Here is a 56,488-nt window from a genome sequence, read left to right on the forward strand (position 1 = left end):
GCATAACCGCCAACACCTTGGGCGATTTCCCGTTCTTCATCCGTAATGAAAGGCACATCCAGGAATTTCGCGCCCAGCGATTCGATCTGTTCCTTCACCGCAGGCCGCACATCAGAGGCCTCGATGACTGCGCCAAGACGCTTGGCAGTGGCGATCGCTTGCAAACCGGCAACGCCCGCGCCCATGATCAACATGCGCGCCGCCTTGACGGTACCGGCGGCGGTCATCAGCATCGGCATGAAGCGCTGATACGTGTTGGCCGCCATCAGCACCGCTTTGTAACCTGCAATGTTGGCTTGCGACGACAACACATCCATCGATTGCGCGCGTGAGGTACGCGGCGCCGCTTCGAGGGAAAACGCGGTCAGGCCATGATTTGCCATCCGTGTAATATTCTCGGCATCAAAAGGATTCAGCATGCCGATCACGGCCGTGCCGTTGCTAAGTAGCGCATATTCCTCCGCGCCCGGCGCGCGCACCTTCAGCACCATGCCGGCCCCGAACGATTCGGCAGCGCTCCCAATGGAGGCGCCGGCAGCGCTGTAGGCCTCGTCCGGAATGCTTGCGGCCATACCTGCTCCGGACTGGACAATGACGTCGTGCTTGCCCGCCACCAGTTTTTTTACTGTCTCCGGGGTGGCGGCTACGCGCGTCTCACCCGCTCGAGTTTCGGTTGGAATACCTATTTTCATCTGTTCTTCCCTGTTGTCCCAAATAGCTTTCACACCTTCCCACAGCGCCCAGCAGCGGCCGCAAACATGTCGGGCCGCTTGCTGCGCGCAGTGACCCGCCGCTTAGACCGGAACTTCGCCCAGCAGCGTGATGCGATTCAGACAGCGGTCTGCCTCGCCGTAGTCGTGCACGGCGTAGTGCATGGTGCAGCGGTTGTCCCAGATCACCACATCGCCCACTTGCCACATGTGGCGGTATATATTGTCTGGTGCGGTGGAGTGTTCATACAGGAAGTTGAGTAACGGGCGGCTCTCGGCTACGGTCATGCCTTCGATCTGCTGGGCCGTATCAGGATGGCCGACATACAGAGCCTTGCGCTTGGTTTCGGGGTGGGTGCGCACGATCGGGTGGACGGCCTCTGGCACCTCGTCGATGCCGCGCATCCTGGCCAGCCGTAGTCCGGTGAAACGCGCACGCAAGCCTTCGAGCATGGCTTGCATAGCTGGCGACAAGCGGTCATAGGACAGGTACTGGTTGCACCACATGGTGTCCCCGCCATGCGGCACCACTACCGCCGAGAGGATGGAAATCTTGGGCGGCACCTTGGTATAGATCGAGTCGGAGTGCCAGGCCTCGGTCGAAGCAGTCGCCTTCGGGATCTTGGTTACCTGGATCAGACCCGGATAGCCTGGCACAGAAGGGTCGAGCGGATTGTTTTGCGCCGGGGTGCCCCACAGCTTGGCAAAGGCGATGTGCGCATCGGGCTTCAAGTGTTGACCACGCCAGACTAGAACGCCCTTGGTGACGAGGGCCTGATGCAGCACCGCGAATTCTTCGGGAGTGATGGGTTGATTCAGGTCGGCGCCTTCAATCAGCGCACCAACCGAGCCAGTGAGGGGGGTAATCGTGATGCTCATGCATGTCTCCTAGTTATAGTGGTTATGGAGGTGATTCAGTCGACCACGAGGACGATTTTTCCGATGTGTTCATCGCGCTTCATGTAGGCATGCGCCTCCAGGACCGAGGTCAGCGGGAAGGTTCGGTCGATTGGCAGCTTCAGCTTGCCCGCATCGAGCAGCGGCAGCAGATCGCGCGCGCAGGCCTGGATGCATTCCAGGCGCTCGGCCTCGGAACGGGTGCGAAAGGTGACGCCGATCAGCTTGAGGCGTTTTAACCATAGCGTGGACAGGTCGATCTGCGCGGTGGCCGAGCCGAGCCGCGCGATATTGACCAGGCGCCCCCGCACCGCCAGGGACTGCATATTCGCCTCGAACACGGGGCCGCCGACGGTATCGATGATCACGTCGACGCCGCGCTGATCGGTGGCCGCCATCACGGCATCGACGTGGGAACCGAGCGAAGCGTCGATGCCGATGTCGACCCCGAACTGGGCCAGCTTGCGCAGTTTGTCGGCCGAGCGCGACATCGCCATCACAGGCGTGGCGCCGATGGCCTTGGCAATCTGAATGGCCGCCAGTGCTACGCCGCCGGAGGCGCCGTTGATCAGGATCGACTCGCCTGCCTTCAACTGTCCATTGCTGATCACCGCGTCGTGGGCGGTAATGAATACGTTCGGGAAGGTGGCGGCGTCGACCCAGGACAGGTCGGCCGGCACTCGCATCACGGCCAGCGGATCGGCAAGCACATACTCTGCCTGGCAACCTTTACCTTGCCCCATCACCCGGTCACCTTGTTGCCAGGTGACGACGCCTTCGCCGACTTCCGCCACTTCGCCGGCAAATTCCACGCCGGCCGTGATCGTATTGCCAGAGAGCATTTCGCGGGCTTGATTAATCTCACCGCGGTTAAGGCCGGTTGCCCGGACCCGGACCAGGATTTGTCCGGCACCGACGACCGGAGTAGGGATGTCCTGCACCTCGACTATGCCGCCTTCAGCGGATGGTATGACACGTACTGCTTTCACTGTTCTCTCCTTATGGTTTGCTACGGTACTGCGTTGTTGTTCAGGTTCTTGTGCTGACCGCCGAGCGGATCTGCGCCAGCAATGCAAGCGCACGTTCTCCGGCGTGTTCGCCGCCATGCCAGTTGCCGCGAACAAAAGGTGGACGCAGGTCTTCAATCGCTGCCAACGCGCGCAGCCGAGCGCCATCGGCGATGCACAGACGACGGAATTCGTTCACCGTCAGTAAATAACTGTGGAATATGTCGATGGCCGGCGCCGTTGCACCGGCGACATGCAGCGCCGCGTTCAGCCAATGGGTACCTGCCAGCATCGCCGCTTCGATGCGCATTTCATGATCGGCCGGTCCGCATTTTTCCAGCGAGCGCTCGATGCGTTGGGCCATCTCGATATGTTGTTCGATGTTCATGCCCGTCCCTCCGTTAGGCAGGTTGCCAGCAACTGCAGGCAGCGCCGCAGGGCGGCGTCGCATTCCGCGGCAATGGCCTGCGTCGGCTGCAATCCCTCCCGAAGGCAGGGGTCGCGGTAGTGCTCAATGATTTCCATCTGATGCATCATCGCAGCGACATCTTCCGACACCGGCACCTCGACTTTCGGACGGCCGACATGCAGTACATCGCCCAGTGGTCGAAACGCCGCTAGCAGTGTGCCATCGGCTTGCGGCACCAGATAGGCGCCAGGCTGGGTGGCGAACGCTTCCTCGGCCACGGTGGCGCCGCTTTGGTGTAGTGCGGCGTTGACTGCATGGGTTCCGGCCGTCATGCCGGCCCAAAACCACAGTTCAAAATCCTCGAGTGGATCGAGGCGGGAGCGCAACGCCTCCAGTCGTTCGATCTTGTCCATGTGTTGGAGCACCTTCATGTTCGCCTTTCGTTGGTTTGGCGGCGCAGTCATACCGCACCGCAATGAGCTAAAGATAGTCCCGGGTATTTCCTTTGTCAAGAACTTCTATATAGGTCTTTTTTTATAGATGTATAAAAAACGCACGAAACTGCAGAAAAATCACACATTTACCTTGACGCATCACGAGAATTATATATACAGTGGTAATCACACCTACATAGGAGTTACAAAAATGCCACGTGCCATTGTATTAAATGAAAGCGACAATCTGGCCACCCTGATCGATTCTGGCGTGGCCGGCGACGTCTGCCGCCTGCAGGGTGAAGCAAGCGGCGAGGTGCGGTTGCTGCAAGACATTCCCTTCGGTCACAAGCTGTGCATCGTCGATACGCCCAAGGACGCAAATATCCTGAAATACGGGCAGGTCATCGGGCGCGCCAGTCAAGCGGTAAAAGTGGGCGAGCACATGCATATGCACAACATCGAGTCCGCCCGCGCTCGCGGCGACTTATCAAAGGAGGCAAGCAAATGACAACATTTCTGGGCTATCGCCGTGAAAACGGCACAATCGGCGTGCGCAATTGGGTTGCGGTAGTTTCGGTGATGGATAACTGCAATCCAGCCACCCGCGCCATCGTGCAGGCCGTCAATGGCTGCATACCGGTCACCACCTTGTTCGTGCGAGGCCAGTTCGGCGCCGATCTGGATTTCACCTTCGAGTCCATCGCCGGCCTGGGGCGCAATCCGAATATCGCTGCCGTGCTGCTGGTCGGTCTCGAGGCGCAGTCGACCGAAGCGGTGGCGCGCCGCATCCGCAGCACCGGCAAGCCGGTCGAGACTGTTCATCTGCAGCCCGATGGCAGCATCAATTGCATTGCGGAGGGCTCGCGCAAGGCAGCAAAGCTGGTTTTGCAGGCGTCGCGCGCCAGGCGCGAGGCATGCCCGGTATCGGAACTGATCATCGGCGTGGAATGCGGCGGATCTGACACCACGTCCGGCCTGAGCTGCAATCCCGTCATCGGTCGCCTGGCTGACCTGGTGGTCGCGGAGGGCGGTACCGTCATCATTTCCGAGACCTCTGAATTCATCGGTGCCGAACATTTGTTTGCCGCACGCGCGGTCGACGAGACAGTCAAGAGCGCCTTTATCAAGGCGGTGCATGACATGGAAAATACCGCCATTCAGCGTGGAGTTGACATGCGCGAGGACCAGCCTTCGCCTGACAACAAGCGTGGTGGCCTGAGCACCGTTGAGGAAAAAGCACTCGGTGCGCTGGCCAAGTCCGGTACCACCCCACTGGTTGGTGTGTTGTCCTACGGCGAAGCGCCACGCCGCAAAGGCTTGCACTTCATGGATGCGCCGGCGGCAGCGGTGGAGAATCTCACCGCGATGGCCATCAGCGGCTGTCAGCTGGCCTTCTTCGGCACTGGCGTCGGCAATCCGATTGGCAGCATGGTGACTCCGACGGTCAAGATTTGCGGCAACAAGAACACCTTGCTGTCGATGGCCGACAACATCGATTTCGACGTCAGCGGCATCTTCGAGCAGGGGTTGCGCATTGCCGATCTCGGCGACCAGTTATACGCGTATGCGATCGAGGTCGCGTCCGGCACCGTGATCACCAGCGAAGTGCTGGATGTACGGGAAACCGCGATTAGCCGCTTTGAACGCAGCCTCTGATCAGGCCGCACCGATACCGTCCGCGTTACGACCGTTCTCATTCACTCCAGGAAGCGAAACCGTCCCATGAATGCTCCAATTACCAATGCCAGCCGCCAGGCCATTGATGGCGTTACCCTCGACGATAAATATGCCCTCGAGTCGGGCAGCGCCTTTATGAGCGGAGTGCAGGCGCTGGTGCGCCTGCCGCTGCTGCAGCGCAGCCGCGATGCCCTTGCCGGCCACGATACGGCCGGTTTCATTTCCGGTTACCGCGGCTCGCCGCTGGGCAATTACGACCAAGCCCTGTGGGCGGCCAAGAAGCACCTGGAAGCCAAGCAGGTGGTGTTCCAGCCCGGGGTCAACGAAGAACTCGGCGTCACCGCGGTGTGGGGCTCGCAGCAACTCGATTTCTACCCCGAGCACAAGAAACACGATGGCGTGTTCGGCATCTGGTACGGCAAGGGACCGGGTGTCGACCGCAGCGGCGATGCGCTCAAGCATGCCAACCTGGCCGGCACCGCAGCACTGGGCGGCGTGATAGCCCTGGCCGGCGACGATCACCTGTCCAAGAGCAGCACCCTGGCCCACCAGAGCGATCACACCTTCATCGCGTGCGGGCTGCCGGTGTTCATTCCGGCTAATGTCCAGGATATCCTCGACCTCGGCCAGCATGCCTTTGCCATGAGCCGGTTCAGCGGGTTGTGGGCCGGCATGAAGACGGTGCAGGAAGTGGTCGAGTCGGCTTCCGTGGTAGAGGTCGCCGCTGATCGAACGCGCATCGTGCTGCCCGAGGACTTCGAGGGCCCCGAAGGCGGCCTGCACGCGCGCTGGCCGGACGATCCGCTGGCGCAGGAAGCGCGCATGATGGAGTACAAATGGCCGGCCGCGCTAGCCTATGTGCGGGCCAACGGGCTCAACTACAATGTGTTTGCCAGTGCCGCCGACCGGTTGGGCCTGATTGCCAGTGGTAAGGCATACAGCGACACGCGTCAGGCGCTGACGGACCTGGGCCTGGACGAGGCCGGCTGTCGCGCGATCGGCCTGCGCTTGCATAAGGTGAGTGTGGTTTGGCCTCTGGAGCCGACGGCTGTGCGTGCGTTTGCGCAAGGCTTGCGCGAGATCTTGGTGATCGAGGAAAAGCGTCCCGTCATCGAACAGCAGCTCAAGGATGAGCTTTACCACTACCGGGCCGACGACCGTCCTGTGGTGCTGGGCAAGTACGGCGCCCCGGACGGCACGCCGACGGGGGGGGAATGGAGTCATCGCCAGCCCCGCCAGGACTGGTTGCTGCGCGCCAAGGCTGATCTGACACCGGCCTTGATCGCCAAGGCCATCGCCGGCCGTCTGAAGGCGCTGGGGGTGCCGCCCGACGTCGCCGCGCGTATGGACGTGCGACTGGCCGAGATTGACGCCAAGGAGCGCGCGTCCGAGCAGGGCGATAAGCGCCACAGCGACCGCCTGCCGTGGTTCTGCCCGGGCTGCCCGCACAATACCAGTACCGTCGTGCCGGAAGGGTCGCTGGCGATGGCCGGCATCGGCTGCCACGGCATGGTGACCTGGATGGACCGCGCCACCACCTCATGGACTCAGATGGGCGGGGAAGGCGTGCCGTGGATGGGGCAGGCGCCGTTCAGCAAGCGTAAGCACATGTTCGCCAACCTGGGCGATGGCACCTACAACCACTCGGGATCCCTGGCAGTCCGGCAGTCGATCCATGCCGGCGTCAACATCACTTACAAGATCCTCTACAACAGCGCGGTGGCGATGACCGGCGGCCAGCCGGTGGACGGCCAGCTCGACGTGCCCGGATTGATCGGCGAGCTCACTGCGGAAGGCGCCAAACGCATCGTTGTGGTCAGCGACGATATCGACAAGTACGCCGGTGTCGCGCTGGGGACCGGCGTGACGCTGCGCCATCGCGACGACCTCGATGCGGTGCAGCGCGAATTGCGCGAAGTGACAGGCGCCACGGTAATTATCTACGATCAGGCCTGCGCCACCAAGAAACGCCGCGAGCGCAAGCGTGGCACCATGGTCGATCCGGAAAAGCGCGTCATCATCAACGAACTGGTGTGTGAAGGCTGCGGCGACTGTTCGGTCGAAAGCAACTGCCTGGCGGTGCAACCGGTGGAAACTGAGTTTGGCCGTAAGCGCAAGATTAATCAGGACACTTGCAACAAGGATTTCTCCTGCGTCAAGGGCTTTTGCCCGAGCTTTGTCACCGTCGAAGGCGGACAGCTCAAGAAGATGACAGCGGCCGTCAAGCAGGCGCACCCGACGCCAACCAATATCCCCGAGCCGACGCTGCCGTCAGCCACGCCGGCGCGCCGTATTGTGGTCGCCGGGGTGGGTGGCACCGGCGTCGTCACCATCGGCCAGGTGCTCGGCATGGCCGCGCATCTGGAAGGCAAGACGGTGATCACGCAAGATGCCACCGGCATGGCGCAAATGGGTGGCGCAACCTGGAGTCATATCCAGATCGCCGACCAGCCCGAAAACTTGCACGCGAGCCGGGTGGATCTCGGCATGGCCGATCTGGTGATCGCCTGCGACGGCGTGGTCGGTGCCGGCAAGACAACCCTGGCCATGATGTTCCCGCAGCGCACCTACGTTGTGCTGAACAGCAACGTGACGCCGACGGCGGCGATCGTGCGCAACCCCGACTGGAACGCTAGCTCGGAGAGCCATGCGGACGCCATTGCCGACATCATCGGCCGAGGCCGGCTCGGCATCGTTGACGCGGCACAGGTCGCCACTCAGCTGATGGGGCAATCGATCTTCGCCAACTTGCTGATGCTCGGTTATGCCTGGCAAAAGGGGCAGGTGCCGCTGTCGCACGCCAGCTTGATGCGCGCCATAGCACTGAACGGCGTTCAGGTAAGGGCCAACCAGGAGGCGTTCGAGTGGGGGCGGCAATGCGCCCACGATCCGGCCAGCGTCACGCTCGCAGCCACGCCGGCGCAAGCAATCACGCTGTTGCGCCCGTCAACACTGACGCAGATGCTCAGCAAGCGAGTCGATTTCCTGCGCGACTACCAGAATGCGGCGTATGCCGAGCAGTACAAGCGCTTCGTGGACAAGGTTCAGGCCGCCGAGGCACCTTTTGCTGGTAGCAGGTTGAGCAAGGAAGTGGCGCGGTATCTATTCAAGCTCATGGCGTACAAGGATGAATATGAGGTCGCGCGTTTGCATACCGATGCCGCGTTCACAGCCAAAGTGGAGGATATGTTCGAGGGGAATTATCGGCTGGTGCATCACATGGCGCCGCCGCTGCTGGCCAGGAAGAATGAGAAAGGCGAACTGGTCAAGCGGGCGTACGGTCGCTGGATGCGCGCGGCTATGCACCTGATGGCGAAGTGCAAAGGGCTGCGTGGCACACCGTTCGACCCGCTTGGCTACAGTTCCGAGCGCAAGGAAGAGCGGGCACTGATAGGCGAGTATCAACGCTGTATCGAGGAAATCCTGGTCACCCTGTCGGCGCAGAACCTGGATCTGGCGCTGGAAATTGCGCGGCTGCCGGAAGAAATCCGAGGTTACGGCCACGTCAAGGCGCGCCATCTGGCTGCAGTGCGGGAAAAATGGACCCGGCTGATGGGGCAGTGGCGTGCCACCGCCGGCAAGGAGCAGGCAAGAGGGGCGCGAGTTGCTGCTTAACGCCACTCCATGCCCGGCGGCACGAATGACCGATATGTTCCCGGCGTCGGTCATGGAACAGTTCAAGATTTAAGAGCAGGTGCAGCGGAGTCGGTAGCAAATTTGAGGAAGTCAACGCAGTAACCACTTTCGTCCTCTAAGAGATGCAACATCACGAAGCATTGCGGCATTGCCGACCGATGCAGATGATCACAAGAAGTGCATCCTCCTCTCCCTGCGGGGGAAACGAAGGTGGCAATTAGAAATGCAATATTGCGATAAAAAAGAAAACAAAATAATTACAACTTAGACAGGAGACAAAATGAAGGCGCTTCACGCAATAAGAGCAACAATACTGTTGGGCTCAGTGATGGCATCCACCGCCCTGCACGCGCAAACAAACGTTCAGATATACGGGATTGTCGACGTCGGGGTCGAATATGTAAATAAGGCACGAATAAGCAGTACGGGCACCGCGACCGGAAGCCTGGCTAAAGTGGACTCGGGAAACGCATCTCCTTCGCGCATCGGCTTTCGTGGTCGGGAAGACCTGGGGGATGGATTGGCAGCAGTCTTTGTACTTGAGAACGGCTTTGCGACCGACACTGGTGCTCTTAACAATGGCGGGCGCCTTTTTGGGCGCCAGGCTTATGTTGGTTTGGCAGGAAACTTTGGTGAGGTGCAAGCGGGACGAGAGTTGACACCAATCTATGATTTTGCTCTGACCTTCGACCCTGTGGCTCCCGCACGCTATTCGGCGGGTCTGCTGGATACCGCCTACGTTAGCCGCGCCGACAATGCGCTCAAATACGCCGGGAAATTCGGTGGTTTTACTGCCAGCGCCCAATATAGCTTTGGCTTTGACAGCACTATCGCAAACGGAGGCGAAGTCCCGGGCGCATTCCAGATCGGAAAGGAAATGTCTACAAACGTCAACTATCATTTTGGGAATGTGCTAGCTGGCGTGACGTATGACCGCCAAAATGGTACTTCAGTCGCCACCGAAAAAAATAAGGTTGAGCGGATGGCATTGGGAATAGTCGCTGATTTTACGCCAGTAAAGCTATACGCTGCCTTTCAGAGACGGAACATGGATACGCTAGGAATCGCCACAAGGACGAATTTCTACTGGGTTGCAATGTCATACAACCCCAGTGCCGCAGTGACATTGCTCACGTCAGCATATTTCTTCGATCCTGCCGGCGCGTCAAACAGATCTGCAATGTACACGGCCCTTGGTAGTTATGCACTTTCCAAACGAACCGATATTTATTCACAGGTAGCGCTAATGCGAAATCAGGCACGGGCCGCAGTGGCGCTAGACGGGACCGTCAATCCGGGTGGTAATCAGGCAGGTCTGACGTTCGGGATACGCCATCGGTTCTAATCTTGTTGGCACTGCAAAACAATTGCAGTGCCATTCTGCACTTTGAGAGCGGATGAAAACGGGGAGCTGGGATTCCTAACCATCCCCCCATTACACCTTCTCTTTTCCGTCAGGAGAGTACAAAATGAGTGAAGCACAAGCAGCTTTTTTTTTGCCAAAAAAATCCGTCGCACTGTCCGGCGTGACCGCAGGTAACACTGCACTGTGTTCCGTCGGTAAAACCGGCAACGATCTGCATTACCGTGGTTATGACATCCTGGATATCGCCGACACTTGCGAGTTCGAGGAGATCGCCTATCTGCTGGTGCACGGCAAGTTGCCGACTGCCGCCGAGCTCAAGGGCTACAAGACCAAACTCAAATCCTTGCGCGGCTTGCCGGCCAGCGTCAAAGCCGCGCTGGAAGCGCTGCCTGCCGCATCGCACCCGATGGACGTAATGCGCACCGGCGTCTCGGTGCTGGGCTGCACTCTACCTGAGAAAGATGACCACAATGCGCCGGGTGCACGTGACATCGCTGACCGCCTGATGGCGTCGTTCGGCTCCATGTTGCTGTACTGGTACCACTTCAGCACCAACGGCAAGCGCATCGAAGTCGAAACCGATGACGACTCCATCGGCGGTCATTTCCTGCACCTGCTGCATGGCGTGAAACCGTCGGACTCATGGGTAAAAGCGATGCACGTTTCGCTGATTCTGTATGCGGAACACGAATTCAATGCCTCCACCTTTACCAGTCGTGTGATTGCTGGCACAGGCTCTGATTTTTACTCTGCAATCACCGGCGCAATCGGCGCCTTGCGCGGCCCGAAACACGGCGGCGCGAATGAAGTGGCATTGGAAATCCAGAAGCGTTACGACAATCCGGATGAAGCGGAAACAGACATCAGAAGCCGATTGGATAATAAGGAAGTGGTGATCGGTTTCGGCCATCCGGTCTACACCGTATCCGATCCGCGCAGCAATATCATCAAGGAAGTGGCGCGCAAGTTGTCGGCGGAAGCGGGCTCGACTGCAATGCTCGACATCGCCGAGCGTCTGGAAACAGTGATGTGGGAAGTCAAGAAGATGTTCCCGAACCTGGACTGGCTCTCGGCCGTCTCGTATCACATGATGGGTGTGCCGACTGCGATGTTTACACCGTTGTTTGTGATTTCCCGTACGTCCGGCTGGGCCGCGCACGTGATCGAACAGCGTATCGATAACAAGATCATTCGTCCGTCGGCTAACTATGTCGGCCCGGACGATCTGGCGTTCGTACCCATCGCCCAACGCTAGTCATTTGGTCAGCGTAGATGAGCGCAAGAACCGCTACATCGTCTTGCGCAGGAAGGTCAGCCCGGACGTCCTGCAGTTCGGGTCGATCAAGGACCAAGCCTCACCTCGGTACTGGCAACTTGGCAAGTCGTCCGACGATTCCATCAAATGAAAGCGAAAGATATGAATGCCGGTCAGTTTTTACTTCAGCAGTTGCTCTCATTTTCCGAGACACAGATTCGCAATAATTCTCGGCAAACCTTCAAGAGTGGAGGAGGAAACATCTCCGGTGAGCACGCAGTATTGCCTGCTGAACGTCCTTATTTGCTGAAGTGGATTGCCGACAGGCGGAGTTATGGAGATACTTTCTCATCAATAGCTGCATCATTAAATGCACAAGGGTTGAGAGGAGGAAACGGTGCTCGCTGGTATTCCGCGAGCGTCTACCATTATTTACATCGCCATTCCAGGAAGGCAGCCTCGGCATCTTCCGAAGCGCTGGTCATTTCTACGAACGGCACGACCTTGCCCGCCTGGAAATGCCGATCGACCGGCATGGGACAATCGGAGGTATAACGTGCGCGAAGAAAAGATAGCCGTACAAAGAACTACGCATTAACTGAGACAATGTACATTCTACATTAAATGCCAATAAGTCATGACTAAGGAGATCTATATGCGTGCTGCCTGGTATTCAAAAAATGGTGCAGCCAGTGAAGTACTCGTCGTCGGCGAACTGCCAACGCCGACGCCAGGACGGGGAGAAGTTCGCGTCAGGCTTGCGACGTCGGGTGTCAATCCGTCGGATGTTAAAAAGCGCGGTCGTCCGCTTGACACCGAGCGCATCGTGCCGCATAGCGATGGTGCCGGTGTTATTGATATTGTTGGCGATGGCGTGTCACCCAGCCGGATTGGTGAACGGGTCTGGATCTGGAACGGGCAACATCGACGACCAATGGGCACTGCCGCCGAATATATCGTGCTGCCCGAGGCGCAGGTTATAAGGTTACCGGCCTCGACCGATTTTGCGGCAGCCGCGTGCCTTGGAATCCCCGCACTTACCGCGTTTCAAGCAGTTCACTTGCTGGGAGATATCTCTGGCAAGACCGTGTTGGTGATCGGTGCATCATCCGCCGTCGGCCACTATGCCACGCAGATTGCGGTTCTCGGTGGCGCCAATGTGATTGGCACCGTCGGCTCGCCAGAAAAGGCGATGCATGCCCAAGCTGCGGGCGCTTTCGCAACGATCAACTACAAGCAGGAACCTGTCACAAAGAGGGTCAAAGAACTGAACCTCGGCCGAGGCGTTGATGCCATTATCGACATGGATTTTTCGACCACGGCAAAGTTGATCGGCGAGTCGGTGGTCGCACCGCATGCTACCGTCGTTTCTTACGGCTCGAATAATGCGAACGACATGGAGGTGCCGTTCCGTACTTTGCTGTCTAGCTCGATTAGCCTGCATTTTTTTCTTGTCTACGACCTTAGTCCGACAGATAGACGTATCGCGCTGGATGGTGTTACCGAGTTACTGGCAGGCGGCCGGCTATCCCATTCGATCGGCGCCCGCTTTACGTTAAATGACATTGCTGCGGCACACGAAGCAGTTGAGGGAGGAAAAATAATCGGCAACATTATTCTGGATTTGCATTGATCGGCCAAGCCTGCCTGTAGCAACTCCTGGGATTGATGCGTCGGGACGGTGGTTTCGAAAGGTTAATCGCCGTGAAATCAAGCGTTGGTGATTGTATCTGATGTATCCGAGTAGATCATTTGCCGCGACTCACCCATCAAGAACGCGCGGTTAGGTTCAATCACTTCGCGCAGGTAACGCCAGAGTGCAGCAACCCGCGCCACATTGCGGGTTTCGGTGGCGGCTACCAGCCAGAACGCGCGTTGGATGTCGACCTGGCCATCCAGCACCGGTACCAGGTCATCGCTTTGCTGGGCAAGAAAGCAGGGCAGGATCGCCAGCCCCTGGCCACTGCGGGCTGCAGTGTATTGGGCGATCACGCTGGTGCTGCGAAAGGCGCGGAATGCCGCCGGCGCGACATTGTCCTTGTAGCGGAGCTCTTCGCTGAACACCAGATCGTCAACATAGCCGATGAACGCATGGTTGTTCAAATCCTGCACCGTCTTGATCGGCGCGTGATTTGCCAGGTAAGACGGCGTGGCGTACAACTTCAGCAAATAGTCGGTCAGCTTGGTGACCACATAGTTACCGCTTTGCGGACGTTCGATGGTGACGCCGATGTCGGCTTCGCGCTTGGACAGGTTGACGAAGCGCGGCACCGGCAGCAGGTCGACGGTGATATGCGGATGCCGCGCACAAAAATGCGCCAGGTGCGGCGCCAGCACAAAAGTGCCGAAACCTTCGGTGGCGCCGAGCCGGACTTGTCCCGATAGTAAGCGGTTGTGGCCACTCAATTCTTCTGCAGCAGCATACACCGTGCTTTCAACCCGTTCCGCATATTCGATCAGGCGGTGGCCTTCCGCTGTCAGTGTGTATCCCTGATTGTTGCGTTCGAACAGTTGGCTGCCGACTTGTTCTTCAAAGCGGCGCATGCGGCGCGAGACGGTCGAGTGGTCGATGCCGAGTTTTTTTGCCGCTTCAACCAGCCCCTGGCTGCGCGTCAGCTCCAGGAAGATGCGCAGGTTATCCCAATCCAGCATGGCGTTTGTTGATTTCATCGAGTTCATCGGGGTAATTTTCTTCTCCGTGTTGTGCATAAATGCAAAGCCATTGTGGAATATTGTCTATTGTTCCAATAATAATGCACATGCAGAATGTCTCTACAGAAAATTTTATAAAAATCGATTGTGGGGCGGCATTACATGTCCGCCATGCAAAACAGGAGACAACGATGTTGACAAAGCGCCACCAGCTGCTTGCACGATGTTCTGCCGTGATCTTTTCGTTATCGGGTTTGCTAACCGCAAGCCATGCCTTCGCCCAGGATAGCGACGTCTATAAGGTCGGCATCCTGACCGACATGTCGGGGCCGTATTCGGCGATGGGCGGGCCGGGTTCTGTGGTGGCGGCCAAGATGGCAATCGAGGATTGCATGAAGGCTGAATGCAAGGGCATGAAAATCGAACTGCTCACTGCAGACCATCAGAACAAGGCTGACATCGGCGCCTCCAAGGCACGCGAATGGATCGACCGCGACAAGGTCGACGCTATCGCCGACCTGACCAACTCTTCAGTGTCGCTGGCGGTCCAGCGTTTGGTTCGCGACAAGGGCGGCATCGCCATGTACAGCGGCCCGGCAACCACCGTGCTGACCAACGCGGAATGCGCGCCTGGCGGCTTCCACTGGATGTTCGATACTTACTCGCAAGCGGCCGGGGCCGCAGCCGCATTAACCAAGATGGGGCAGAAATCCTGGTACTTCGTCACCGTCGATTACGCCTTCGGTCAGTCGCTGGAAAAAGATGCCGGCGACGTCGTCAAGAGCCTGGGTGGCACCGTGGTCGGATCGATTCGCCATCCCTTGAACGCCAGCGACCTGTCGTCGTTCCTGTTGCAGGCACAGAGTTCGAAGGCGCAAGTAATCGGCCTGGCCAATGGCGGCCAGGATACTGTCAATGCGATCAAGCAAGCGCGTTCGTTCGGTATCGGCACCAAGAACCAGCGGTTGGCCGCGTTGCTGGTGTTCTTGTCGGATGTGCATGCGCTCGGCCTGAACGATGCGCAAGGCTTGATCTATACCGACGGTTTCTATTGGGATTACGATAACGATACGCGCGCTTTTTCCAAGCGTTTCGAAGCGCTCTATAAAGGCAACAAGCCGACCATGGTACATGCCGGTGTCTATTCCAGCGTCTATCACTATCTGAAAGCGGCGGCCGCTACCAAGTCGCACGACTGGAAAATTGTGGCCCAGAAAATGCGTGAAATCCCTATCCACGACGCCGTCATGCGCAATGCCTCCATCCGTCCGGATGGCCGCGTGATCCATGACATGTATCTGTACCAGGTTAAAACGCCGGCCGAATCGAAAGCGCCTTGGGATTACCTCAAGCTGCTGTCGACGATTCCGGCGCAGCAGGCTTTCAAACCGATGGATGCTTCCTGTCCTTTGGTGAAATAAGGCAAACACAGCAGGGTGTTCTATGCTGTAGATAGAAGCAGTAAAAGTCAGCAAAAACACCCGATTATCTTTTAATTGCAATTGTTATATTGTTGAAGGAAGTCATCATGTCAGCTACTAGCATCCCTAACGTTCCCCTGTACATCGGCGGCAAAGCTGTCCAGTCCACCACCACCGAATGGCGCGACGTCCTCAATCCGGCAACCCAGGAAGTAGTGGCGCGGGTGCCGTTCGCCACCAAGGCGGAGGTCGGTCACGCGGTGGCCAACGCCAAGCAAGCGTTTGCCAGCTGGCGCAACACTTCGCTGGCCCAACGCATGCGCATCATGCTCAAGTTCCAGCAGCTGTTGCGTGAAAACATGGCGCCGCTGGCCGAGCTGATTACCCGTGAGCACGGCAAGACCTTGCCGGATGCCGAAGGCGAAGTCATGCGTGGCCTGGAAGTGGTCGAGCACGCCTGTTCCATCACTTCGCTGCAACTGGGCGAACTGGCGGAAAATGCCGCTACCGGCGTCGATGTCTACACCATCAACCAGCCGATCGGCGTCGGCGCCGGCATCACAGCGTTCAATTTCCCGGTGATGCTGCCTTGCTTCATGTTCCCGGTGGCGGTAGCTTGCGGCAATACGTTTATATTGAAGCCGTCCGAACAAGATCCTTCCTCGTCACTGTTCCTGGTAGAACTGGCGCAGCAGGCCGGCTTGCCGCCGGGCGTGTTGAATGTAGTGCATGGCGGCCCGGATGTGGCCAACATGCTGTGCGATCATCCCGACATCAAGGCGATTTCCTTCATCGGTTCGACCAATGTCGGCACCCACATTTACCGCCGCGCCAGCGAGGCTGGCAAGCGTGCGCAATGCATGATGGGGGCGAAAAACCATTGCATCGTGCTGCCTGACGCTAACAAGGATCAAGCGATCAACAATTTGCTGGGCGCGGCGTTTGGCGCTGCGGGGCAACGTTGCATGGCTAACTCGATGGTGCTGCTGGTGGGCAAGGCGCGAACCTGGCTGCCGGAAATCGTCGAGCGTTCACGCGGCCTGAAAATCGGTCCGGGCAGTGATCGTAAGGCTGACCTCGGACCGATGGTGTCGAAAGCGGCCAAGGCGCGTACCGAGCGTTTGATCGGAACCGGCGTGGAGCAGGGCGCACAGCTGCTGCTGGATGGCCGCAACTGTCAGGTCGCCGGTTACCCCGATGGCAATTTCGTCGGCCCGACCATTTTTGCCGGTGTCACCGCCACGATGGATATCTATACGCAGGAAATTTTCGGACCGGCCATGTGCATAGTAGAACTGGAAACGCTGGACGATGCGATTGCTTTCATTAACGCCAACCCGAACGGTAACGGCACTTCGATATTCACTTCTTCCGGCTGGGCCGCACGTAAATTCCAGAACGAGATCGATGTCGGCCAGGTCGGCATCAACGTGCCGATTCCGGTGCCTGTGGCGTATTTCAGCTTTACCGGTTCGCGTGCCTCGAAGCTGGGCGACCTCGGCCCTAACGGTAAACAGGCGGTGCAATTCTGGACCCAGACCAAGACCGTGACTGCGCGCTGGTTTGCACCTGATGCGGATGGCGGTGAAATCAACACGACGATTTCCATGAAGTGATGCCGGGGTGCAGATCGGATTACAGGTAAGTCACGGGAGATATTGATATGAGTAGCGAAATCGTTTTTATCGGCCTCGGCCACATGGGCTTGCCGATGGCGCTGAATCTGGTGAAGGCCGGCTGCAAGGTCAGCGGCCATGATCTGGTGGCCGCCAGCGTCGAGCAGTTCGTCGCCGGCGGCGGCAGTACCGGCAAGGATCTGGCGGCTGCACTCGGCGCCGCCAAGGTCATCATCACTATGCTGCCGGCCAGCCGCCATGTCGAAGGAGCCTATCTCGGCGCCAGCGGCATCCTGGCGCAAGCAGCGCCGGACGCCTTGCTGATCGATTGCTCGACCATCGCTCCCGACGCTGCACGCAAGGTGGCGGCTGCGGCGCGCGATAAAGGTTTTACCATGCTCGATGCACCAGTTTCTGGCGGCACTGCCGGCGCCGCAGCCGGCACGCTGACCTTCATGGTCGGCGGCTCGGATGACGGTTTTGCATTGGCCAGGCCTTACCTGGAAAAAATGGGCAAGGCGATTTTCCATGCCGGCGACAACGGCAGCGGCCAAACCGTCAAGGTATGCAACAACATGCTGCTGGGGATTCTGATGATCGGCACGTCCGAAGCGATCAGGCTGGGCATGGCGAACGGCATGGATCCTAAGGTGCTGTCGGAAATCATGGCGAAAAGTTCGGGCCGCAACTGGGCGCTGGAAGTGTATAACCCTTGTCCCGGCGTGATGGAGAATGCGCCGGCTTCCAAGGGTTACAGTGGTGGTTTCGGCGTCGATCTGATGCTGAAAGATTTGGGGCTGGCGGTGGAAAATTCCCTGTCCACCGGCAGCAGCGTCCCGCTTGGCGCGCTGGCGCGCAACCTGTACGACATCCACAGCAAGAGCGGTGCCGGCGGGCTGGATTTTTCCAGCATCTTCAATATGTTGGCTAAGGCCGAACAAGCTAAATGATCTGAGCTTTGACTGGGCGCTGCGCCCTTACCGCGTACGATTGTCACGGCAAGGTGCAGCGCTTTTTCATTACCAGCTGTCCAGTACGCGAGCCAGGCGCATTACGGTTACACCCGGACCGAGGTGACGTAGTGACGGCATGATGATCACGCAATCGTCATAAGGCGTGGCAATCTCCCTGTCGCCATCACGCGCGATGACGGTACCAGCGAGTTCAATCCGCTCCAATCCCCGGAAATCCTGCGTGAACTGGAGATCCATCGTGTCTGCTATCACCGCTTGCGTTACCTGGAGAACCTGCTGCGCCACCGGTTTGGCTTGCTTTATGAACTCGGTTAAATCTGTCGCAACGACCACACCGGTCGTGATCAGGAAGCGAGATGCAGCATCCAGGGCAACGTCCTTGCTGCGGACTGAAAAATGCTGCCCGGTCTCGATCAGCAAGGCATTCTTCGGACTGGCAGCATCGCCGAAATCGCCATAGTCGCGCAACCGCTTGCCGTTTGCATGTCCGGCGTCGACGATCACGTGTTCGGGGACGCCGATGTCGACAGCAAACTGGATGCCTTTGGCCAATGGACCGCTTAACATCAGCGGCGGCGCTTCCTCGTGCATGGAATGCAGGTCCAGCAGAAAATCGACACTGTCGATAATCGGCCGTAAAGCGCGCGCCCGACGCAGTTCCTGTGAGTCGTCGCTGCTATCCAGCCGCGCCTCGGACCAGACGCGGTTCATGTCTTCATCAATGAAGCGGCTTGCGTCCGGGTTGCTGCTATCGAAACGGCGATAGGCATCTACATTTGCGAAACCGAGCGTGAGGCGGCCTTTGACCGGACGCACGCCTGATCGCAGGAGCCTGTTCACGGTGATGGCGCCGCTGACTTCGTTGCCGTGGGTTAGCGCCAGGATCATGGCATGCGGGCCGGCCACGCCGCTGTCGAATGTATGTATGTAATCGACACCCGTGTTACCGGTTTGCCATTCCGCGATATCGGGAAAAGTCACTTCGATCGGATATTCCTGCAACTTTGCACGAATCTGTTCCAGGGTTTTCATTAACGTTGCTCCTGTTCGAAAAGCTAAATAGATTTAATGAATTGAAAAGCGGCGTCTCAGACCGGACCGCGTCGCGCCATCCGGCGGCCGAGCACCAGCACGGCCACAATGCTGATCAAAGCCGTTGCCATCACATAAAAACTGGGTGCCAGCTTGCTGCCGCTGAAGGCAATCATCCAGGTCACGATCAACGGCGCAAAGCCGCCAAACAAGGTGACCGAAAAGTTATAGCTGAGGGCGAGTCCGGTGCCGCGGGTGCTGGTCGGGAAGATATCCGACAACATTGCAGGGATCGGTCCGAGGCATGCCGCGATCAGCAGGCCGACCAGGCCCTGAACGAGCATCAAGGTGCCGACTGTCGGCCAGGTTATCAATAACAGGAATAAGGGGTAGGAAGTACAAGCTATCGTCAACATCGCAATCGACAGGACACGGAAGCGACCGTAGCGATCCGACAGGGCGCCAAACACCGGCGCGCTGATCATCAGGACCGCCCCGGTAACCATCGCACTGAGGAATGAAGATGTCGCAGGAATATGCAATTGCTTCAGTGCGTAAGTCGGCATGTACAATTTGTGAACGTAGTTGAACGCGGTTGCGCCTGAAACTACGCCTATGCCCAGCAGCAGGTTGATACGGTCACGCACCAGCACAACTTTCAACGGCGATTTCTCAGGTTTGACAGCGGCAATTTTCTTGAACTCCGGGGTCTCGTCGATCTGGCTGCGTATGTACATACCAACCGGTCCGATCAGCAAACCGATGCCGAATGCGATCCGCCAGCCCCAGTCATTGACTTGGCTATCTGTCAGCGTGTAGCTTAGAAGCGCACTGACACCGGCGGCAAATACGGTTGCCAGACCCTGTGTCGATAACTGCCAGCTGGCAAAGAAACCCCTTCGTTTGGCATCTGCATGTTCGACCATGAATGCAGTCGCGGCGCCGAATTCACCGCCGGTAGAAAAACCTTGCAACATGCGGGCCACGATCACGATCAGCGGCGACGCGATGCCGATTTGTGCATAGGTCGGGGCAAAAACAATCATTGCCGTGCCGACCATCATGATGAAGATTGACGCCGTCAGCGATGCCTTGCGTCCGGCGCGGTCAGCATACGAGCCGAGGATGATGGCTCCGAGCGGACGCATGATGAACGAAATCCCGAAAGTGCCGACACTCAGCAACAAAGAAGTGGTTTCGTCGGCTGCCGGGAAGAACAGCTTGCCGATCACAATCGCGAAATAGCCGTAGATCAGCAAGTCGTAAAATTCAAGTGCGTTGCCGATGCTGGCTGCGCAAATTTCTTTCCAGGGATTACGCGGTTTGCTGATCGGTAAGCTGCGCGCTCCCGATGTTCGTGGCTGTGATGACATGCTATAGCTCCAGAATTGTAGTTATTGCGCTTCATCAGTTGCAAGAAATGCACGATGAGGCGCTATTATTTTTGAAAATTTGAGGAAGTATAGGGAGCGTGTCGCAGCGCCAATTGCCGTTTCGGCACAGGTTTGTGCTTTTTATTTTGATTGCGGTATTGTGCTTGCCGTCATCGCAACAGCACGAGGCGCCAGGTGCCGCTTGCTATCGGTCATCGACGACATCTGCAGAAACACCTTCCCAGATCGCGTTGACCAGCGCATTGGTGTTGCCCCGCATGCGATAGAGTGAAATATCGAAACTGACGCGCATGTCGGCATCGCCAACCAGCAACAAGTTGCCCTGCTTCAAATCTTCCTGCACCAGCCGTTGCGGTAGCCAGGCCAGGCCGGCGCCACGCTTGGCCATCTCCAGAATCGACTCGTAGGAATCGGCCTGGTAGACCATGCGTAGCGATAATTTTTGCGGCAAGCTGGCCAGGTGCTTGGCGAGTACGCCGCGTAGCGTCAGCGACTGGGAAAATGCCAGCCAGGGAATAGGTGTCGTCGTGTCGACGGCCGGCAACCGGAATTTGGGAAGTCCCTTGGTATCCGATGCACTAACCGGCAATAGCACCTCGCGCGCCAGCGTGACGGATTCGTAACGTTGGGGATCGATCAACAAGCGCGTGGTAGGGCTGGAATAAATCACGAGCAAATCGACGTCACCGCTCGACAAGCGCAAGATGACCTCTTGCGCGCCGCCGGTACTGACTGAGACCGGGAAGGGGCCGAAGCGTTGGTTGATCGCTTCGTACCAACTGGGAAAGAAGGTGCGTGCCAAGGTGCGGCCGGTGGCGACGCGCAGTACTTCGTCGGGATGCTGCGTTGTATCTTGCAATTGCGCCCGGACCGCATGCAAGACATCGATCGTATGCGTTGCGGCATCGAGAAATAGCAAGCCGGCCGGTGTCAGGGATAGCGGCTGCGTGCGCGCGACCAGTTCCGCGCCAACCCATTGTTCCAGTGCGTGGATGCGGCGGCCGAAAGCCGGATGGGTGACAAAGCGGTTTTCCGCAGCGCGGGAAAAACTGCGGGTCCGAGCTAACTCGACAAAATCTTCAAGCCAGGTCAATTGCATTTTTGCTCTCTTGTCATTCGATATAAATAAACTGGTAAATCGCCTGGCCCCGATACTGCGGCAAGTTGCATCGTCAGTTACCCAGATTTGAGCAGGCGCTTGCGCTCAGCCGTGTACGACCACCAAGGCAGCGGTTCAGCACCTTCCATGTAACGCACCACCGACATGAAAACATCGATCACGCATGGGTCGTGCCTGGCGCCAGTCTTGGCGCAAAGTGTGTCGTACATCTGCAGCGGCGATTTGCCGATCAGTTGTTCAGGCTGCCGGATACCGATAAGACGCAAATCGGCAGCTCCCGCCTTGCCGATATTCGGCAAATCCTCCAGCTTTACGATGGCGGCCCGGTCCAGGTATTTAGGCATTGAATCTCCATGGGAATTACGGAATATCCCCCGCATTGTGACATTTTGCGGCTGACTCTATCCACATAAGCTTATGCAACAAAATTAGTTGACCGGATTATCTGTATTGAATATAGTGACAGTATGAAGTCCAGTCGATTTGCCGTGGCGGCACACATTTTAGTCAGCGTTGAATACGCTACCAGGGGCGGGGAAGTGTATTTTCCGTCCACCGCCATTGCTGCCAGCGTCAATACTAATCCGGTTTTTGTGCGAGAGCTGTTACGCAAGTTAAGCAAGGCCGGCCTGGTGGTGACCAAGGAAGGCAAGGGCGGCGGTGTGCAGCTGGCGCGGCCGGCTTCGGCAATCAACCTGGCCGAGATCTATCAGGCAGTGGAGGAGGGGCCGGTGCTGAAGCACAATACGCGCTCGAAAGACCTTTGCTGTCCGGTTAGCTGCGGCATGGATATGGTGCTGGATCCGGTAGTGTCGGAAGTAGAGGACGCCATGCTGGAGATTTTGAAGGGCCGGAAATTATGCGAGCTCGTCAACAAGATCGCCGACAAGACTAAAGTCATGGCTCAGGCCGGGATATAGTGGTTTTTTTTATAATTAACTGTATGAATATTAAATACAGTTGATTTGATGGAGGGATCGATTTTGATCCCGTTTTTATATTTTAAACTGTAGTTAAAAATAATACAGTTTAATCAAGACAAGACAACAAACAGGAGTTTTACATGGAAAAAAATCTAGCGGCGATCAGCGCGCAAAACGACAGCCGTCTCGATCTGCCCCTGCCGGATCAGCGCATCCATGCCAACAGCACGCCATCGCCGTTGCGGTCCTGGTTGTCGGTGGTGGCGGTGGCGATAGGCGCTTTTGCTTTTGTGACGACTGAATTCCTGCCGGTCGGCCTGCTGCCGCAAATCGCCCGCGACCTTGGCGTCTCGCCTGGCACGGCTGGCTTGATGGTAACCACGCCCGGAGTAATCGCAGCGATCTCCGCTCCGGCACTGATGCTGGGAGCGGGGCGCATTAACCGCCGCTTGATCTTGCTGGCTTTGTCGGTCTTGCTGCTGGCTTCCAACCTGGTGTCGGCGATGGCACCCGGCTTCGGCACGATGTTGCTGGGCCGGGCGCTGCTGGGTGCGGCCCTTGGCGGTTTCTGGACGCTGGCGCTGGCAACTTCGGCGCGGCTGGTGCAGGAGCAGCACGCGGCCAAGGCGACCGCGATGATACTGACCGGGGTTACCTTCGCCACGGTGATCGGCGTACCGCTCGGCACCTTCATCAGCACCATGGCTTCCTGGCGCGCATCGTTTATCGCCACAGGCGTGCTGGCCGCCGTGGCGCTGGCTGCGCAAGCATTGCTGTTGCCGTCGCTGCCATCGAAAGCGGCGATACGCTTGAGCGACCTGCGCGCGTTGCTGAGCCGCGCCAATACCCGTAAAAGCTTGCTGATGGTGGCGCTGGTGTTTGGCGCTCACTTCTCGGCTTACACCTATGTCACGCCGTTCCTGGTGCAAAGCGCAGGATTCAACCTGCCTGCGATTACATCGGTATTGCTGGGTTTCGGCTTTGTCGGTTTCGTGTCGAATTTTGTGATCTCGACCACCGTCAGCCGCAATTTGCAGCTGTCCCTGTTTGCCGTGGTGGCGATACTGATGGTGTCCTTGCTGGCGCTGCCGTCGCTGCACGCTTCGCAAGCCGGGGTAGTGGTGATGATACTGGCGTGGGGCGTTGCGTTCGGCGCTATCCCGTTATGCCTTAGCATCTGGTTGCAAATGTCTTCGCCGGATCTGCCGGAAGCCGGTTCTGCGCTGTTCGTCAGCATTGTGCAGGTCGCAATCGCAGTGGGCTCATCCACCGGTGGCGTGGTGGTCGATTCGCTCGGCATCCCGTCCACCTTGTGGCTAGGTGGCGCCCTGGCGCTGGCCGGCCTGGTGGTGATTTCCAGTTTCGGCTTCAATCACAAGAAGCTGGGTGAGATATTGAGTCAATAGTTCGCTGTTCGTAGGGTGGGCATGTATGCCCACGCGTGACCGCGATAACCGGGGTACAAACCCTCGTGGCACGGAAGCAGGCATATGCGTGTTGTGAGTTCCGCGTGGGCACAAAAGCGTGCCCATCCTACAAGACAGGCGAAAAAAAAACGCTGCCGGTAATCGGCAGCGTTTTTTTTGTAAGCGGAAGGGTAAGTAACCCCCCGGTATTAACCGCGCTTCTTGAACTCGTTGGTACGTGTGTCGATTTCGATCAAGTCGTCAGAGCTGACAAACAACGGCACCATGACGATGTGTTGATTTGCTTCGATCGCGTTTTCGATCTTGGCTTCTTTCAGGACGTTGCCCGAAGTGTTGCCTTTAACCGCTGGCTCCGAGTAAACAACCTGGCGCACGATAGTGGTTGGCAGTTCGACCGAAATTGCCTTGCCGTCGTAAAACACGGCTTCGCATTCCATGCCGTCTTTCAGGTAGTGCAATGCATCGCCCAGGTTTTCTTCTTCGATTTCATACTGTTCGTAGTCTGTATCCATGAACACGAACAGCGGATCGGCGAAGTACGAATAGGTAACTGGTTTCTTGTCGAGCACAACTACGTCAAACTTGTCATCGCCACGGAAAACGTTTTCCTGTGGGCTGTTTGTCAGAAGATTCTTCATCTTCCACTTGTAGGTGAAGCCCGTGCGGCTCGAACCGTTGACATCAGAGCGCAAAACGATCATTGGCTTACTGTCAACCATAATGATATTGCCGACACGAATTTCTTTTGCTGGTTTCATAGCGAATATAGGTAAAAAAGTAGGTTACATAAAAATCATCTGTAGCCCACTGGCAAAAAGCGCCGCAAGCCCACGTATGATTGAATTTTTAAATGCATCAAAAATTAGCCGTATATTTTAACCTATTTTTGAATGTCTCTTACTGAACTGTTTCGGCAAACTTCAGCAAATTGCTGGCCAAGTCGCCATTTTCCCCCATTTGACGTTGCCAATCTGTGGACATGATGGCAATTTTTGGCATGTCGGCTTCAAATAGCGCCCATAGTGAAGTCCAGTTCACCGCTTTTTTCGTGGCTTCATTCCAGCTCAAAGAGAATTCGCTCAGGTTCTCAGTCGAGGCCGTGTAGCGTTCCAGGAATGCATTCAATTTAACGTGATGCAAGTCTTCGTCTTGCGGGTAGATATGCCAGATAAAAGGCTTGTCGGCCCATTGGGCGCGGACGAAGGAATCTTCGCCTCGTACAAAATTGAGGTCGCATGCCCACAATAGCTTGTCGTAGTCGGGTTGGGGAACGAAAGGCAGCACGCGCACAGTCAGTGCGCCGTGGCTGGCGGTTGCTCCGGCTTGCGCAGTTCTCCCCAGGAATTTTTCGACGGCGTCGGCGGCAACGCCTTCCGGCACCAGGCAGGTAATCGCTTTGTTACTGCTTTGCCAAACATCGAATAGCGCAGAAACCGGCGCTTGTGGATAACAAAACAGGGAGACCTTCAGGGAAACCATCTCTGCCGGTGTGACGCCGAACTGGCTGAGAAAAGCCGCCATCGCAGCGGCGTCTTGTTGAAATGCCTGACGCTGCTGTGCCAATCCTGATTCACACAGCAGGCCGCCGGTTTTGCTGGTGAAGCCGGGAAAGAAGAAATATTTTGTCAAAGATCGCGACTGGGGCGACGGCAGCGCATGGCAACCTTCCACCCATTCTTCGGCGCTGAGGCCTTCCAGGTTCAGCCACACCGGATGCGGTGTGCGCTCGGCCATCGCCGCAATATAAGCAGGCGGTATGTCGCAGGCAAAAAACTCAATTACGATGTCGGCCACGTCGGCGGCCATGAATACGCCGTCTTGATCGAGCCAATGGCGTACCGTCACGGTGCCAATCTGTTGTACGTCGCGATCAACCGCGACTTCCGGACAAATTCGTTGGAAGCTGCGCAAATCGTCCACCCACAAAGTCACGGCGATGCCATGTTCCTGTTCCAGTTGACGTGCCAGGCGCCAGCAGATACCTATGTCGCCAAAGTTATCAACGACCTTGCAGAACAATGCCAGCGATGTTTGTGTTTTGTGATGATTCAAGATTCAAATTCCAGCGGTAATGAGTTTTTTTGTTTTTTTTATTGTCGGGCAGTTTAGCATTCGGCCCCGTAATGTAATAATGCCGTCCCCCGTATGATACTGGACCTTGAACGATGACTAATGAGCGCGACCTGATTGCCAATCTGACGCTGGCGGTAATCGATTTGGCAGGAGCTGTGGCGCAAATAGCGGAAACCATGCCCCAGCATACTATGGCGCAGGTCAATGATTCTCTGAATGTGGCGGTTACCAAGCTGGAGCAGGTAGCCATCGCCATCAGTGCCGGTGACGTTGAAGATGGTGGCGCGGACGGGGCAATGGCGGTGGCAGGAGTTGACGCCGCCAGCGAGACGCAAAGCGCCTAGGCGGCCCGGCCGAAGTTGGCGTTTTCCAGCAAGTGACGGGTGATTACCCGGTGAAAAGGCATGATCACCGCCAGGTAGACTCTTCCCAACAGATTGTTGGTCTTGACCACCGTCGTGACGGTCACCTGCGTACCGGTGGCACCGTCTGGCGCAACCGTTATGCTGACCCTGAAATCCAGATGCTTGTCGTCGAATCCCAGCACCACTTCCTGCGGTGATTGCGCCACGACAGGAAAGCCGCCAACCGTACGCTGCGCGGCGCGTGGATCATCCACACCCATTTCAACGGTTTTCAATTGAAACAACCTGACCACACGGTTACGCGTCGCCATCAATTGCTTTATCCATCCGGGCGGATTCTTGATGATGGCGTCGGCAGCCTGTCGGGCGTCCAGGCCGGCAATCTCAGCCTGGACCTGGTAAGCGTCGACAAAATCATGACCGGGCAGCAACGAGCGGCAGCCGACGCTCGGTATCACCTCAACCGCTGCGCCGTTCATTTTCTGCGCACCCTGGCTTCATGCTCGGCCGCGGCGCTTTCAAAGCGCTCGCGGGTGGTTTCTTCATCGCGGCTGCCGAAAGCGTAGTTTGCCTCCAGCCACATGACGTTGATGATGCCGAAAGCCAGCGCCAGGCCGACTCCCAATATCCATGCGAAATACCACATAAGTTTCTCCAGTTCTGCGAATGCGCAGGTTAGTAAGCAGTGTGCTCGTTGTCTTCAATATGCTTCAAGGTGACCTTGCCGCGCATGACCCGGTACACCCAGGTGGTGTACAGCATGATGATCGGTAGCATGATGACCACTACCCAGAACATGATGCCCAGCGTCTTGTGGCTCGATACCGCGTCCCAGATAGTGAGGCTGCTGTTGGGGGCGAGCGAGGAGGGCATGATGAACGGGAACAGGGAGGCGCCCGCCGTCAGGATGATGCCGGTCACGCTGAAGCCGCTGGACAGGAATGCTGCCATTGCCTTGTCGGCGGCGCTGAATACCACGCACAGCAAAGCCCCGGCGACGGCAATGACCGGCAAGGCCCAGGTAGCGGGCCAGTGCGCATAATTGTCGAACCAAGCGCCGTTGACCGTGGCGACGGTTTTGACGATCGGCATGAAGGCGCTGTTCGGGTCCGGCATGCCGGTGATGCGATAACCATTGATGCCAAAAGCAACCCAGAAGCCGCCGGCCACGAACAGCAGTATCGTCACCAAGCCCGCAACCTTGGCCACGCTGCGGGCGCGCTGGGCGATCAGCGCATCGGTTTTGACTTGCAGGTAAGCGGCGCCATGCATCAGCAGCATGGCAACGCTGAGCAAGCCAGCCAGCAGCCCGAACGGATTCAACAGCTGGAAGAAGTTGCCGGTATATTCAACCCGCATGGTGTCGTCATAATGGAACGGCACGCCGAGGAACAGGTTACCGAACGCTACACCGAAAATAAGCGGCGGCACGAATCCGCCGGCGAACAGGCCCCAGTCCCAGGCATTGCGCCAGCGCGTATCGGCTACCTTGCTGCGGTAGTCGAAGCCGACCGGGCGGAAGAACAGCGAAAACAGCAGCAGCATCAGCGCCACATAAAAGCCGGAAAACGCAGCGCCATACACCAGCGGCCACGCAGCGAAAATCGCGCCGCCGGCAGTGATGAACCAGGTTTGATTGCCTTCCCAGGTGCTACCTATCGAATTGATGATGACGCGGCGTTCGCCGTCGGTCTTGCCGATGAACGGCAGCAGCATGCCGACGCCGAAATCGAAGCCATCGGTCAGCGCGAAGCCGATCAACAGCACGCCAACGAAGCCCCACCAGATTATTTTTAATGTTTCGTAGTCAAAGATCATGGTGTTCTCCTTAAGCCTTGGCCGTGCTGTCGTGGCTGACGCTGGTCTGGTCTGGTTGCTCCCAGTGATACTTGCCGGTATGCAGGCTGCTTGGGCCGCGCCGGGCGTACTTCATCATCAATATCATTTCAATCACGAACAGGAAGGTGTAGAAGCCGAGGAATCCGGCCAGGCTGAAATACAAGCTGCCTGGCTGCAAGGTCGATGCTGATAAATGGGTCGGCAGCACGCCAGAGATGGTCCATGGCTGACGGCCGTATTCGGCCAGTACCCAGCCCAGCTCGATCGCTACCCATGGCAACGGAATGCTATATACAGCAAGGCGCAGCAGCCAACGTTGCTTGGCCAGCTGCTTGCGGATCAGGAAATAGAACGAGCAAGAGAAAATGAACAGGAACAGGATCCCCAGTCCAACCATCAGCCGGAACGACCAGAACATCGGCGCGATGTTAGGGAAGGTGTCATTGACCGCCATCGCAATTTGTTCGGGCGTGGCGTCGACCACCTTCGGCGTGTATTTCTTCAGCAGCAGTCCGTAGCCGAGATCGTGTTTCAGCTTGTCGAAATCGGCAATCGCTTCCGGAGATTTGTCGCCGCCTTTGAGACGGGTCAGGGCGGCATACGCCAGCATGCCGTTGCGGATGCGCACTTCATGCTCTTTTTTCAGATCGTGGATGCCGGTGATCTGCTTGTCTACCGAACGGGTGCCGATCAAGCCCAGCACATAGGGAATCTTGAACGCGTAATCGGTGCGTTGCTCCTTCTCGTTGGGCCAGCCGAACACGGTGATGCCGGCCGGCGCCGGTTCGGTATGCCATTCGGCTTCCATCGCCGCCATCTTGACCTTGTTGACTTCACCTGCGGTATAACCGGATTCGTCGCCGAGCACGATGACGGACAAGGTCGAGGCCAGGCCGAAGCCGGCGGCAATCGCAAATGACCGCAGGGCAAACGCGGTGTCGCGTCCTTTCAACAGATAGTAGGCGGAGATGCCGAGCACGAACATCGAGGCGGCGACGTAGCCGGCTGACAAAGTGTGGACGAACTTGACCTGGGCCACCGGATTGAAGATGACATCGACGATGCTGGTCAGCTCCATGCGCATGGTTTCATAGTTGAACTCGGCGCCGACCGGATTGTTCATCCAGCCGTTGGCGATCAGGATCCACAGCGCAGACAGGCTGGAGCCGAGCGCCACCAGGAAAGTAATCAGCAAATGCTGAACCCGCGACAAGCGATCCCAGCCAAAGAAGAACAGTCCGACAAAAGTCGATTCGAGGAAGAACGCCATCATCCCCTCGATCGCCAGCGGCGTGCCGAAGATATCGCCGACATAGTGCGAGTAGTAGGACCAGTTGGTGCCGAACTGGAACTCCAGCGTGATGCCGGTGGCGATCCCCATTGCGAAGTTAATCCCGAACAATTTTCCCCAGAAGCGGGTCATGTCTTTGTAGATCGGGCTGCCGGTCATCACATAGACCGACTCCATGATCACCAGGATCCATGCCAACCCGAGCGTGAGCGGTACGAACAGGAAATGGAACATCGCGGTCGCTGCGAACTGCAGGCGAGATAAGGCGACGACTTCATCAATGGGAATCATTGGCGGGTCTCCGAAGGGGAAGGGTGGGACGAACTGGAAGGAGCTGATAGCGGTGCGCCGGGAGGCTGAGTCAGGAAATGTTGCTCGACCAGTTCGGTCGGCATGCGCATTTTCTTGGTTTGCGGCTCAGAGAAAAAGGCTTTCCACAGCAGCGTCAGCAGGGCGATCTTGACGATCAGGATCAGTGTGATCTCGACCGCCAGCGGCAAGCGCGTGAATCTTTTTTTTGCGGAGAAAGACTGCATGCGTCTAATCCTTTAACTGGACTGTCAGTTGCACGTCAGGGTGATCGCCATGAGTTTTGCTGCTGCTCGATGTGCCGCGGAACTTGTCGCGCACGTCCAGCAATTTCTTGACCTTGGATCCCATTTTCATCAGAGATGCCAGGGTTTCCGGAGACAAGCGTTGCACATCGTCGAACCAGGAACTGGATAATTCGATCAGATTGTACATCTCGCGCATCCGTTGTTGTGCCTGTTTATCAATATCGTTGGCGGGATTCTCCAGCAAGGCATCCCGCAGCATCGACAAAGTCGGCTCTATCTCACGCCGGCGGCGCTCCTCCAGCAGTGTCTTGAAAATATCCCAGATATCCTTGGGCGGTTCGAAGTATTCACGGCGGTCGCCCGGCTGATGCAATAGCTTGACCAGTCGCCAGGATTGCAATTCTTTCAAGCCCATGCTGACGTTGGAGCGCGAAAAAGTCAGGTAATCGGCAATCTGATCGGCATTCAAGGGCTGGCCAAGTACATACAGCAAGGCATAGATCTGGCCGACCGTGCGGTTGATGCCCCAGCGGCTGCCCATTTCGCCGAAGTGCGAGATGACGCGCTGGGTTAGCGGTGTGAGAGGAGTAAGCGGGGTGCTTGCGCCTGGGGAATTGGTGACTTGGGTAGTTGGCATGATGTTTTGAATTTTCAGTAATTACTGAAATATAAGTCAAAACAGGAATGCGTGCAAGGTTGTTGCTATATGGTTATTCGTTTGCGGGGGATCGATGGTGGCGCTGCAACGGAGTAGCAAGGAAGTAGTGAGGAAGTAACAACTTAGCTGCAACTAAGTCGATGTTGCATCGCACGATAGGGCGTTGAGCCGTTATAATTTCAGGTTAAGAGGTTTTTGTAGCAAATTTTTTAATTATTGACGAGAGCACACCATGAGTCTGAATCAAGTATCGGCCGGGCGCGATTTGCCAAACGATTTCAACGTCATCATCGAAATCCCGATGAATGCCGATCCGATCAAGTACGAAGTCGACAAGGAATCCGGCGCGATTTTTGTTGATCGCTTCATGGGTACTGCAATGCATTACCCTTGTAACTACGGTTATATCCCGCAAACTTTGTCGGAAGATGGTGATCCGGTCGACGTGCTGGTGATTACTCCGTTCCCGCTGTTCCCGGGTGTGGTTGTACGTTGCCGCCCGGTCGGCGTGTTGAAGATGTCGGACGAAGCCGGCCAGGACGCCAAGTTGCTGGCGGTGCCGGTAGACAAAGTACTGAGCATCTACACCCACTGGCAAAAGCCTGAAGACATGAATGAACTGCGCTTGAAGCAGATCCAGCATTTCTTTGAACACTACAAGGATCTGGAAAAGGGCAAATGGGTCAAGATTGACGGCTGGTTCGGTCCGGATGAAGCGCGCAAGGAAATTTTGGCGGGCGTGGAAGCATACAAAAAATCCATCGCGGCTTAATTAGTACGGTTGTACGGGTTTGTCAAAAAAAGCGCACCGAGGTGCGCTTTTTTATTGTGGGTATGCGCTGTTATTGAGGTTTCGAAACAAAGCGCTTGGCACCGGCTTTCTTGATAGCTTTTATCAAACCTTCGTCCAGCGTAGCGAGCGCTAATCCTTCCCTGAGAGCGAGCTCCAGATACGCAGCATCGTACGCCGACAAGTTATAGCGTCGCGCCAATTGCAAGGTATCTCCCATAGCATGATCGCTTGTTTGTGGGTCAATCTGAATATGCATCTGCTGAAGCGCATGCACAAATTCTGCGCTCCGCGCTTCCGTCAGTCCGAATTTCTTTTCCGCTCTGGTAATCACGTTGGCGACTTCCAGGCCCCAAACACCCGGCACAGATACTCGGGCCTCGGAGATCGAGGCCAATACCTGTTTGGCGTACGCCTTGTCACTAGGCGAACCGTCGCCGAACAACCAGCGCATCGTGACAGAATTATCAAGAACAAATCGCATTAATCGCGCCCTTCATCGAGCAGCGCCTTGGTGTCGATTCCGAGCAATGGCGGGTACGATGTCATCAACTGCTGCATGTGGGCTACCCCCGCTGCAATGTCGGTTTTTTGCGATGCGTCCGCTGGAATTAAGTCGGCGATGGCTTCGCCTCTGAGAGTGATCGTGTAACGGTTGCCCAATTGCACTCCACGCAAGAGTTCGGGTAATTTTGTTTTTGCTTCGTAAGACCCAATTTCGATATTCACGATTTCGCTCCGGTCAAAATGTAATAGACTAGTATATAGACCAGTCGTTATGTGTCAAGCGAACGTTGATGTCCAACAAATGGTCTTGGTGCAAGTTTAAATATTTGACGAACAATGTTGCCTTACGCCCTGGCCTTCAGCGCCAGCATCAACCGCCCACCGAACAAATTCAAGGCAAGCCCGCCCAGCACCAGCAACCCTGCAACGATTTTCCACCACTCCAGCGACTCATTCAGCACGATGGCCGCGCTCAGCATTCCCACCAGCGGCACCAGCAACGAAAACGGCGCCACCGTGGCGGCCGGGTATTTGCGCATCAGGATGGTCCAGATGCCATAGCCGACGATGGTATTGGGGTAGGACTGATAAAACACCGCGGCCACCGAGATCCAGCCAAAGTGCGTAAATGCGTTGTGCCAGGCGGCAGGGCCTTCGAACACGGCTGAAGCCAGCAACAATGGCGGCGACGCAATCAACGAACCCCAAGCCATCAGAGCCAGCGGATTAACCTTGCCGATTTTCTTCGTGACGATATTGGCGCTAGCCCAACTGAGGCCGGCGCCGATGACCAGCAGGAAGCCGATCACAGTGGCTTTCGCTTCCAGATGGGCGGCGACCAGCACAATCCCGGCCAGCGCCACCAGCGCTCCAAGTAATTGCGTCACCAGCGGGCGTTCACCAAGCAGCAGCACCGCCAGGCCGATAGTAAAAAACGCTTGCAGCTGGATCACCAGCGAAGCCAGGCCGGCGCCGATGCCAAGCTGCATGCCCGAGAACAGCAAGGAAAACTGTAGTGCGAACTGGAACAGGCCGAAACCGATCAGGTAACGCCAGTGAATCGCCGGCCTTTTGATGAAAAACACCAGCGGCAGGGCTGCAAACACGAAGCGCAGCGCCGAAAACAGCAGTGGCGGCAAACCTGCCAGGCCGATCTTGATCACGACAAAATTCAACCCCCAGATTGTGACGGTCAACAAGGCTAGCAAGATATGGGTGGGTTGCATGGCGGTTCTTTGTGTGAGGTCGGGCCGGATGCGTGGCCGACAATGGTATTTGTACAGGTCTGATACGGCAAGTGCCAATGCCGCCGTTATCGATGAATGCTCAAATAGGCAACTCATAGGACAACAGGCGACTTGATGAAAGGACTCCACGTGCAATTGAACAGGGCCGCCACTTTGACATTTACGTCAGATATCTGGTGTGAGCGTTGCCACGGAAAGTCGTTGTTGCTTCTTTTTTTTAGGAATATTTCCAAACAGATCTTGCGGGTCGATATTTTTACTTGTACGATGACCGACATCAAACAAGGTTAAATGCAGTAGGAAATTTCCGCTTTTATCAATCTTTCATCAGCGACCATCATGTTTACACCACAAGACCTGAAACAAATCCTCTCTTCCGGCTTGCTTTCTTTCCCGATCACCGACTTCGACGCAGATGGCAATTTTGTCTCCAAGCCCTACGCAGATCGTCTGGAATGGCTTGCGCCGTATGGCGCGACCGCGTTATTTGTTGCGGGTGGAACAGGCGAGTTCTTCTCCCTGACGCCAGAGGATTACACGAAGGTTGTAAAGGTCGCAGTTGAAACTTGTCGCGGCAAAGTGCCTATCCTGGCCGGAGCGGGCGGCCCGACCCGTACCGCAATTGCTTATGCGCAAGAGGCGGAAAAGCTAGGGGCTCATGGCGTCTTGCTAATGCCGCACTATCTGACCGAAGCTAGCCAGGATGGCTTGGTAGCGCATATCGAAGCTGTCTGCAAATCCGTTACATTCGGCGTGGTGGTGTACAACCGCAACGTATGCCGCCTGGATGCCGATTCGCTGCTGCAACTGGCTGACCGTTGTCCGAACCTGATCGGTTTTAAAGATGGTATCGGCGAAATCGAATTGATGGTCACGATCCGGCGCAAGCTGGGCGATCGCTTCACTTACCTGGGCGGCTTGCCTACCGCAGAAGTATATGCCTCCGCCTATAAGGCACTGGGCGTGCCGGTATATTCCTCGGCTGTGTTCAATTTCATCCCGAAAACGGCAATTGATTTCTACGAAGCGGTGCGCACTGATGATTTCGCGACGACTAACCGCCTCATCGACGATTTCTTCTTACCTTACCTGGCGATCAGAAACCGGAAGCCCGGATATGCCGTCAGTATCGTGAAAGCAGGCGCAACCTTGGTTGGCCACACTGCTGGCCCGGTACGGACGCCATTGACAGATATGACGCCGCAAGAATGCGAACAGCTTGATGTGTTGATCAAATCCCTTGGCCCGCAGTAGGTCTCTTTAATACATATGGAACAGGCGCACAAGTTCAGCGCCAGGACTAATACTAAGTTTTGAAACTGGAGACAACCATGTCGAACACAAACAATCCTTTACCTGCCAATGACACGCCGCGTATCGTGTCCTTGCAGGTCATACCCGTCGCAGGCCGGGACAGCATGTTGCTTAACCTGAGCGGCGCTCACGGCCCTTACTTCACGCGCAACATCGTCATCCTGACTGACAGTTCTGGCGAGACGGGTGTTGGCGAAGTGCCAGGCGGCGAGAAGATCAGGCAGGCACTGGAAGATGCAAGACAGCTGGTTGTCGGCCAGTCTATCGGCGATTACAACAGTACCCTTAACCAGGCCCGCCAGGCTTTTCAGGGTAGAGATGCCGGCGGCCGTGGCTTGCAAACCTTCGATTTACGTATTGCTGTACACGCGGTCACGGCACTGGAAGCAGCGCTGCTTGATCTGCTGGGCAAGTTCTTGAAGGTGCCTGTAGCAGCTCTGCTGGGCGAGGGGCAACAGCGCGACGCGGTAGAAATGCTCGGCTACCTGTTTTACATCGGCGATCGCAAAAACACGGACTTGCCATATGCCTCCGCCGACGATGAACCTGATGACTGGCTACGCCTGCGCCATGAGACAGCGATGACTACCGAGGCCATTGTCGAGTTGGCGCGCGCCGCCCATGACCGATACGGTTTCAACGACTTCAAGCTGAAAGGCGGGGTGTTGCGCGGTGAAGATGAAATGGAAGCGGTGACCGCTCTGTCGGAGGAATTCGCCGAAGCCCGCATTACGCTGGATCCGAATGGCGGCTGGCTGCTTAAAGATGCGATCCGTCTGTGCCGTGACAAGCACGACGTGCTGGCCTATGCGGAAGATCCGTGTGGCGCGGAAAACGGCTATTCCGGCCGCGAAGTAATGGCGGAGTTCCGCCGCGCCACCGGCCTGCAGACAGCGACCAACATGATCGCCACCGACTGGCGTGAGATGCGCCATGCGATTCAACTGCAGTCGGTCGACATACCCTTGGCCGATCCGCATTTCTGGACCATGCAAGGTTCTGTGCGCGTAGCGCAAATGTGCAATGAATGGGACCTCACCTGGGGCTCTCATTCGAATAACCACTTCGATATTTCCCTGGCGATGTTCACACATGTCGCTGCTGCAGCACCTGGAAAAATTACCGCGATTGACACCCACTGGATCTGGCAAGACGGACAGCGGCTGACAAAAGAGCCGTTGAAGATAGAGGGTGGACTGGTTCAGGTTCCTAAAAAGCCCGGCTTGGGCGTCGAGATCGATATGGTCGAGATAGAAGCTGCTCATCAACTCTATCGCAACATGGGGCTAGGTGCGCGAGACGATGCGATAGCGATGCAATATCTCATCCCTGGATGGAAATTCAATAACAAAATGCCTTGCCTGGTCCGCTAAAAAAATAACAGGTCCGGCAAATAAAATTCAAGGAGACAGCAGTATGAGTACACTTCTAACAACCGGTGCTGAAGATGGTGCTGCAACTAACAGCGATGCCCAAAGCATATTGGACGTTGCGATCAATAAAGTGAAATGGCGGATATTGCCTTTATTCGTCGTCATGTTCATCGCAAATTACATTGATCGCGTCAATATCGGCTTCGTCCGTTCCCATCTGCAAACCGACCTCGGCATAGGCGCTGCGGCATTCGGACTTGGAGCGGGCCTGTTTTTTGTAGCCTATGCGGTATTTGAGGTGCCTTCGAATATCTTACAGCAGCGTTTTGGGGCGAAAGCCTGGCTGACCCGCATCATGTTCACATGGGGCGTCGTGGCTACGGGCATGGCGTTCATTACCGGTGAAACATCGTTCTATGTAATGCGCCTGTTGTTGGGAGTAGCCGAAGCCGGCTTCTTTCCGGGCGTCGTGTATTACTTTACCCAGTGGCTGCCGAACAGCGAACGCGGCAAAGCAATGGCGATTTTTCTGAGCGGATCGGCTCTGGCATCCGTGATTTCCGGCCCTCTGTCCGGCGCGCTGCTGCAGATCGAAGGCGGCGGATTCCACGGCTGGCAATGGATGTTTATTATCGAGGGACTCGCATCGATTGTCTTGTGTGTTGTCGTCTGGTTCCGGCTTGATTCCCATCCACGTGACGCGAAATGGCTGACCGACGCCGAGCGCAACGCTTTAGCGGAGGTTATCGACGCCGAACAAAAAGAGCGTGAAGCCAACCGGCCAAAACATGTGAGTTCATTTGCATTGCTGAAAGATAGCCGCATCGCGCTTTTCTGTTTCATCTATTTCGCGATCCAGTTGACTATCTATGGCGCCACGTTCTGGCTCCCAAGCATCATCAAGAAAATGGGGCATTTCAGCGAATTCCAGGTCGGTTTGTTCAACTCCATACCTTGGCTGATCTCCATCGTTGCAATGTACATTTTCGCCTCTCTGGCGACGCGCTTCAAGCATCAGCAGATGTGGGTGGCGATAGCGCTCGTTGTTGCAGCTTGCGGGATGTTCATGTCTACCACCAGCGGCCCGGTCTTTGCGTTTGTGGCGATCTGCTTCGCCGCGATAGGGTTCAAGGCGGCTTCCTCGCTTTTTTGGCCTATTCCCCAAGGCTATCTGGATGCCCGGATCGCGGCTGGTGTTATCGCACTGATTAATTCAATCGGTAATTTGGGCGGTTTCTTTGCACCTGCAACCTTTGGCTACCTGGAGCAAAAAACCGGGTCGATCCAGGGCGGGCTGTATGGTCTGGCGATTGCGTCGGTAATTGCGGCAGGGTTGGTCTTCTGGACTAAAAAAGGATCTTCACGGATTGGCGGCAGGTAACGGAAAGAAGTAGGGTGGGCACGCTTCTGTGCCCACGCTGAAATCACTTCACGTACATGCCGATTTCCGTGCCGCGGAGGCCTTTGCTCCGGTTATCGCGGTCACGCGTGGGCATACATGCCCACCCTACGATGCCGCTGCAAATTTGCCGGCTAGTCCTGATCAGCGCGTGCTAAGGCGGCGCCGATCGAAATGGATTGCGATCATTCAGTTCATCCATATAACTATCGATGCCATCGGCCTCGCGCTCCAGGAAATTGGCTACCGCGTCGGCGAAGGCCGGATGCGCCAGCCAGTGCGCCGACCAGGTTTTTTGCGGCAGAAAGCCACGCGCCATCTTGTGTTCGCCTTGGGCGCCACCTTCAAAGCAGGCGATTTTCTGTTCGATACAGAATTCCAGGGGCTGGTAGTAGGCGGTCTCAAAGTGCAGGCACGGGACGAACTCCAGTGCGCCCCAATAACGGCCGTATAAAGTTTGATCGGTATAGATCAGCAGCGACGATGCAATCGGCCGACCGTTGCGTTCGGCCACGATCAGCAGGATGTTGTGCGGCATGCTGGCGCCGATCCTGAGGAAAAAATCCAGGTTCAGGTAAGGTGTGGAGCGATGCTCCGCATAGGTTTGCGCATAACAGCGGTTGAAAAATATCCAGTCAGCCTCAGTCGCATCTTGCCCGCGCACCCGGCGCAGGCGTACCCCCGCATCAGCTACCTTGCGCCGCTCGGCGACGATATTCTTGCGCTTTTTGCGTTCCAGCGTATCGAGAAATTCAGTGAAATTACGATAACCAGGGTTCAGCCAATGGAACTGGACCCCGCTGCGCAACAGGAAACCAGCTTGTTGCAGGGCCTCGGCTTGCGCGGCGGGCGGATACAGGATGTGGGTGGAGGAAGTCTGCGTATCTTTGCGTAATGACTTCAACACATCGATCAGCGCCGCCCGCGCCTGGTCGTCGCGCGCCAGCAGGCGGCCGCCGGTGACGGGTGTAAACGGAATCGCCGACAGCAGTTTCGGATAGTATTCCAGGCCGTTGCGCTCATAGGCATCGGCCCAGGCCCAGTCGAACACGTACTCGCCGTACGAGTGAAATTTCACATACAAGGGCAGGGCGGCAATCAGGCGCGGCTGGCCGTCAACTTCATCCCACATTGTCACGTATTGCGGTTGCCAGCCTGACTTTTCCGAGGCGCTGCCGCTTTCGTGCAAGGCATGTAGAAAAGCAAATGACAGGAAGGGATTAGCATCGGCCTGTATACCTAGCAGTTCGTCCCATGCTGCCTGGCCTACCTCGCTCAGGGATGAAATGATGCGCGTGGTAGGCTTGGTTGTTGTCTGGGTTGTAGTCTTATTAATCAAGGACTTGGCGAGCCGTGAATGTGGGTGGTGAAAGGGTGGAGTTTAGCATCGCTGCCAACGCTCTGCCGCCCGCTCTCAAGGGTAAGGCATTAGCATGCGATAATTAGCATATCAAGCAGAGTGCAGGAAGAATGATGACAACCAATAAGTTTCTGAACCTTTACTCCCATGATTTTGCGCGTGTCGCGGTCGCCATCCCGAATTGCCGGATAGCCGACCCGGCTTTTAACGCCGCCGAAACTATCGCGCTCGCCAGACAGGCAGAGCAGCAGGGAGCTGTGCTGGTGGCGTTTCCGGAGCTGGGTTTGTCCGCCTACACCTGCGACGACCTGTTTCACCAACGTGCTTTGCTGGATGCCTGCGAAGCTGCCTTGGCTACAATAGTGGAGGCTTCGGCCACGCTGTCGCCGGCCATGATCGTCGGCTTGCCGTTACGCGTCGAGCATCAACTGTTCAATTGTGCAGTGGTGATTGCCGGTGGCCGGATCCAGGGCATCGTGCCCAAGAGTTACCTGCCAAACTACGGCGAGTTTTATGAGATGCGCCAATTCAGCCCCGCTGACAATACCGCAATCCGCCAAATCCAGTTGTTCGGCGCCAGTATTCCATTCGGTACCGGCTTGCTGTTCGAGGTCAGCAACCTGCCGCTCCTGCGATTCCATGTCGAGATTTGCGAAGATGTGTGGGTGCCGATTCCGCCCTCATCGTTTGCGGCGCTGGCCGGCGCCAGTGTCCTGGTCAATCTCTCCGCCTCGAATGTGGTGGTGGGGAAGGCTGGCTATCGCCATCAGCTGGTGGCGCAGCAATCCGCGCGCTGCCTGTCGGCGTATTTGTATACCTCGGCCGGCAAAGGCGAGTCGTCGACCGATCTGGCCTGGGATGGCCAGGGCCTGATTTATGAAAACGGCGAACTGCTGGCAGAATCCGAGCGCTTCCTGGACCATTCGCATGTCATCTTTGCCGATGTCGACCTTGAGCGATTGTCGCGTGAACGGATGCGCCAGACCACTTTCGGGCAGTCGGTCCGGCGTCATGCCGACGAGGTGGCCAAATTCGAGGTGCTGCGCTTTGAACTGGCGCTACCTTTGGACCAGGCCCTGCCGTTGGCGCGCAAGGTCGAGCGTTTCCCCTATGTACCGGCCGATACCAAGCGCCGCGACGAACGTTGCACCGAGGTCTACAACATTCAGGTGCAAGCGCTGGTGCAGCGCCTGTCGGCCAGCAAGATATCCAAAGTGGTGATCGGCGTTTCCGGCGGCCTGGATTCAACCCATGCGTTGCTGGTCTGCGCTAAAGCGATGGACCGCCTGAACCTGCCGCGCTCAAATATCCTGGCTTACACCATGCCCGGTTTTGCCACCAGCGACCGCACCCTGCTGCAGGCACGGCAACTGATGCAGCTGGTTGGCTGCACGGCGGCGGAAATCGACATCCGCCCCAGCTGCCTGCAAATGTTGAAAGATCTGGGCCATCCTTATGCTGCGGGCCAGGACCAGTTCGACATCACTTTCGAAAACGTCCAGGCCGGCGAGCGCACCAATCATCTGTTCCGGCTGGCGAACTTCAATCACGCGATTGTCATCGGCACCGGCGACCTGAGCGAGCTGGCTCTGGGCTGGTGTACTTACGGCGTCGGTGATCACATGTCGCATTACAACGTCAACGCCAGCGTGCCGAAGACCTTGATCAGCCATCTGGTACGCTGGGTGGCCGAGACCGGCGCCATCGGCGGCCAGGGTTCCGATGTGCTGCTGAACGTGCTGAGTACCGAGATCAGTCCGGAACTGGTGCCAGGCAAGGCCAGCGGCAAGCCAGAGCAGATTACGGAAGATGTCATCGGTCCGTATGAGTTGCAGGACTTTAACTTGTACTACATCCTGCGCTACGGCTTTGCGCCGTCGAAAGTCGCTTTCCTGGCGTTTTCAGCCTGGCAAGACAAGACTAAAGGCAGCTGGCCCCATGATGAGAAGATAGTGCGGAACCAGTACGACCTGGCGGCGATCAAGCGCAACCTGGCGATCTTCCTCGACCGCTTTTTCAGGACCAGCCAGTTCAAGCGTTCCTGCGTACCGAACGCGCCTAAGGTCGGTAGTGGCGGTTCGTTGTCGCCGCGCGGCGATTGGCGTGCGCCTAGCGATTCGGACGCGACCGTGTGGCTGAACGACCTGGCGAATATTCCCGACTGATCGTTTCTCTGCCCAAAAATAGGGAGAAAGCGGGTTGTTATCGCCGTTGTTGTAGATTTTGTCGCAGATATTGATTTACGGTTATAGACAAACCGAGTTTTTCCTATACTCTTACAGGTTGAGCTTTAACCATGCTGTGCCGTTATTTTAGGCGCAGCGCTGCAAAGATTTATGTTTAATGCCTAAAGGAGTTGTCATGAAGCAAATTACCGCCGTTATCAAACCCTTCAAGCTGGACGAGGTGCGTGAAGCCCTTGCCGAAGTTGGCGTCACCGGCCTGACCGTGACTGAAGTAAAAGGCTTCGGCCGTCAGAAAGGCCATACCGAGCTGTACCGCGGCGCGGAATACGTGGTCGATTTCCTGCCAAAAGTGAAAGTTGAACTGGTAATCGACGATGCCCTGACTGAACGTGCAGTCGACGCCATCATCAAAGCTGCGCGCACCGGCAAGATCGGCGACGGCAAGATTTTCGTGCGTAATATCGAACAAGTGATCCGTATCCGTACCGGCGAAACCGGTCCTGACGCAGTCTGATGCAGTTTTTGTAGCGCACTGACGTTACTGCCTTCTCCTCCGCAATTCTCTATCTTGGCCGCGGTCCTTCGATGTAATGGATGACTGACCGCGGCGCCAGGTTTACCCGACCGGCTTTCCGGTATCTCCGAACTATCCGCATCGTTTCTTTCAAAAAAGCTATAGAGCATTTTCCGCATACTCTCGGACGTTTTTCTTATTGGACGCGGCTTGCCCCCGCACGCTATCGTTTCTTCCTTCGCAATGGATTGCAATCACGAGTTGCAATCTGGCGCGCCACAGAAGAGGTGATTCATGTCGTCTATCGCGACAGCAGCAATTGAGGCAAGCCCGGTCGACCTGTTACCCCGGGTCGTTCCGGCGCATCGCATCGGTAGCGACCAGGAAGCATTGGATGTAGCGCATGCGCTAGCGGCCGAATTCCGTACCGGCGCCAGTGAGCGCGACCGCGAACGGCGTTTGCCGTGGGCGGAAATTGAAAAATTCTCAGCCAGCGGCCTGGGTGGCATCAGCGTTCCAAAAGCATTTGGCGGCGCCGAGGTTTCCTACCGCACGCTGGCCGAAGTATTCCGCGTATTGTGCTCAGCCGATCCTGCCTTGGGACAGATTCCGCAAAACCATTTCGGCATTCTCGGCGTGGTCGCGCAGAGCGCGGACGCTGCGCAAAAAGCCCGCATCTACGCCGATGTCCTTGCCGGCCAGCGGATTGGCAACGCCGGGCCGGAACGCGGCACCAGGAATATATTGGAGATGAAAGCGCGCTTGCTGGAAACGCCCAACGGCTATCTTCTGAACGGCAAGAAATTTTATTCGACCGGCGCCTTGTTTGCCCATTGGGTGCCGGTAAAAGCGCTTGATGAGCAAGGCCGCGTTGTGCTGGTATTTGTCAGGCGCGGCACACCCGGCCTGACTATCGTCGATGACTGGTCTGGCTTTGGCCAACGCACCACTGCCAGCGGCACGGTGTTGCTGGATAACCTGCCAGTGGCCACTGAAAATGTGTTACCGCTGTATAAACAGGCTGAGCAGGCCGGCATCCAGGGGCCGGTTTCGCAATTGATACAGGCTGCGATCGACGCCGGCATAGCCGAAGCGGCGATCGATGATGCGATCAGTTTCGTCCGTACCCGTTCGCGTCCTTGGGCCGATAGCGGTGTTGAACGTGCCAGCGACGATCCCTACATCATTCGTGATATCGGCGATCTGAAGATCCGCCTGCACGCGGCTAACGCGTTGCTAGCCAAGGCTGCTGGCGTACTCGACCAGATCGCCACGGTCGCAATAGATGCCGAAGCATCGGCCCGCGCTTCGATTGCGGTCGCCAAAGCTAAGGTGCTGACCACGGAGATTGCGCTGCACGCCAGCGAGAAACTGTTTGAACTGGCTGGTTCCGCCGCGACTTTGGCGGAACAGAATCTTGATCGCCACTGGCGCAATGCGCGTACCCACACCTTGCACGATCCGATGCGCTGGAAGCTGCATGCCATCGGCAATTATCTGCTGAACGGCATCGCGCCGGCGCGCCATTCCTGGAACTGACATTATGACTACTCATATCCATGCAGCCGAAGGCCCGCTGGTGCGTATCCTCGACGACATCCAGGCGCTGGCCGTAGCACGGGCGCTGGCGGCGGCGTTTACCAAAGAAGCCAGCCAGCGCGACCGCGAGCGGCGACTGCCGTTGAGCGAACTTGAACAATTTTCCCGTTCCGGCTTGTGGGGGATATCCGTGCCGCGCGCATACGGCGGCGCCGGCGTATCGTATGCCACGTTGGCTGAAGTGATCGCCACCATCGCCGCAGCCGACGGCTCGCTGGGACAGATTCCGCAGAACCATTTTTATGCGGTCGAGATTCTGCGGGTGAACGGCAGCGATGCGCAAAAGCGTTTTTACTTTGAACGGATCCTGGCCGGCGAGCGGTTCGGCAACGCCCTGGCAGAGCTTGGCACGCGTACTTCGCAGGAGCGGCGCACTCGCCTGAGCAAGGATGGCGAGGGATTTCGTATCAATGGCCGCAAATTCTATGCGACCGGCGCGCTATACGCACACCGGATTCCGGTATCGGTGATCGATGACGACGGCGTGCAGCAATTGGCTATCGTCAAACGTGACGCGGCCGGGGTGGAGGTGATCGACGACTGGTCTGGTTTCGGCCAGCGCACTACTGGCAGCGGTTCGGTTGTGCTGGACAATGTGCGGGTCGAAGCGGACGAAGTACTGCCGTTCCAGAGCGCCTTCGAGCGTCCGACTACATTGGGGCCGCTGGCGCAATTACTGCATGCGGCGATCGACGTCGGTATCGCCCGGGCGGCACTACGTGATGCTGCCGAATTCGTGCGTACCCGTTCGCGTGCCTGGATCGACAGCAAGGTGGAACGTGCCATCGACGATCCCCTGACGGTGCGTGAATTTGGCGATCTGGCGGTGCGTCTGGCTGGCGCCGAAGCGCTGCTTGAAATAGCAGGAGAAGCGGTGGGCCGCGCTGCATCGGCGCCAACTGTCGAAAGCGTCGCCGCCGCCTCGATCGCGGTGGCCGAAGCCCGCGTCCTGACTACGGAAATATCGCTGGCTGCAGGCAGCAAACTGTTCGAACTGGCCGGTACGCAAGCCACCCTGTCCGAACATAACCTGGACCGGCACTGGCGCAACGCCCGCACCCACACGCTGCACGACCCGGTGCGCTGGAAATACCACGCGGTCGGCAACTACTACCTAAACCACAAAAATCCACCGCGCCACGGTGCGATCTGACAATGCCGAAGAAACAAATCCGCCTCAACGCGTTCAACATGAATTGCGTCGGACATATCAACCATGGCTTGTGGACGCATCCGCGCGATCATTCCACCGAATACACCAGCATTGAATACTGGACCGAGCAAGCCAAACTGCTGGAGCGAGGCAAGTTCGATGGTTTGTTCCTGGCGGATATCGTCGGTGTCTACGATGTCTATCAAGGCTCTGCCGACCTGACTTTGCGCGAATCGATCCAGCTGCCGGTCAACGATCCGTTGTTGCTGGTGTCGGCGATGGCTGCGGTGACGAAGCATCTGGGTTTCGGCGTCACCGTCAATCTTACTTACGAGGCGCCGTATCTGTTCGCACGCCGCATGTCGACCCTGGATCACCTGACGCGCGGCAGGATCGGCTGGAATATCGTCACAGGTTATCTGGACAGCGCGGCGCGTGCCATGGGTTTGAGCGAGCAACCGGAACACGATGCGCGATACGAGCGCGCCGAAGAATTCATGCAGGTGCTGTACAAGTTGTGGGAAGGCAGCTGGGAAGAGGGCGCTGTGCTGCGCGACCGCCAACGCAGGATCTTCGCCGATCCTGCCAAGGTACATCGCATCAATCATCTCGGCCCGCATTATCAGGTCGACGGCTACCACCTGAGCGAGCCATCGCCGCAACGCACACCGGTACTGTATCAGGCCGGTGCTTCAGACCGCGGCCAGCAATTTGCGGCTGCCCATGCCGAGTGCATATTCATTTCCAGCCAGAAGCCAGAGGCAGCGCGCAAGCTGGTCGCCGACTTGCGCGATCAGGCGCAACTGGCCGGCCGTCATCGCCATGACCTGAAAATTTTCATGGGCATCTCGGTCGTCGTGGCACAGACCGCCGCCGAAGCACGCGAGAAATATGCCGAATACTGCCGCTACGCCAATCCGGAAGCCGGCCTGGCGCACTTTGCCAGCGGTACCGGGTTTGATTTCTCCACCTACGGCATCGACGAAGCGATCAAACCGGCCAGCAGCAATGCGATCCAATCCTCCGCCAAGGCGGTGACGGCCGCCGGTGCCGGTTGGACCGTGCGCAAGTTACTGGATCAGCTTGCGCTGGGCGGACGTTACGTGACCATCGTCGGTTCGCCGCAGCAGGTGGCGGATCAGCTGGAAGCGTGGATCAGGGATACCGATATCGACGGTTTCAACCTGACTCGGACGGTAGCGCCGGAAAGCTTTGAGGATTTCGTCGACCTGGTGATTCCTGAGTTGCAGGCGCGCGGCTCCTACAAGCTGGAATACGAAGACGGTACTTTGCGCGAGAAATTGTTTGAGGCCGGGCAGCCGGTTTTACCGGCGAGACATCCAGCGGCTGCCTTTCGTCGATCTGAGCGGTGATGCGCGATAATCAGGGGGTTTTCTGTCGCCGGCGGCGACGTTGATACATATCCATCAGCGGCGTCGAGGAAATGCCATGCATGACGATCGACATCGCCACCACCGTCAGCACCATCGAGCTGATTTGCGGCGCCAGCGCTGACGATCGATAACCGGCGGGCGCCAGCCATGGAAATTGCAACGCAAACACCAGATAATACAGTGAACCGATTCCCTTGATGCCAAACCATGCCATCAGGCGCCGTTGCAGAGATGTGACTTTGGCGCCTGTCAACGCGAGCGCAACCGAGAGTGGCCGAATCACAAAAAACAGCAACAAAGCAAGCAACGCTCCTGCCGCGGAAAAGCCGATATGCGATAACAGGATGCCGGTCAGGGTCACCATCACGAACTCGGCAAATTGTTCCAGCTGCTGATTAAAACCAAGTACCGTTTCTGTCATATATGCCGAAGCTTTCGCCGGATGGGTGGCAACTTTTTCTTTATGGCTCGCCGGAGCGATATGCACCACGTTCTGGCGCTGATCAGGATCCACCTCTTGCAGGCCGCTATTGGTCGACTCAATGCGACGCATAGCCAGGCCAGCCGCAAACACTGCCAGAAAACCAATGCCATGAATCGCCTCTGTCACGCCATAGGTCAGCGCGATCAAGCCGATGCCGAGGAATTCCTCCATGCCCAGCGCCAGGCGGAAACGCAGTCGCAGACCCACTACCAGGCGTCCGACTAGCCAGCCGATAAACCAGCCGCCGACCAGTCCGGCCACCACGCCCCAGGCCACATGCAGCATCGCATGAGTATTGATATAGGCGGTTGCCGACGGCACGCCGAGCAAGGACAGGCCGAGCATGACAAAGGGAAAGGCGGTGCCATCGTTCAAACCACCTTCACCAGTCAGGCTGTAGCGAATCCGGTCGCGGTCGCTGACGTCTTTTATCTGCACGTCGGATGCCAATACCGGATCGGTAGGCGCCAAGATGCCGCCCAACAGGATTGCAGCGCCCGGCGGCAAGTTGAACATGAACACGCCGGCCAGCGCCACCAGCGGAATCGTGACAAGCATCGCCAGCACGCCCAGCCGTAGCGGCAGGCGCCAGATGGGATTGCGAAATGGCAAGCGCAACTTCAGGCCGACGGTAAACAACGACAGCAGCAATGCCATCTTGGCCAGCGTCGTTAGCAGTTCGGCATGCTGGACCGGTGAAACATTGATCAAGCCGGTCACCGCGGGCCCCAGGACATAGCCGACAGGCAGATAGAACATTGCCAGGCTGATCGGCAGGCGATCCAGTAACGACGCCATCAAACTCATCGACAACAGCAGGGCGCCGACGATCAGATACCAGATGATTGATTGGTCGATGGCCATACCTCCCCGCACGAAATGATGAGAAAACGTCAAGCGGCGTGCATTTTTACCCACGCGACATAACTATCCACAGTGTCGCATGGCGCAAACCGTAGCGTCAGTGCGTTATCGAACCTAGTGCTTTAGTGATAAGTAATTAGCAAAGAAAACCCAGAGTGTTGCAACTTAAGGTTTTTTTGCACCGCGTTGAAAAGCGTAAATCGCTTTTCGCTGGAATTCTGTTTGTTGCGTGTAGTTCCTTATGGAGTAGAGCGGTATTTTCGCAAATCACCGGCGTCAACAAGTCATTCTTGCCGCAGGATTGCATGCTTGCAGCCGAACCGGCGGGTGGAAGTGTCGATCAGCGGAGTAAAATGATTCAGGGTGCAAAACACTGAATCTAGCCGTTGACTCGGAGGCGTCGCAATGGATCACGTTAATTTGACCGAATTGACCGAAGTGATGCTGCAAAAAGAGAATTGCAACGGTGTCGTGACATTACGCATGAACCGGCCGCTGCAGTTCAACGCCTTGTCCGAGGTGTTGCTCGACGCCTTGCGGCACGAGCTGGATCTGGTTGCCGACGATCCCGGCGTTCGTTGCGTGGTCCTGGCTGGCGCTGGCAAGGCGTTCTGCGCCGGCCACGATTTGCGCGAAATGCGCAGCCATCCTGACCTGGCCTACTACAAAACCTTGTTTATCCGCTGCAGCCGGTTAATGCAGAGTATCCAGGCGCTGCCGGTTCCGGTGATTGCGCGGGTGCATGGCATTGCTACTGCCGCAGGCTGCCAACTGGTTGCCAGCTGCGATTTGGCGATTGCCTCGGACACCGCGCAGTTTGCCGTCTCCGGCATCAACGTCGGCTTGTTTTGTGCAACGCCGGCGGTCGCCTTGTCTCGCAATATTTCATCAAAACGCGCCTTCGACATGTTGATCACAGGACGCTTCATCGACGCTGCAACGGCCAAGGACTGGGGCTTGATCAATGACGCGGTTGCAGAAGACCAGCTTGACGCAGCGATAGCCGGCAAAGTGGCTGAAATCATGGCAAAAAGCCCGGCCGCGGTGCGTCACGGAAAATCGATGTTTTACCGGCAGCAGCAGATGAGCTTGAGCGACGCTTACGATTACGCCAGCGACGTCATGGCCCGCAACATGATGGAACACGATGCGGGTGAGGGGATCGATGCCTTTCTGGACAAGCGCCAGCCGGTGTGGGCGTTTTGAAGGTAACGTCGCCACCTGGATTTTTCACGAAGATCAACCGCGTACGTTGTCGGAGGAACGGCTAAAACGTTGTTCGACAACAGTTGTTCCCCACTGCGATCCCTCCGCTTCGTCTGTCAGTTTAAAGCCCGACGATTCGTACAGGTGGCGCGCGGCGTCGAGGCCTTTGAAGGTCCACAGGTATGTCTCGTCGAACCGGTCATCGACAAAATCCATAGCCAGCGAGAGCAGGCGACGTCCGACGCCGGAGCCGCGCAATGCATCGTCAACGATGAACCAGCGCAGGTGAGCTATACCGGTGGTTTCGTCGCCATCTATCGCGATCGAACCTAATGTCTTGCCGTTTTCGACATAGAGCCAGAGCGCCTTGTTTTTGGCAGGCAGGGCCTGGGCGAATTCGGCCAGTTCCGTGGCTACTCTCCTTTCGAAGAAAACACCGAAGCCGGATGCCCGCGAATAGTAGCGTGCATGCAGGCTTGCAATATCGCCTATGCATCCAGGCTGGTAGCCTTGCAGGATCTGCTGGTCTGCCGATCCCTCCGGCCGCTGCGCTTTGCCGGCGTTGTTCTGCGTCAGCGCATCCGTGTACAGAGCCAGGGATCTGATCAATGTCTGCTGTTCGGCGGAGGTCAGCTGTCGCAGTGCGTTGGATACCTGGTCGGTTGCAAAACGATCGATTTTCTCGCGCAGTTTCTGACCTGTTTCCGTCAGATGGAGCCTGAAAGAACGTCCGTCATCGTCTGCGCTCTCGCGACTTACAAGACCGAGCGTTTCAAGTTTGGCCACCTGCCTGCTGGTATTCGACTTGTCCAGCCGTAGCACGCTAGCCAGGTTCCGCGCCTGGATGCCAGGCACAAGGCCGATTTCGATGATTGCATGCACCGCCGAAGGGGCGAGATCACTGTCTGCTAAAGACGGGCGCATGAAACCGAGTTCGCGCACCAGTTTCCGGGAGAATTCGCGTAATTCCAGAATCGTATGTTCTTTGGGTTTGACTGGAAAATTGAAATAGTCCATGCCGCCCTCAATAAGGTTGCTAATAAGGTTGCGTAACACAACCAATATAATTGCGAAACGCAACCAAATCAAGATAGGATTTCAAATTTGCTTAGGTCAGATACATCAGGACTCAATTAATTAGATGAGATTGTATTTTTGGTATTAATTTTGATATTTTTCGTTAAATTTGATTGGCGAACTGGAACGACGGGACCAGTTCCGATAGCTGCAGGTCGAAGCGCTGATCCAATTTCCGGGCACGATTGAGCGCCGCCGGCCGAAATATGCCTGGATCATTTTCTTTGACGAAAAAGGCGACGTAGTTGTGGCTGTCATCGGTCCTGCACCACCATATACGCCAATCCGTATCCAGTGGCGCCTGGGCAATAGCGGGGGCCAGGGAAGTTGGATGGTCCCATAAATTGGATACCAGGACGCCCTGCGGAATGAGGCTGCGCAGGCAGGCAGCATAGAAATCGCTAGTACTTAATTCAGGTGCTGCGCCATCGGCAGAAAAGCCATCCAGCATGATGACATCAGCGATATTTTCCTGCCGGGCTTGCATGTATGCTGCGGCGTCTGCATGGATGATTTGCAGGCGCCGGTCATCGGCTGGAATCATGAATTCGTCGCGCAACGCAATGACTTCGGCGCTCAGCTCCAGCACGGTGATGCGGGTTGACGGTAAATGTCGATAGCAATACTTGGCCAGCGATCCACCGCCCAGCCCGACCATCACAATGTGTTTTGGCGCTGCCTGAAATAACAGGAAACCCATCATCGCTCGCGTATAACTCAGCAACAGCTTGTCAGGCGCAGAAATCGACATTGCGCTTTGTATATATTTTTCGTCGAAATGCAGTGTGCGCATGTCGTCGTTGTCGAAAACAAAGGGCTTTCCTCCACTTTGATGGAGCAGCAATTCGAAGGGATCGGGATTAGTCATGCGGCGTCACATCTAGAGTCCTGTCGCCTGGCAGGCGCAAATAAAGGAACAGCATCTCTTGTTATCCGAATCCTTATCCTGCACGCAGCTGTCCAGCGGAAAGGCGTAGCGCTGCGATTAATTTATCATTTCTGCGCTGCCGCAATATGTTTTGTGCGGTAATGCGAAGCATTAGCGCATGGCTGGGCTCCAGATCCTTCAGTCTATTCATGATGGCCTGATCCGACGTGTCCAGTAGTTGCCCTTTGCATGCGAATACAATCATGTTGTTGGATTCCAAAGCGTCGACTGCAATCACCGCACCGTCAAAGCTGCGTTGAATGCGGTCGAGGTAGAGCGTCATATCTACTCTGCTGCCCAGCAAATTGACGACCATGATGCCCTCGGGCGCCAGCGCCTGATAACAATCATCGTAGAAGGCCTGGCTGCATAACTGGGGCGGTTGCCCTGTGTGGTCGAATCCATCCACCAGCAAGATCTCGTAATCGCCATCAGCATGCCGTACCAGGTCGCGCCCATCCTGGAAACGAATCTGCAGTCGGCTATCATCGTCAGGAATATGGAAATGATCCTTTAATGCGATTATTTCAGGGTTGTTCTCGGCGACTACGATCGACGCTTGTGGCAGGTTGCGATAACAATATTTGACGAGAGAGCCGCCGCCGAGCCCGATCATGGCGATCGTCTCAGGGCTTTGCCTGAATAGCAGAAAACCCATCATCGTCACCGTGTAACCAAGTAAAAGTGCATCGGGCGCTGTTACGTACATCTCGCTCTGAACCGCTGTATTGTCGAACTGCAGGGACACAGAATGAGCGTTTTTATAGATGAAAGGTTTGCCGTCGCTGGAAAACGCTGAAAGTTCGCGGATATTTTCTAAAAGCATGGTTGTATCTTCAACGTCATCGGGTAAAAACAGAGTTATCAAACCAGTACGTGGCGTGTTTGTTCGAAATAGCGGTAGACCCGTTCTTCAATAGCGGGAGCGACCATTGTCGCGGGCCGCTTGCCGTTCGGGCAGGCCAGGCGGGGTGTCGTTCCGAACAGCCGGCAAATCAGCGGACGCTCCTCATATACCTGGCAACCATCGGTTCCGAGATGCGGGCAGCTTAATGCGGCAAGCGCAGCTTCCTGCTGTCGTTCACTCTTGCGCGGCAGTCTCGCCATTTCAAGGGTGGACGCCAACACAGGGCCGCAGCAATCGTGACATCCCGGAACGCAGGCAAATGCCGGGATACGCTCCCTGAAAAATTTGATTGTCTGGCTGTGTTTGTCCAACTCGTCCAGTATGTCCTGTTTGTCCATTAACTACTCGCTACTCGCATCTGCAGAATTTGAAGCGCCGAATTTATGATAATTTGATTATCATAATATGATTGCATATGATCATAGCATACGCATATGGTGTAAATTAGAACTAAGTAATCCAGGCACGAACGGAGCGCTGTCACAAATTTATGTATGCCTGGTCCAGCAATGCCGTCGGATTGCGTGGCGCTGGTCCGAATAACGAAACGGTTTCACGCCCCATTCATTTACGACTCAACATGATTCACGGTGATCTGTGATTAATATTCTGGAAGCTCGCAAGGCAGGTCTCTTTGCGCGAGACAAACTGTTGCCAAATGTGATTGCAGGCGCGATCGTCGGTGTGGTGGCGCTGCCATTGTCGATGGCTTTTGCGATCGCTTCAGGAGCCCGGCCCGAACAAGGTTTGTACACGGCAATCGTCGCCGGTTTCGTGGTTTCGATGTTTGGCGGGAGCCGAGCCCAGATCGCCGGGCCTACCGGCGCCTTTATCGTCATCCTGGCTGGCATTACGGCCAAATACGGAATCTCCGGCCTGCAGATAGCTACCTTGATGGCCGGCGCGATGCTGTTGTTCATGGGGGTCGCAAAAATGGGCAGCGTTATCAAATTTATTCCGGCGCCAGTAATCGTCGGCTTTACGACGGGCATCGCCGTGATCATCTGGGTAGGGCAATGGAAGGATTTTTTCGGTCTGCCTGCGATTCCTGCCGGGCATTTCCATGAAAAACTCTGGTATCTCATTGAGGCCTTACTGCACCTGCAACTGCACCCGGCAACGACTGCCATTGCGCTACTCAGCTTGGGCCTGGCAACTTGTTCTTCCAGGCTTGGCCGTCTGAAACGCATCCCCGGACCGTTGCTGGCGTTGGTTGGAGCCACCATGTTGCAGTCGATTTTTCATTTCAACGGCGTAGCCACCATTGGCAGCGCTTTCGGCGAAATCCCGCAACATTTGCCGTCGCTCTCCATGCCGGCCATTACCATGTCGCAGATCGTCGAATTGATAGGCCCGGCGTTTACGATCGCCATGCTGGGCGCGATCGAATCGCTGTTGTCAGCGGTAGTAGCCGACGGCATGGTCGGCAGCAAACATGATTCGAACCAGGAGTTGATCGGCCAGGGTTTGGCCAATATGGTGACGCCCCTGTTCGGCGGCTTTGCCGCAACCGGGGCCATAGCGCGGACGGCAACCAGTATCCGTAATGGCGGCAGCAGCCCGCTAGCCGGCATTATTCACGCCATCATGCTGGTCCTGGTAATTGTATTCCTGGCGCCGCTGGCGACGAATGTTCCGCTGGCGGCGTTTGCTGCGATCCTGTTCGTGGTTGCTTACAACATGAGCGAATGGCGGCATTTCGCCAAAATGATGCGTCGCGCCCCACGTGCCGATGTCATCATTTTGCTGGTGACCTTTTTGTTGACGGTGCTGACGGATTTGGTAGTAGCCGTCAATATAGGTGTCATCCTGGCGATCATGCAGTTCATGCGCAGGATGGCGTCAGCGGTCGAGGTGCAGCATTTTTCCGAGCTTGAATTGAAAGCTGAACTGGCTCAGCATGGCTGGACAACATTGCCACCCGGCGTGCTGGTCTACGCGATCGAAGGGCCGGTTTTCTTCGGCGCCGTCGAGAATTTTGAACGGACGCTGATTCATACCCACACTGATCCTCGGACACTGATACTGCGTTTGCGCTGGGTGCCGTTCGTGGATATGACGGGGCTGCTAACCTTGGAGGAAGTGGTGCTGAACATGCAGAAGCGCGGGGTCCGGATGATATTGTGCGAGGCTAATCTCAAAGTGAAAACAAAGCTGGCGCGGGCCGGGCTGCTGGAGTTGATCGGCACCGCAAATTATCACGAGGATTTTGCATTGGCCTTAAGCCGCAGCCGGGAGTTGATGGAAAACGATATTCACGCTCGGCACATACCAGCAAAAATAAGCGTCTATGCGGAAAATCTGATCAAAACCAGCAAAGACTTTTTTTTGGGCGGGAAAGACTGATTCGGCAAAACGGATGTTTCGCCTGACGACAGCAAGGTTATTTTTTGCCCGGCTTGGGTGCCTTGATGACGGCTTTCGTCGCGTAGTCGACGTCATGCCTCTCAAGGTACTCGCGGATCATCTGGCGGATCACCTGGGATGGCGTCAAGTCTTGCGCAAGACATAGCTCATCGAACGCTTTCTTCTTGACCGGATCGATCAGGATTGTAAGTCGCGCAGTTTTTGATTCCATGGGATGAATAAGTATTAATGATAATTTGATTATCATTATACACAGCCCGCCTCGCACATCCGAGCGATCCGACTGCCTATTTCATAGACCCAAAAAGGAGTTGCTGGCTTACCGTTGCAAACTGCAAAATTTGCAGTAATATACTGTATATATATACAGTAATTGGCGGTATGATGTCAGAATTTCAAAAGAAACCTTTTCCCCAGATAATCCAATTTCAGGCGCCAGGCGTAGCGCGCAAGGGCCGTGGCGCGACCAACAATATGCAAGGTCGCTATGAAATCGCGCAGCGCGAGGATTTTGATGATGGCTGGGCCGCCGAGGACGACCAGCTTGAGCCGGCAGCGGTGCGGACTATTGTCACCGAGGAACAGGCAAAGAGCATCCTGAGTCGTAACGCTTCGCCGGATTTGCCATTCAATGTGTCCTTGAATCCATATCGGGGATGTGAACATGGGTGCATTTACTGCTTCGCCCGGCCGTCCCATAGCTACCTGGGTTTGTCGCCCGGACTGGATTTCGAGAGCCGGATTTTTGCCAAGGTCAACGCGCCTGAAGTGTTACTCAGGGAGCTGGCCAAACCTTCCTATATCCCGGAGTCGATTGCGCTGGGCATCAACACCGACGCCTATCAGCCATGCGAGCGTGAATTGAAACTTACCCGGCGCATCTTGCAAGTGCTGCACGATTGCGAACATCCGCTCGCCTTGATTACCAAGTCATCCCTGATAGAGCGCGATATCGACCTGCTGGCCAGCATGGCGGCTAAACGGCAGGCGGTGGTGGCCGTTACCATCACCACGCTTGATCCAGCCATCGCTCGCACCCTGGAGCCGCGCGCCGCAGCGCCGGCGCGGCGTTTGCGCACGATCCGCACGTTGGCCGAGGCGGGTATCCCGGTCAGCGTCAGCGTTGCGCCGATGATCCCGTTTATTACCGAGCCTGATCTGGAGCGGGTGATAGAGGCGGCGGCCGAAGCCGGTGCGGTGCGCGCAAGTTACATCGTGTTGCGCTTGCCGTGGGAGGTGAATCCGTTGTTCCAGAATTGGCTCAATGCGCATTTTCCAGAGCGGGCCAATCGAGTGATGAATCGCATTCGCGAGATGCGTGGCGGCGCCGATTACGATGCCGATTTTGCTACCCGCATGCGCGGCGAGGGTGTGTGGGCGGATCTGTTGCGGCAGCGTTTTGAAAAGGCCTTGATCCGGTTCGGCATGGCGCAGCGCGGGTCGTTTGCGACGCTGGATGCAAGCCGCTTCCGGCGGCCGTATGTGCCGCCGGAAAAAGACCTGCGGTCAGGTCAGTTGGGTTTGTTTTAGCGGGGGCGGAAGATGGCAAGAGGGGCAGAGGGTTGTTACGAGGCGGGCTGGCCCTTGAGCAGCACCAGCAAGGCGCCGGAACCGCCTTCGGCGGCAGTGGCCTGGCAGAAGGCCAGTACTTCTTCCTTCTGTACCAGCCAGTTGCGGACTTTGGATTTCAGCACCGGTTCCTTGTTGACCGAACCGAGTCCCTTGCCGTGGATGATGCGGACGCAGCGCCAGCCACGTTTGGCAGCCAGGCGCAGGAATTCGGCCAGGGCTTCGCGCGCTTCTTCGCGCCGCAAGCCGTGCAGGTCGAGCTGTTGCTGGATGGTCCAGTGGCCGCGCCGCAGTTTGCGCATGACGTCGGGACCGATGCCGTTGCGGGCAAAGCTGAGCGATTCGTCGCTGTGCAGCAGGGTTTCGATGGTGAAATCGTCCGACAGCGATTCTTGCAGCGCTGCTTGTTCGTCCGCCAGATGCTGGCGCGCGATCGGTAAGGGGCGCGGCACGCTGGGGGTGAATTTGGGCGGTACGGTTAATGGTTTGACGTTGCCGATGCTGCTGCGAAAGATGTCGGCGTCGCGCAGTGCTTCCTGTTCGCGGCGCTGACGCTCGGCGGCAGCGGCCTGACGTGCTTCGTCCTGCGCTTTGAGTTCCTTGCGCATCGACTTGAGAGCGTTGAAGTCCTTGATCGGGCCGGCCATGATGTGTGACTCTAAGAATTTGTAGGGTGGGCACATCGTGCCCACCCGTGAACTTTAATCTTCGAGGAACCGCTGTGCATCCAGCGCCGCCATACAGCCGGTGCCGGCGCTGGTGATGGCTTGGCGATAGATGTGGTCCTGGACGTCGCCGGCGGCAAACACGCCTGGCACGCTGGTGGCGGTGGCCATGCCTTCGAGACCGGTCTTGGTCTTGATATAGCCATTATGCATTACCAGCTGGCCGTCGAAAATCTCGGTGTTCGGCTTGTGGCCGATGGCGATGAAGACGCCGTGCAGAGTGATCGGCGTGATGCTGCCGTCGGCGGTCGACTTGATGTTGATGCCGGTGACGCCACTGGCGTCGCCGGTGACTTCTTCCAGCGTGTGGTTGTACTTGATGACGATCTTGCCCTCGGCCACTTTGGCATTGAGGCGGTCGACCAGGATCGGCTCGGCGCGGAACTTGTCGCGGCGATGGATCAGGGTCACCTTGCTGGCGATGTTGGACAGGTACAGTGCTTCCTCGACCGCGGTATTGCCGCCGCCGACCACGGCGACTTCCTGGCCGCGGTAGAAGAACCCGTCGCAAGTGGCGCAGGCGGACACGCCTTTGCCCATGAAGGCTTCTTCCGACGGCAAGCCGAGGTATTGTGCCGAGGCGCCGGTGGCGATGATCAGGGCGTCGCAGGTGTATTCACCGGAGTCGCCGATCAGGCGAAAAGGTTTTTCCGATAACTTGGTGGTGTGGATATGGTCGAAAATGATTTCTGTCTTGAATTCTTCTGCGTGTTTGAGCAGGCGCTGCATGAGTTCCGGACCTTGCACGCCGTGCGGATCGCCGGGCCAGTTCTCGACGTCGGTAGTGGT

The 56,488-nt window shown here is 56.8% G+C and carries 55 protein-coding genes and 1 pseudogene (1 of these 56 cut by a window edge); 26 read left to right on the forward strand and 30 right to left on the reverse strand.

Features of this window, described 5'->3' with window-relative positions:
* The 5 genes and pseudogenes from BM029_RS12020 to BM029_RS12040 form a co-directional block, all read right to left on the reverse strand.
* Window positions 1–692, reverse strand: a pseudogene (locus tag BM029_RS12020) (NAD(P)(+) transhydrogenase (Re/Si-specific) subunit alpha); the annotation flags it as partial.
* Between the two features lie 102 nt (window positions 693–794).
* Window positions 795–1,589, reverse strand: coding sequence for a TauD/TfdA dioxygenase family protein (locus BM029_RS12025; RefSeq protein WP_092436298.1), 795 nt, complete (start codon window positions 1,587–1,589; stop codon window positions 795–797).
* A 35-nt stretch (window positions 1,590–1,624) separates the two neighbouring features.
* Window positions 1,625–2,596 (reverse strand): zinc-binding dehydrogenase, encoded by a 972-nt coding sequence (locus tag BM029_RS12030; RefSeq protein ID WP_092436300.1) that lies wholly within the window; start codon window positions 2,594–2,596, stop codon window positions 1,625–1,627.
* A gap of 40 nt (window positions 2,597–2,636) precedes the next feature.
* Window positions 2,637–3,002 carry a hypothetical protein gene (locus BM029_RS12035; protein WP_092436301.1) on the reverse strand — a complete coding sequence of 122 codons (366 nt, stop codon included), beginning with the start codon at window positions 3,000–3,002 and terminating at the stop codon, window positions 2,637–2,639.
* Window positions 2,999–3,454 (reverse strand): hypothetical protein, encoded by a 456-nt coding sequence (locus BM029_RS12040; protein ID WP_092436303.1) that lies wholly within the window; start codon window positions 3,452–3,454, stop codon window positions 2,999–3,001. Before BM029_RS12040 ends, BM029_RS12035 begins: the two co-directional genes overlap by 4 nt.
* Window positions 3,455–3,668: 214 nt before the next feature.
* Here BM029_RS12040 and BM029_RS12045 point away from each other — a divergent pair, with 214 nt between their 5' ends.
* The 8 genes from BM029_RS12045 to BM029_RS12070 all read left to right on the forward strand — a co-directional run bounded on the left by BM029_RS12045 (window position 3,669) and on the right by BM029_RS12070 (window position 13,027).
* Window positions 3,669–3,968, forward strand: a complete 300-nt coding sequence (locus BM029_RS12045; protein ID WP_092436305.1) for a UxaA family hydrolase — start codon at window positions 3,669–3,671, stop codon at window positions 3,966–3,968.
* Window positions 3,965–5,116: a UxaA family hydrolase gene (locus BM029_RS12050; RefSeq protein ID WP_092436307.1), complete on the forward strand. Its 1,152-nt coding sequence runs from the start codon at window positions 3,965–3,967 to the stop codon at window positions 5,114–5,116. The genes BM029_RS12045 and BM029_RS12050 overlap by 4 nt, the downstream gene beginning before the upstream one ends.
* A 66-nt stretch (window positions 5,117–5,182) precedes the next feature.
* Complete coding sequence (locus tag BM029_RS12055; RefSeq protein ID WP_092436309.1) at window positions 5,183–8,752, forward strand: indolepyruvate ferredoxin oxidoreductase family protein; 3,570 nt, start codon at window positions 5,183–5,185, stop codon at window positions 8,750–8,752.
* A 301-nt stretch (window positions 8,753–9,053) separates the two neighbouring features.
* The gene (locus BM029_RS12060) at window positions 9,054–10,118 is read left to right on the forward strand and encodes a porin (RefSeq protein WP_092436311.1); all 1,065 of its coding nucleotides are present in this window, start codon (window positions 9,054–9,056) and stop codon (window positions 10,116–10,118) included.
* 124 nt (window positions 10,119–10,242) lie between these two features.
* Entirely contained in the window at window positions 10,243–11,394 is a 1,152-nt protein-coding gene (gene prpC, locus BM029_RS12065; protein ID WP_092436313.1) for a bifunctional 2-methylcitrate synthase/citrate synthase, read from the forward strand.
* Between the two features lie 4 nt (window positions 11,395–11,398).
* Window positions 11,399–11,545 carry a hypothetical protein gene (locus BM029_RS25900; protein ID WP_170851057.1) on the forward strand — a complete coding sequence of 49 codons (147 nt, stop codon included), beginning with the start codon at window positions 11,399–11,401 and terminating at the stop codon, window positions 11,543–11,545.
* Window positions 11,542–11,949 (forward strand): recombinase family protein, encoded by a 408-nt coding sequence (locus BM029_RS25620; protein WP_139217239.1) that lies wholly within the window; start codon window positions 11,542–11,544, stop codon window positions 11,947–11,949. The genes BM029_RS25900 and BM029_RS25620 overlap by 4 nt, the downstream gene beginning before the upstream one ends.
* A gap of 82 nt (window positions 11,950–12,031) precedes the next feature.
* Window positions 12,032–13,027 carry an NADPH:quinone reductase gene (locus tag BM029_RS12070; protein ID WP_244545019.1) on the forward strand — a complete coding sequence of 332 codons (996 nt, stop codon included), beginning with the start codon at window positions 12,032–12,034 and terminating at the stop codon, window positions 13,025–13,027.
* 77 nt (window positions 13,028–13,104) lie between these two features.
* Here BM029_RS12070 and BM029_RS12075 read toward each other — a convergent pair whose 3' ends face one another.
* On the reverse strand, window positions 13,105–14,046 hold the full coding sequence (locus tag BM029_RS12075; protein ID WP_092436447.1) for a LysR family transcriptional regulator: 942 nt from the start codon (window positions 14,044–14,046) through the stop codon (window positions 13,105–13,107).
* Between the two features lie 191 nt (window positions 14,047–14,237).
* On the opposite strand from BM029_RS12075, the gene BM029_RS12080 reads away from it, so the two are divergent.
* The 3 genes from BM029_RS12080 (at window position 14,238) to mmsB (ending at window position 18,033) form a co-directional block, all read left to right on the forward strand.
* Window positions 14,238–15,467, forward strand: a complete 1,230-nt coding sequence (locus tag BM029_RS12080; protein WP_092436317.1) for an ABC transporter substrate-binding protein — start codon at window positions 14,238–14,240, stop codon at window positions 15,465–15,467.
* A gap of 107 nt (window positions 15,468–15,574) precedes the next feature.
* The gene (locus BM029_RS12085) at window positions 15,575–17,083 is read left to right on the forward strand and encodes a CoA-acylating methylmalonate-semialdehyde dehydrogenase (protein WP_092436319.1); all 1,509 of its coding nucleotides are present in this window, start codon (window positions 15,575–15,577) and stop codon (window positions 17,081–17,083) included.
* A gap of 47 nt (window positions 17,084–17,130) precedes the next feature.
* Complete coding sequence (mmsB, locus tag BM029_RS12090; RefSeq protein ID WP_092436321.1) at window positions 17,131–18,033, forward strand: 3-hydroxyisobutyrate dehydrogenase; 903 nt, start codon at window positions 17,131–17,133, stop codon at window positions 18,031–18,033.
* A gap of 69 nt (window positions 18,034–18,102) precedes the next feature.
* On the opposite strand, the gene BM029_RS12095 is transcribed toward mmsB, so the two are convergent.
* The 4 genes from BM029_RS12095 to BM029_RS12110 form a co-directional block, all read right to left on the reverse strand.
* Window positions 18,103–19,089 (reverse strand): M14 family metallopeptidase, encoded by a 987-nt coding sequence (locus BM029_RS12095; RefSeq protein WP_092436323.1) that lies wholly within the window; start codon window positions 19,087–19,089, stop codon window positions 18,103–18,105.
* A 56-nt stretch (window positions 19,090–19,145) separates the two neighbouring features.
* Window positions 19,146–20,462 (reverse strand): MFS transporter, encoded by a 1,317-nt coding sequence (locus tag BM029_RS12100; RefSeq protein ID WP_092436324.1) that lies wholly within the window; start codon window positions 20,460–20,462, stop codon window positions 19,146–19,148.
* 205 nt (window positions 20,463–20,667) lie between these two features.
* Window positions 20,668–21,582 (reverse strand): LysR family transcriptional regulator, encoded by a 915-nt coding sequence (locus BM029_RS12105; RefSeq protein WP_092436326.1) that lies wholly within the window; start codon window positions 21,580–21,582, stop codon window positions 20,668–20,670.
* Between the two features lie 77 nt (window positions 21,583–21,659).
* Window positions 21,660–21,947, reverse strand: coding sequence for a helix-hairpin-helix domain-containing protein (locus tag BM029_RS12110; protein ID WP_092436328.1), 288 nt, complete (start codon window positions 21,945–21,947; stop codon window positions 21,660–21,662).
* Window positions 21,948–22,070: 123 nt separating this feature from the next.
* Here BM029_RS12110 and BM029_RS12115 point away from each other — a divergent pair, with 123 nt between their 5' ends.
* Window positions 22,071–22,523 carry an Rrf2 family transcriptional regulator gene (locus tag BM029_RS12115; RefSeq protein ID WP_092436329.1) on the forward strand — a complete coding sequence of 151 codons (453 nt, stop codon included), beginning with the start codon at window positions 22,071–22,073 and terminating at the stop codon, window positions 22,521–22,523.
* A 143-nt stretch (window positions 22,524–22,666) separates the two neighbouring features.
* Entirely contained in the window at window positions 22,667–23,932 is a 1,266-nt protein-coding gene (locus tag BM029_RS12120; protein ID WP_244545020.1) for an MFS transporter, read from the forward strand.
* Between the two features lie 209 nt (window positions 23,933–24,141).
* On the opposite strand, the gene BM029_RS12125 is transcribed toward BM029_RS12120, so the two are convergent.
* Together BM029_RS12125 and earP are read right to left on the reverse strand one after the other, a co-directional pair.
* On the reverse strand, window positions 24,142–24,711 hold the full coding sequence (locus BM029_RS12125; RefSeq protein WP_092436331.1) for an elongation factor P: 570 nt from the start codon (window positions 24,709–24,711) through the stop codon (window positions 24,142–24,144).
* Between the two features lie 139 nt (window positions 24,712–24,850).
* A complete protein-coding gene (gene earP / locus BM029_RS12130; protein WP_092436333.1) occupies window positions 24,851–26,005 on the reverse strand; it encodes an elongation factor P maturation arginine rhamnosyltransferase EarP in 1,155 nt (384 codons plus the stop codon).
* 113 nt (window positions 26,006–26,118) lie between these two features.
* Between earP and BM029_RS12135 the strand changes: the two genes are divergently transcribed.
* Window positions 26,119–26,370 (forward strand): hypothetical protein, encoded by a 252-nt coding sequence (locus BM029_RS12135; RefSeq protein WP_092436335.1) that lies wholly within the window; start codon window positions 26,119–26,121, stop codon window positions 26,368–26,370.
* Here the strand turns inward: BM029_RS12135 and BM029_RS12140 are convergent.
* From BM029_RS12140 to BM029_RS12165, 6 genes are read right to left on the reverse strand one after another with little or no spacing between them, the layout of a single operon-like run.
* Window positions 26,367–26,870, reverse strand: coding sequence for a DUF2867 domain-containing protein (locus BM029_RS12140; protein ID WP_092436337.1), 504 nt, complete (start codon window positions 26,868–26,870; stop codon window positions 26,367–26,369). The genes BM029_RS12135 and BM029_RS12140 overlap by 4 nt on opposite strands.
* Window positions 26,867–27,037: a cytochrome bd-I oxidase subunit CydX gene (cydX, locus tag BM029_RS12145; RefSeq protein WP_092436339.1), complete on the reverse strand. Its 171-nt coding sequence runs from the start codon at window positions 27,035–27,037 to the stop codon at window positions 26,867–26,869. Before cydX ends, BM029_RS12140 begins: the two co-directional genes overlap by 4 nt.
* Window positions 27,038–27,066: 29 nt before the next feature.
* Window positions 27,067–28,209 (reverse strand): cytochrome d ubiquinol oxidase subunit II, encoded by a 1,143-nt coding sequence (cydB, locus tag BM029_RS12150; RefSeq protein WP_092436340.1) that lies wholly within the window; start codon window positions 28,207–28,209, stop codon window positions 27,067–27,069.
* 10 nt (window positions 28,210–28,219) lie between these two features.
* Entirely contained in the window at window positions 28,220–29,812 is a 1,593-nt protein-coding gene (locus BM029_RS12155; RefSeq protein WP_092436341.1) for a cytochrome ubiquinol oxidase subunit I, read from the reverse strand.
* Entirely contained in the window at window positions 29,809–30,057 is a 249-nt protein-coding gene (gene cydP / locus BM029_RS12160) for a cytochrome oxidase putative small subunit CydP (RefSeq protein WP_092436342.1), read from the reverse strand. The genes BM029_RS12155 and cydP overlap by 4 nt, the downstream gene beginning before the upstream one ends.
* Before the next feature lie 4 nt (window positions 30,058–30,061).
* On the reverse strand, window positions 30,062–30,715 hold the full coding sequence (locus BM029_RS12165; protein WP_092436343.1) for a GbsR/MarR family transcriptional regulator: 654 nt from the start codon (window positions 30,713–30,715) through the stop codon (window positions 30,062–30,064).
* Window positions 30,716–30,968: 253 nt separating this feature from the next.
* On the opposite strand from BM029_RS12165, the gene ppa reads away from it, so the two are divergent.
* The gene (gene ppa, locus BM029_RS12170) at window positions 30,969–31,508 is read left to right on the forward strand and encodes an inorganic diphosphatase (protein ID WP_062114092.1); all 540 of its coding nucleotides are present in this window, start codon (window positions 30,969–30,971) and stop codon (window positions 31,506–31,508) included.
* A 70-nt stretch (window positions 31,509–31,578) separates the two neighbouring features.
* Here ppa and BM029_RS12175 read toward each other — a convergent pair whose 3' ends face one another.
* The 3 genes from BM029_RS12175 to BM029_RS12185 all read right to left on the reverse strand — a co-directional run bounded on the left by BM029_RS12175 (window position 31,579) and on the right by BM029_RS12185 (window position 33,259).
* The gene (locus BM029_RS12175) at window positions 31,579–32,010 is read right to left on the reverse strand and encodes a type II toxin-antitoxin system VapC family toxin (RefSeq protein ID WP_092436344.1); all 432 of its coding nucleotides are present in this window, start codon (window positions 32,008–32,010) and stop codon (window positions 31,579–31,581) included.
* Entirely contained in the window at window positions 32,010–32,255 is a 246-nt protein-coding gene (locus BM029_RS12180) for a type II toxin-antitoxin system Phd/YefM family antitoxin (protein ID WP_092436345.1), read from the reverse strand. The genes BM029_RS12175 and BM029_RS12180 overlap by 1 nt, the downstream gene beginning before the upstream one ends.
* Before the next feature lie 122 nt (window positions 32,256–32,377).
* The gene (locus BM029_RS12185) at window positions 32,378–33,259 is read right to left on the reverse strand and encodes an EamA family transporter (RefSeq protein ID WP_092436346.1); all 882 of its coding nucleotides are present in this window, start codon (window positions 33,257–33,259) and stop codon (window positions 32,378–32,380) included.
* A 360-nt stretch (window positions 33,260–33,619) separates the two neighbouring features.
* On the opposite strand from BM029_RS12185, the gene kdgD reads away from it, so the two are divergent.
* The 3 genes from kdgD to BM029_RS12200 all read left to right on the forward strand — a co-directional run bounded on the left by kdgD (window position 33,620) and on the right by BM029_RS12200 (window position 37,348).
* Window positions 33,620–34,534, forward strand: a complete 915-nt coding sequence (kdgD, locus tag BM029_RS12190; protein ID WP_092436347.1) for a 5-dehydro-4-deoxyglucarate dehydratase — start codon at window positions 33,620–33,622, stop codon at window positions 34,532–34,534.
* A 77-nt stretch (window positions 34,535–34,611) separates the two neighbouring features.
* Window positions 34,612–35,967, forward strand: a complete 1,356-nt coding sequence (gudD, locus tag BM029_RS12195) for a glucarate dehydratase (RefSeq protein WP_092436349.1) — start codon at window positions 34,612–34,614, stop codon at window positions 35,965–35,967.
* Between the two features lie 43 nt (window positions 35,968–36,010).
* Window positions 36,011–37,348, forward strand: a complete 1,338-nt coding sequence (locus BM029_RS12200; RefSeq protein ID WP_092436351.1) for an MFS transporter — start codon at window positions 36,011–36,013, stop codon at window positions 37,346–37,348.
* A gap of 172 nt (window positions 37,349–37,520) precedes the next feature.
* Here BM029_RS12200 and BM029_RS12205 read toward each other — a convergent pair whose 3' ends face one another.
* Window positions 37,521–38,705, reverse strand: a complete 1,185-nt coding sequence (locus tag BM029_RS12205; protein WP_244545021.1) for a GNAT family N-acetyltransferase — start codon at window positions 38,703–38,705, stop codon at window positions 37,521–37,523.
* A gap of 131 nt (window positions 38,706–38,836) precedes the next feature.
* On the opposite strand from BM029_RS12205, the gene BM029_RS12210 reads away from it, so the two are divergent.
* The 5 genes from BM029_RS12210 to BM029_RS12230 all read left to right on the forward strand — a co-directional run bounded on the left by BM029_RS12210 (window position 38,837) and on the right by BM029_RS12230 (window position 45,551).
* Complete coding sequence (locus BM029_RS12210; protein WP_092436353.1) at window positions 38,837–40,891, forward strand: NAD(+) synthase; 2,055 nt, start codon at window positions 38,837–38,839, stop codon at window positions 40,889–40,891.
* Between the two features lie 196 nt (window positions 40,892–41,087).
* The gene (locus BM029_RS12215) at window positions 41,088–41,426 is read left to right on the forward strand and encodes a P-II family nitrogen regulator (protein WP_038487829.1); all 339 of its coding nucleotides are present in this window, start codon (window positions 41,088–41,090) and stop codon (window positions 41,424–41,426) included.
* 294 nt (window positions 41,427–41,720) lie between these two features.
* Window positions 41,721–42,965, forward strand: coding sequence for an SfnB family sulfur acquisition oxidoreductase (locus tag BM029_RS12220; RefSeq protein ID WP_092436355.1), 1,245 nt, complete (start codon window positions 41,721–41,723; stop codon window positions 42,963–42,965).
* Between the two features lie 4 nt (window positions 42,966–42,969).
* The gene (locus BM029_RS12225; RefSeq protein ID WP_092436357.1) at window positions 42,970–44,178 is read left to right on the forward strand and encodes an SfnB family sulfur acquisition oxidoreductase; all 1,209 of its coding nucleotides are present in this window, start codon (window positions 42,970–42,972) and stop codon (window positions 44,176–44,178) included.
* A gap of 2 nt (window positions 44,179–44,180) precedes the next feature.
* Window positions 44,181–45,551 (forward strand): LLM class flavin-dependent oxidoreductase, encoded by a 1,371-nt coding sequence (locus BM029_RS12230; RefSeq protein WP_092436359.1) that lies wholly within the window; start codon window positions 44,181–44,183, stop codon window positions 45,549–45,551.
* A gap of 10 nt (window positions 45,552–45,561) precedes the next feature.
* Here the strand turns inward: BM029_RS12230 and BM029_RS12235 are convergent, their stop codons facing one another.
* Window positions 45,562–46,920, reverse strand: coding sequence for a cation:proton antiporter (locus tag BM029_RS12235; RefSeq protein WP_244545022.1), 1,359 nt, complete (start codon window positions 46,918–46,920; stop codon window positions 45,562–45,564).
* A 405-nt stretch (window positions 46,921–47,325) separates the two neighbouring features.
* Here BM029_RS12235 and BM029_RS12240 point away from each other — a divergent pair, with 405 nt between their 5' ends.
* Window positions 47,326–48,126, forward strand: coding sequence for an enoyl-CoA hydratase (locus BM029_RS12240; RefSeq protein WP_170851058.1), 801 nt, complete (start codon window positions 47,326–47,328; stop codon window positions 48,124–48,126).
* Window positions 48,127–48,159: 33 nt separating this feature from the next.
* Here the strand turns inward: BM029_RS12240 and BM029_RS12245 are convergent, their stop codons facing one another.
* From BM029_RS12245 to BM029_RS12260, 4 genes are all read right to left on the reverse strand, one after another.
* Window positions 48,160–49,143 carry a bifunctional helix-turn-helix transcriptional regulator/GNAT family N-acetyltransferase gene (locus BM029_RS12245; RefSeq protein WP_092436457.1) on the reverse strand — a complete coding sequence of 328 codons (984 nt, stop codon included), beginning with the start codon at window positions 49,141–49,143 and terminating at the stop codon, window positions 48,160–48,162.
* Between the two features lie 163 nt (window positions 49,144–49,306).
* Window positions 49,307–50,071, reverse strand: coding sequence for a fused MFS/spermidine synthase (locus BM029_RS12250; protein WP_244545023.1), 765 nt, complete (start codon window positions 50,069–50,071; stop codon window positions 49,307–49,309).
* 73 nt (window positions 50,072–50,144) lie between these two features.
* Window positions 50,145–50,957, reverse strand: a complete 813-nt coding sequence (locus BM029_RS12255; protein ID WP_092436360.1) for a fused MFS/spermidine synthase — start codon at window positions 50,955–50,957, stop codon at window positions 50,145–50,147.
* A 38-nt stretch (window positions 50,958–50,995) separates the two neighbouring features.
* Entirely contained in the window at window positions 50,996–51,349 is a 354-nt protein-coding gene (locus BM029_RS12260; protein ID WP_371329115.1) for a YkgJ family cysteine cluster protein, read from the reverse strand.
* Between the two features lie 286 nt (window positions 51,350–51,635).
* Between BM029_RS12260 and BM029_RS12265 the strand changes: the two genes are divergently transcribed.
* Complete coding sequence (locus BM029_RS12265) at window positions 51,636–53,384, forward strand: SulP family inorganic anion transporter (protein WP_092436364.1); 1,749 nt, start codon at window positions 51,636–51,638, stop codon at window positions 53,382–53,384.
* 37 nt (window positions 53,385–53,421) lie between these two features.
* Here BM029_RS12265 and BM029_RS12270 read toward each other — a convergent pair whose 3' ends face one another.
* Window positions 53,422–53,616 (reverse strand): ribbon-helix-helix protein, CopG family, encoded by a 195-nt coding sequence (locus tag BM029_RS12270; RefSeq protein ID WP_092436461.1) that lies wholly within the window; start codon window positions 53,614–53,616, stop codon window positions 53,422–53,424.
* A gap of 173 nt (window positions 53,617–53,789) precedes the next feature.
* Here BM029_RS12270 and BM029_RS12275 point away from each other — a divergent pair, with 173 nt between their 5' ends.
* Window positions 53,790–54,935 carry a PA0069 family radical SAM protein gene (locus tag BM029_RS12275; protein ID WP_092436366.1) on the forward strand — a complete coding sequence of 382 codons (1,146 nt, stop codon included), beginning with the start codon at window positions 53,790–53,792 and terminating at the stop codon, window positions 54,933–54,935.
* 35 nt (window positions 54,936–54,970) lie between these two features.
* On the opposite strand, the gene BM029_RS12280 is transcribed toward BM029_RS12275, so the two are convergent.
* Both BM029_RS12280 and trxB read right to left on the reverse strand, forming a co-directional pair.
* A complete protein-coding gene (locus BM029_RS12280; protein WP_092436368.1) occupies window positions 54,971–55,621 on the reverse strand; it encodes a Smr/MutS family protein in 651 nt (216 codons plus the stop codon).
* A gap of 54 nt (window positions 55,622–55,675) precedes the next feature.
* Window positions 55,676–56,488, reverse strand: partial view of a thioredoxin-disulfide reductase gene (trxB, locus tag BM029_RS12285; RefSeq protein WP_092436370.1) — the 3' portion only. Its footprint extends 144 nt past the window's final position; the window shows 813 of its 957 coding nt (coding positions 145–957); its start codon lies beyond the right edge, outside the window; it ends in the stop codon at window positions 55,676–55,678.

The sequence above is a fragment of the Collimonas sp. OK607 genome, assembly GCF_900111995.1.
Classification (GTDB): domain Bacteria; phylum Pseudomonadota; class Gammaproteobacteria; order Burkholderiales; family Burkholderiaceae_D; genus Collimonas.

What these genes read in the sequence shown, in the direction of transcription:
- BM029_RS12025 (WP_092436298.1), bottom strand. Translation starts at nt 1,589, where the DNA reads ATGAGCATCACGATTACCCCCCTCACTGGCTCGGTTGGTGCGCTGATT.
- BM029_RS12035 (WP_092436301.1), bottom strand. Translation starts at nt 3,002, where the DNA reads ATGAACATCGAACAACATATCGAGATGGCCCAACGCATCGAGCGCTCG.
- BM029_RS12040 (WP_092436303.1), bottom strand. Translation starts at nt 3,454, where the DNA reads ATGAAGGTGCTCCAACACATGGACAAGATCGAACGACTGGAGGCGTTG.
- BM029_RS12045 (WP_092436305.1), top strand. Translation starts at nt 3,669, where the DNA reads ATGCCACGTGCCATTGTATTAAATGAAAGCGACAATCTGGCCACCCTG.
- BM029_RS12050 (WP_092436307.1), top strand. Translation starts at nt 3,965, where the DNA reads ATGACAACATTTCTGGGCTATCGCCGTGAAAACGGCACAATCGGCGTG.
- BM029_RS12055 (WP_092436309.1), top strand. Translation starts at nt 5,183, where the DNA reads ATGAATGCTCCAATTACCAATGCCAGCCGCCAGGCCATTGATGGCGTT.
- BM029_RS12060 (WP_092436311.1), top strand. Translation starts at nt 9,054, where the DNA reads ATGAAGGCGCTTCACGCAATAAGAGCAACAATACTGTTGGGCTCAGTG.
- prpC (WP_092436313.1), top strand. Translation starts at nt 10,243, where the DNA reads ATGAGTGAAGCACAAGCAGCTTTTTTTTTGCCAAAAAAATCCGTCGCA.
- BM029_RS25620 (WP_139217239.1), top strand. Translation starts at nt 11,542, where the DNA reads ATGAAAGCGAAAGATATGAATGCCGGTCAGTTTTTACTTCAGCAGTTG.
- BM029_RS12070 (WP_244545019.1), top strand. Translation starts at nt 12,032, where the DNA reads ATGACTAAGGAGATCTATATGCGTGCTGCCTGGTATTCAAAAAATGGT.
- BM029_RS12075 (WP_092436447.1), bottom strand. Translation starts at nt 14,046, where the DNA reads ATGCTGGATTGGGATAACCTGCGCATCTTCCTGGAGCTGACGCGCAGC.
- BM029_RS12080 (WP_092436317.1), top strand. Translation starts at nt 14,238, where the DNA reads ATGTTGACAAAGCGCCACCAGCTGCTTGCACGATGTTCTGCCGTGATC.
- BM029_RS12085 (WP_092436319.1), top strand. Translation starts at nt 15,575, where the DNA reads ATGTCAGCTACTAGCATCCCTAACGTTCCCCTGTACATCGGCGGCAAA.
- mmsB (WP_092436321.1), top strand. Translation starts at nt 17,131, where the DNA reads ATGAGTAGCGAAATCGTTTTTATCGGCCTCGGCCACATGGGCTTGCCG.
- BM029_RS12095 (WP_092436323.1), bottom strand. Translation starts at nt 19,089, where the DNA reads ATGAAAACCCTGGAACAGATTCGTGCAAAGTTGCAGGAATATCCGATC.
- BM029_RS12100 (WP_092436324.1), bottom strand. Translation starts at nt 20,462, where the DNA reads ATGTCATCACAGCCACGAACATCGGGAGCGCGCAGCTTACCGATCAGC.
- BM029_RS12105 (WP_092436326.1), bottom strand. Translation starts at nt 21,582, where the DNA reads ATGCAATTGACCTGGCTTGAAGATTTTGTCGAGTTAGCTCGGACCCGC.
- BM029_RS12110 (WP_092436328.1), bottom strand. Translation starts at nt 21,947, where the DNA reads ATGCCTAAATACCTGGACCGGGCCGCCATCGTAAAGCTGGAGGATTTG.
- BM029_RS12115 (WP_092436329.1), top strand. Translation starts at nt 22,071, where the DNA reads ATGAAGTCCAGTCGATTTGCCGTGGCGGCACACATTTTAGTCAGCGTT.
- BM029_RS12120 (WP_244545020.1), top strand. Translation starts at nt 22,667, where the DNA reads ATGGAAAAAAATCTAGCGGCGATCAGCGCGCAAAACGACAGCCGTCTC.
- BM029_RS12125 (WP_092436331.1), bottom strand. Translation starts at nt 24,711, where the DNA reads ATGAAACCAGCAAAAGAAATTCGTGTCGGCAATATCATTATGGTTGAC.
- BM029_RS12135 (WP_092436335.1), top strand. Translation starts at nt 26,119, where the DNA reads ATGACTAATGAGCGCGACCTGATTGCCAATCTGACGCTGGCGGTAATC.
- BM029_RS12140 (WP_092436337.1), bottom strand. Translation starts at nt 26,870, where the DNA reads ATGAACGGCGCAGCGGTTGAGGTGATACCGAGCGTCGGCTGCCGCTCG.
- cydX (WP_092436339.1), bottom strand. Translation starts at nt 27,037, where the DNA reads ATGTGGTATTTCGCATGGATATTGGGAGTCGGCCTGGCGCTGGCTTTC.
- cydB (WP_092436340.1), bottom strand. Translation starts at nt 28,209, where the DNA reads ATGATCTTTGACTACGAAACATTAAAAATAATCTGGTGGGGCTTCGTT.
- BM029_RS12155 (WP_092436341.1), bottom strand. Translation starts at nt 29,812, where the DNA reads ATGATTCCCATTGATGAAGTCGTCGCCTTATCTCGCCTGCAGTTCGCA.
- cydP (WP_092436342.1), bottom strand. Translation starts at nt 30,057, where the DNA reads ATGCAGTCTTTCTCCGCAAAAAAAAGATTCACGCGCTTGCCGCTGGCG.
- BM029_RS12165 (WP_092436343.1), bottom strand. Translation starts at nt 30,715, where the DNA reads ATGCCAACTACCCAAGTCACCAATTCCCCAGGCGCAAGCACCCCGCTT.
- ppa (WP_062114092.1), top strand. Translation starts at nt 30,969, where the DNA reads ATGAGTCTGAATCAAGTATCGGCCGGGCGCGATTTGCCAAACGATTTC.
- BM029_RS12175 (WP_092436344.1), bottom strand. Translation starts at nt 32,010, where the DNA reads ATGCGATTTGTTCTTGATAATTCTGTCACGATGCGCTGGTTGTTCGGC.
- BM029_RS12185 (WP_092436346.1), bottom strand. Translation starts at nt 33,259, where the DNA reads ATGCAACCCACCCATATCTTGCTAGCCTTGTTGACCGTCACAATCTGG.
- kdgD (WP_092436347.1), top strand. Translation starts at nt 33,620, where the DNA reads ATGTTTACACCACAAGACCTGAAACAAATCCTCTCTTCCGGCTTGCTT.
- gudD (WP_092436349.1), top strand. Translation starts at nt 34,612, where the DNA reads ATGTCGAACACAAACAATCCTTTACCTGCCAATGACACGCCGCGTATC.
- BM029_RS12200 (WP_092436351.1), top strand. Translation starts at nt 36,011, where the DNA reads ATGAGTACACTTCTAACAACCGGTGCTGAAGATGGTGCTGCAACTAAC.
- BM029_RS12210 (WP_092436353.1), top strand. Translation starts at nt 38,837, where the DNA reads ATGATGACAACCAATAAGTTTCTGAACCTTTACTCCCATGATTTTGCG.
- BM029_RS12215 (WP_038487829.1), top strand. Translation starts at nt 41,088, where the DNA reads ATGAAGCAAATTACCGCCGTTATCAAACCCTTCAAGCTGGACGAGGTG.
- BM029_RS12220 (WP_092436355.1), top strand. Translation starts at nt 41,721, where the DNA reads ATGTCGTCTATCGCGACAGCAGCAATTGAGGCAAGCCCGGTCGACCTG.
- BM029_RS12225 (WP_092436357.1), top strand. Translation starts at nt 42,970, where the DNA reads ATGACTACTCATATCCATGCAGCCGAAGGCCCGCTGGTGCGTATCCTC.
- BM029_RS12230 (WP_092436359.1), top strand. Translation starts at nt 44,181, where the DNA reads ATGCCGAAGAAACAAATCCGCCTCAACGCGTTCAACATGAATTGCGTC.
- BM029_RS12235 (WP_244545022.1), bottom strand. Translation starts at nt 46,920, where the DNA reads ATGGCCATCGACCAATCAATCATCTGGTATCTGATCGTCGGCGCCCTG.
- BM029_RS12240 (WP_170851058.1), top strand. Translation starts at nt 47,326, where the DNA reads ATGGATCACGTTAATTTGACCGAATTGACCGAAGTGATGCTGCAAAAA.
- BM029_RS12245 (WP_092436457.1), bottom strand. Translation starts at nt 49,143, where the DNA reads ATGGACTATTTCAATTTTCCAGTCAAACCCAAAGAACATACGATTCTG.
- BM029_RS12250 (WP_244545023.1), bottom strand. Translation starts at nt 50,071, where the DNA reads ATGACTAATCCCGATCCCTTCGAATTGCTGCTCCATCAAAGTGGAGGA.
- BM029_RS12255 (WP_092436360.1), bottom strand. Translation starts at nt 50,957, where the DNA reads ATGCTTTTAGAAAATATCCGCGAACTTTCAGCGTTTTCCAGCGACGGC.
- BM029_RS12270 (WP_092436461.1), bottom strand. Translation starts at nt 53,616, where the DNA reads ATGGAATCAAAAACTGCGCGACTTACAATCCTGATCGATCCGGTCAAG.
- BM029_RS12275 (WP_092436366.1), top strand. Translation starts at nt 53,790, where the DNA reads ATGTCAGAATTTCAAAAGAAACCTTTTCCCCAGATAATCCAATTTCAG.
- BM029_RS12280 (WP_092436368.1), bottom strand. Translation starts at nt 55,621, where the DNA reads ATGGCCGGCCCGATCAAGGACTTCAACGCTCTCAAGTCGATGCGCAAG.